The organism is Pseudomonadota bacterium (assembly GCA_018817425.1).
Taxonomy (GTDB): Bacteria; Desulfobacterota; Desulfobacteria; order Desulfobacterales; family RPRI01; genus RPRI01.
In genome coordinates this window covers 1-54,368 of record JAHITX010000126.1, presented here as the reverse complement: position 1 = coordinate 54,368, position 54,368 = coordinate 1, and the positions used below count along the sequence as shown (strand labels likewise).

General features: G+C 37.5%; 45 protein-coding genes. 26 read left to right on the top strand and 19 right to left on the bottom strand.

The window, feature by feature from the left end; translation table 11 throughout:
- Positions 1-4 precede the first annotated feature (4 nt).
- The 5 genes from KKC46_21075 (at position 5) to KKC46_21055 (ending at position 6,962) form a co-directional block, all read left to right on the top strand.
- Entirely contained in the window at positions 5-670 is a 666-nt protein-coding gene (locus KKC46_21075) for a 4Fe-4S dicluster domain-containing protein (GenBank protein ID MBU1056295.1), read from the top strand.
- A gap of 191 nt (positions 671-861) precedes the next feature.
- Positions 862-2,421: a trypsin-like peptidase domain-containing protein gene (locus KKC46_21070; GenBank protein ID MBU1056294.1), complete on the top strand. Its 1,560-nt coding sequence runs from the start codon at positions 862-864 to the stop codon at positions 2,419-2,421.
- Between the two features lie 22 nt (positions 2,422-2,443).
- Positions 2,444-3,619, top strand: coding sequence for a DUF1343 domain-containing protein (locus KKC46_21065; GenBank protein ID MBU1056293.1), 1,176 nt, complete (start codon positions 2,444-2,446; stop codon positions 3,617-3,619).
- A 61-nt stretch (positions 3,620-3,680) separates the two neighbouring features.
- Positions 3,681-4,328, top strand: a complete 648-nt coding sequence (locus KKC46_21060) for a ribonuclease HI (GenBank protein MBU1056292.1) — start codon at positions 3,681-3,683, stop codon at positions 4,326-4,328.
- 99 nt (positions 4,329-4,427) lie between these two features.
- Positions 4,428-6,962 carry an NADP-dependent malic enzyme gene (locus KKC46_21055; protein ID MBU1056291.1) on the top strand — a complete coding sequence of 845 codons (2,535 nt, stop codon included), beginning with the start codon at positions 4,428-4,430 and terminating at the stop codon, positions 6,960-6,962.
- A 42-nt stretch (positions 6,963-7,004) separates the two neighbouring features.
- On the opposite strand, the gene KKC46_21050 is transcribed toward KKC46_21055, so the two are convergent.
- The 5 genes from KKC46_21050 to KKC46_21030 form a co-directional block, all read right to left on the bottom strand.
- Positions 7,005-8,597 (bottom strand): Hpt domain-containing protein, encoded by a 1,593-nt coding sequence (locus KKC46_21050; protein MBU1056290.1) that lies wholly within the window; start codon positions 8,595-8,597, stop codon positions 7,005-7,007.
- Positions 8,584-9,000, bottom strand: a complete 417-nt coding sequence (locus KKC46_21045; GenBank protein MBU1056289.1) for a chemotaxis protein CheW — start codon at positions 8,998-9,000, stop codon at positions 8,584-8,586. The genes KKC46_21050 and KKC46_21045 overlap by 14 nt, the downstream gene beginning before the upstream one ends.
- On the bottom strand, positions 8,997-10,310 hold the full coding sequence (locus KKC46_21040; GenBank protein MBU1056288.1) for a methyl-accepting chemotaxis protein: 1,314 nt from the start codon (positions 10,308-10,310) through the stop codon (positions 8,997-8,999). The genes KKC46_21045 and KKC46_21040 overlap by 4 nt, the downstream gene beginning before the upstream one ends.
- Positions 10,292-11,098, bottom strand: a complete 807-nt coding sequence (locus KKC46_21035) for a response regulator (protein ID MBU1056287.1) — start codon at positions 11,096-11,098, stop codon at positions 10,292-10,294. Before KKC46_21035 ends, KKC46_21040 begins: the two co-directional genes overlap by 19 nt.
- 68 nt (positions 11,099-11,166) lie before the next feature.
- Positions 11,167-13,485 carry a GspE/PulE family protein gene (locus tag KKC46_21030; protein ID MBU1056286.1) on the bottom strand — a complete coding sequence of 773 codons (2,319 nt, stop codon included), beginning with the start codon at positions 13,483-13,485 and terminating at the stop codon, positions 11,167-11,169.
- Positions 13,486-13,948: 463 nt separating this feature from the next.
- On the opposite strand from KKC46_21030, the gene KKC46_21025 reads away from it, so the two are divergent.
- The 20 genes from KKC46_21025 (at position 13,949) to KKC46_20930 (ending at position 37,146) form a co-directional block, all read left to right on the top strand.
- Positions 13,949-15,790 carry a 30S ribosomal protein S1 gene (locus KKC46_21025; protein MBU1056285.1) on the top strand — a complete coding sequence of 614 codons (1,842 nt, stop codon included), beginning with the start codon at positions 13,949-13,951 and terminating at the stop codon, positions 15,788-15,790.
- Positions 15,791-15,864: 74 nt separating this feature from the next.
- Positions 15,865-16,758: a signal peptide peptidase SppA gene (sppA, locus tag KKC46_21020; protein MBU1056284.1), complete on the top strand. Its 894-nt coding sequence runs from the start codon at positions 15,865-15,867 to the stop codon at positions 16,756-16,758.
- 181 nt (positions 16,759-16,939) lie between these two features.
- Complete coding sequence (gene rpsB, locus KKC46_21015; GenBank protein MBU1056283.1) at positions 16,940-17,806, top strand: 30S ribosomal protein S2; 867 nt, start codon at positions 16,940-16,942, stop codon at positions 17,804-17,806.
- Positions 17,807-17,824: 18 nt separating this feature from the next.
- Complete coding sequence (gene tsf / locus KKC46_21010; GenBank protein MBU1056282.1) at positions 17,825-18,421, top strand: translation elongation factor Ts; 597 nt, start codon at positions 17,825-17,827, stop codon at positions 18,419-18,421.
- Between the two features lie 6 nt (positions 18,422-18,427).
- Positions 18,428-19,144 carry a UMP kinase gene (gene pyrH, locus KKC46_21005; GenBank protein ID MBU1056281.1) on the top strand — a complete coding sequence of 239 codons (717 nt, stop codon included), beginning with the start codon at positions 18,428-18,430 and terminating at the stop codon, positions 19,142-19,144.
- A 114-nt stretch (positions 19,145-19,258) separates the two neighbouring features.
- Positions 19,259-19,816 carry a ribosome recycling factor gene (frr, locus tag KKC46_21000; GenBank protein ID MBU1056280.1) on the top strand — a complete coding sequence of 186 codons (558 nt, stop codon included), beginning with the start codon at positions 19,259-19,261 and terminating at the stop codon, positions 19,814-19,816.
- Positions 19,817-19,823: 7 nt separating this feature from the next.
- A complete protein-coding gene (locus KKC46_20995) occupies positions 19,824-20,549 on the top strand; it encodes an isoprenyl transferase (protein MBU1056279.1) in 726 nt (241 codons plus the stop codon).
- Positions 20,550-20,821: 272 nt separating this feature from the next.
- Positions 20,822-21,634: a phosphatidate cytidylyltransferase gene (locus tag KKC46_20990; protein MBU1056278.1), complete on the top strand. Its 813-nt coding sequence runs from the start codon at positions 20,822-20,824 to the stop codon at positions 21,632-21,634.
- Between the two features lie 22 nt (positions 21,635-21,656).
- Positions 21,657-22,808, top strand: coding sequence for a 1-deoxy-D-xylulose-5-phosphate reductoisomerase (locus KKC46_20985; protein MBU1056277.1), 1,152 nt, complete (start codon positions 21,657-21,659; stop codon positions 22,806-22,808).
- A 26-nt stretch (positions 22,809-22,834) separates the two neighbouring features.
- Positions 22,835-24,199 (top strand): RIP metalloprotease RseP, encoded by a 1,365-nt coding sequence (gene rseP, locus KKC46_20980; protein ID MBU1056276.1) that lies wholly within the window; start codon positions 22,835-22,837, stop codon positions 24,197-24,199.
- Positions 24,200-24,214: 15 nt separating this feature from the next.
- Positions 24,215-27,223: a phosphoribosylformylglycinamidine synthase gene (locus tag KKC46_20975; protein MBU1056275.1), complete on the top strand. Its 3,009-nt coding sequence runs from the start codon at positions 24,215-24,217 to the stop codon at positions 27,221-27,223.
- Positions 27,220-28,041 carry a phosphoribosylformylglycinamidine synthase I gene (purQ, locus tag KKC46_20970; GenBank protein ID MBU1056274.1) on the top strand — a complete coding sequence of 274 codons (822 nt, stop codon included), beginning with the start codon at positions 27,220-27,222 and terminating at the stop codon, positions 28,039-28,041. The genes KKC46_20975 and purQ overlap by 4 nt, the downstream gene beginning before the upstream one ends.
- A 303-nt stretch (positions 28,042-28,344) precedes the next feature.
- Positions 28,345-28,791, top strand: a complete 447-nt coding sequence (locus KKC46_20965; protein ID MBU1056273.1) for a prepilin-type N-terminal cleavage/methylation domain-containing protein — start codon at positions 28,345-28,347, stop codon at positions 28,789-28,791.
- Positions 28,792-28,805: 14 nt separating this feature from the next.
- On the top strand, positions 28,806-29,645 hold the full coding sequence (locus KKC46_20960; protein ID MBU1056272.1) for a PilW family protein: 840 nt from the start codon (positions 28,806-28,808) through the stop codon (positions 29,643-29,645).
- 28 nt (positions 29,646-29,673) lie between these two features.
- Entirely contained in the window at positions 29,674-30,105 is a 432-nt protein-coding gene (locus KKC46_20955) for a prepilin-type N-terminal cleavage/methylation domain-containing protein (protein ID MBU1056271.1), read from the top strand.
- A gap of 87 nt (positions 30,106-30,192) precedes the next feature.
- Complete coding sequence (locus KKC46_20950) at positions 30,193-30,765, top strand: pilus assembly PilX N-terminal domain-containing protein (protein MBU1056270.1); 573 nt, start codon at positions 30,193-30,195, stop codon at positions 30,763-30,765.
- A gap of 28 nt (positions 30,766-30,793) precedes the next feature.
- Complete coding sequence (locus KKC46_20945) at positions 30,794-35,098, top strand: hypothetical protein (protein ID MBU1056269.1); 4,305 nt, start codon at positions 30,794-30,796, stop codon at positions 35,096-35,098.
- A gap of 22 nt (positions 35,099-35,120) precedes the next feature.
- Positions 35,121-35,444 carry a hypothetical protein gene (locus KKC46_20940; GenBank protein MBU1056268.1) on the top strand — a complete coding sequence of 108 codons (324 nt, stop codon included), beginning with the start codon at positions 35,121-35,123 and terminating at the stop codon, positions 35,442-35,444.
- Between the two features lie 275 nt (positions 35,445-35,719).
- Complete coding sequence (locus KKC46_20935) at positions 35,720-36,637, top strand: hypothetical protein (protein MBU1056267.1); 918 nt, start codon at positions 35,720-35,722, stop codon at positions 36,635-36,637.
- A 17-nt stretch (positions 36,638-36,654) separates the two neighbouring features.
- Positions 36,655-37,146 (top strand): prepilin-type N-terminal cleavage/methylation domain-containing protein, encoded by a 492-nt coding sequence (locus KKC46_20930; protein ID MBU1056266.1) that lies wholly within the window; start codon positions 36,655-36,657, stop codon positions 37,144-37,146.
- A gap of 225 nt (positions 37,147-37,371) precedes the next feature.
- Here KKC46_20930 and KKC46_20925 read toward each other — a convergent pair whose 3' ends face one another.
- The 5 genes from KKC46_20925 to KKC46_20905 all read right to left on the bottom strand — a co-directional run bounded on the left by KKC46_20925 (position 37,372) and on the right by KKC46_20905 (position 41,982).
- Positions 37,372-38,415 carry a LysM peptidoglycan-binding domain-containing protein gene (locus KKC46_20925; protein MBU1056265.1) on the bottom strand — a complete coding sequence of 348 codons (1,044 nt, stop codon included), beginning with the start codon at positions 38,413-38,415 and terminating at the stop codon, positions 37,372-37,374.
- A gap of 278 nt (positions 38,416-38,693) precedes the next feature.
- Positions 38,694-40,352 (bottom strand): chaperonin GroEL, encoded by a 1,659-nt coding sequence (groL, locus tag KKC46_20920; protein ID MBU1056264.1) that lies wholly within the window; start codon positions 40,350-40,352, stop codon positions 38,694-38,696.
- A 40-nt stretch (positions 40,353-40,392) separates the two neighbouring features.
- Positions 40,393-40,680, bottom strand: a complete 288-nt coding sequence (groES, locus tag KKC46_20915; GenBank protein ID MBU1056263.1) for a co-chaperone GroES — start codon at positions 40,678-40,680, stop codon at positions 40,393-40,395.
- 309 nt (positions 40,681-40,989) lie between these two features.
- Positions 40,990-41,259: a zinc ribbon domain-containing protein gene (locus KKC46_20910; protein ID MBU1056262.1), complete on the bottom strand. Its 270-nt coding sequence runs from the start codon at positions 41,257-41,259 to the stop codon at positions 40,990-40,992.
- Between the two features lie 165 nt (positions 41,260-41,424).
- The gene (locus tag KKC46_20905) at positions 41,425-41,982 is read right to left on the bottom strand and encodes a hypothetical protein (protein ID MBU1056261.1); all 558 of its coding nucleotides are present in this window, start codon (positions 41,980-41,982) and stop codon (positions 41,425-41,427) included.
- Between the two features lie 379 nt (positions 41,983-42,361).
- Between KKC46_20905 and KKC46_20900 the strand changes: the two genes are divergently transcribed.
- Positions 42,362-42,460: an AURKAIP1/COX24 domain-containing protein gene (locus tag KKC46_20900; protein ID MBU1056260.1), complete on the top strand. Its 99-nt coding sequence runs from the start codon at positions 42,362-42,364 to the stop codon at positions 42,458-42,460.
- Between the two features lie 305 nt (positions 42,461-42,765).
- Here the strand turns inward: KKC46_20900 and hflC are convergent, their stop codons facing one another.
- From hflC to KKC46_20855, 9 genes are all read right to left on the bottom strand, one after another.
- On the bottom strand, positions 42,766-43,710 hold the full coding sequence (gene hflC / locus KKC46_20895; GenBank protein MBU1056259.1) for a protease modulator HflC: 945 nt from the start codon (positions 43,708-43,710) through the stop codon (positions 42,766-42,768).
- Positions 43,700-44,740, bottom strand: coding sequence for an FtsH protease activity modulator HflK (gene hflK / locus KKC46_20890; GenBank protein ID MBU1056258.1), 1,041 nt, complete (start codon positions 44,738-44,740; stop codon positions 43,700-43,702). The genes hflC and hflK overlap by 11 nt, the downstream gene beginning before the upstream one ends.
- A gap of 28 nt (positions 44,741-44,768) precedes the next feature.
- The gene (locus tag KKC46_20885) at positions 44,769-45,941 is read right to left on the bottom strand and encodes a cysteine desulfurase (protein MBU1056257.1); all 1,173 of its coding nucleotides are present in this window, start codon (positions 45,939-45,941) and stop codon (positions 44,769-44,771) included.
- 169 nt (positions 45,942-46,110) lie between these two features.
- Positions 46,111-46,623 (bottom strand): Fe-S cluster assembly scaffold protein NifU, encoded by a 513-nt coding sequence (gene nifU / locus KKC46_20880; protein MBU1056256.1) that lies wholly within the window; start codon positions 46,621-46,623, stop codon positions 46,111-46,113.
- A 435-nt stretch (positions 46,624-47,058) separates the two neighbouring features.
- Positions 47,059-48,453: a HAMP domain-containing histidine kinase gene (locus KKC46_20875; GenBank protein MBU1056255.1), complete on the bottom strand. Its 1,395-nt coding sequence runs from the start codon at positions 48,451-48,453 to the stop codon at positions 47,059-47,061.
- Positions 48,450-49,121: a response regulator transcription factor gene (locus KKC46_20870; protein MBU1056254.1), complete on the bottom strand. Its 672-nt coding sequence runs from the start codon at positions 49,119-49,121 to the stop codon at positions 48,450-48,452. Before KKC46_20870 ends, KKC46_20875 begins: the two co-directional genes overlap by 4 nt.
- Before the next feature lie 94 nt (positions 49,122-49,215).
- A complete protein-coding gene (locus KKC46_20865) occupies positions 49,216-50,688 on the bottom strand; it encodes a glycosyltransferase family 39 protein (GenBank protein MBU1056253.1) in 1,473 nt (490 codons plus the stop codon).
- Between the two features lie 241 nt (positions 50,689-50,929).
- Positions 50,930-52,609, bottom strand: coding sequence for a phospholipid carrier-dependent glycosyltransferase (locus KKC46_20860; GenBank protein ID MBU1056252.1), 1,680 nt, complete (start codon positions 52,607-52,609; stop codon positions 50,930-50,932).
- Between the two features lie 7 nt (positions 52,610-52,616).
- Positions 52,617-54,311, bottom strand: a complete 1,695-nt coding sequence (locus tag KKC46_20855; protein MBU1056251.1) for a glycosyltransferase family 39 protein — start codon at positions 54,309-54,311, stop codon at positions 52,617-52,619.
- Between the last annotated feature and the right edge of the window lie 57 nt (positions 54,312-54,368).

Here is a 54,368-nt window from a genome sequence, read left to right as displayed (position 1 = left end):
GGCAATGGATGCAAAACCTTATTACAAAATCTATAATGTTCCATGGAAGAAAAACATAACGGTTCTTGAAATAATAGTATATGTTCATGAGAACCACGAAGCAATTGCCTTTGATTATTCCTGCCGGGGAAGGGTATGCGGGCGATGCGCCATGATGCTTGACGGCGAACCGATGATGGCATGTTTTACACCCATAAAAAATGACAGGGATATCGTTCTTGAGCCATTGAAGGGTTTTCCGGTTATTCGTGATTTTATAGTGGATAAGAGCAAAATCCTGGAAAGAATTGCCAAAATAGAGTCAAGAGTAAGATCAAAACCACTTGTAGAAAGTGATATCACTGCGGTAATGGACCCGGCCCTGGCTAAAGAGATCGGCAATCTTGAATGGTGCTGCAGATGTTTGAGCTGTGTTGCAGCCTGCCCTGTAATAAATGAAGACAAAGATCCTGAAAAATTTATAGGTCCTGCAGGAATTATTGCATTAGGATTGCGTTACTACGATCCATTTGATGAAGCAGACAGGGTCCTAGAAGCAGTTCAAAACGGCCTTTTTGCCTGTGTTATGTGCGGAGAATGCAATAATGTTTGTCCAGCTGCTGAAATTGATCATCTGAAAGTATATTCCGAATTACGAAAAGAAGCGGAAAAGAAAGGGTTGAGCACATAGGCAGTCATTATAACTTGCTATGCCAGCGGCTAAATATATAAAATTATCTTTATTATATAAAGCAGATAATCTGTACCTTAAGCGTTGACTTTCAAAATTCTTATCGATATATATATAGTAAGAACAAAGTATTAGGATTGTAAACCGCAAAACAGCAAATTAAATAATGTTAAGATGTATGAAAGGATCCTATGAGATTTAATACAAAAGAAAATAGCTGTGCTCCCAACTGTGCAGAAGAAATATGTTTTGTGAATAAAATTATAATTCTTCTTTTAAGTGTTATTGTTATCTATTCTTTTGCATCTACTGTGTATGCGGAAGATCAGATTTCTCAATCTGTTGTGAAAATAATTGCTACCCAAAGATTGCCGGATATAATACGACCCTGGACCAAAAATACTCAGCGTGAGATTTCAGGATCAGGTGTAATAATTGAAGGTGGCAGAATACTTACCAATGCGCATATAGTTGCTTTTGCTCAGCAGATCTATATTCAACCCTATCAATCTGCCGATAAGATTGAAGCAACAGTAATTGCACAATCTCCCGAAGTTGATCTTGCTTTACTGCAAATTAAAAATGATGAATTTTTTGATAGTAACCCCCCCTTATATTTTGATGACAAGCTTCCTAAAGCAAAAGATCCTGTTTCTGTGTACGGATATCCTATGGGTGGTTTTGAGCAATCCGTTACAGAAGGGATTGTGTCACGAATAGAGTATCGGGCCGTTTTTTACGGGCTTCCAAGTTTGCTGATACAAATTGATGCTGCACTAAACCCCGGCAATAGCGGCGGAGCAGCAGTAGCCGGTGGGAAGTTAATTGGTCTTGTTTGCAGTAAAATTATGGCTGCTGAAAACATCGGATTTCTTATTCCTGTTGAAGAAATTCAAATGTTTTTAAAAGATGCCGCTGATGGTAGCTATGAAGGTCAACCTATGATAAATGGGATCCGGATGCAGACGCTTGAAAATGATGCGTTGCGCAGAAGTCTTAATATTTCAGGCGAGACAACCGGAATGGTAGTCCAGGGAGTAAAAAACATATATCCTGACTTTCCACTTAAACCATGGGATATTATCACTCATATTGGTGATTATTCTATTGACAATGAAGGCCGTATCCGGATCAACGGAGACTTAAGACTTCCTGCCACTTATCTTGTTCCAAGGATAGCCAAAGATGGAAAAGTTCCGCTTACAATTATCCGAAAAAAAGAGCAGCTAAAGATAGATGTGCCTGTTAGTGTTGAATCTCAAAAGCTTATAAGGTTTAAAGGTTTCAATTATCCAAGATATTTTATTTATGGCCCGCTGGTTTTTGTTGAATTAGATCAGTTCTATATTCAGCAGGTATTGAAAACCGATAAAATATCGCTTTTACTGGCTGCTATCGGGAGCCCTGTTGTGACTCGCATGTCGGATAATGTTTCTTTTGAGGGTGAAGAATTAGTCGCTGTATTTTCCCCTATGTTTTCTCACAGGATTACCAAAGGCTATGATACAAGAGGCCCCTTTGGAGTAATTAAAAGTGTAAATGATGTGCCGATTAAAAACCTGGTTCATCTTGTTGAGACATTAAGAGATAACAAGGAAGAATTTGTTATCTTCAGATTTGCAAACACAAGAAGTGAATGCCTTGTTTTTAAGCATAATGAGATTGAAGCGGCTACTGAAGAGATTTTAAATGAAAATGGAATCCGGTATCAGTTTAGCGATGATCTTAAAGATGTATGGAGTAAAAAATAACTGAAGGAGATATTTATATATAATGCCTACTGCTTTTAGCGGACTTGAAAATTTTATAAAATCACCTCCGTCATTTATTTCCGGAAAGCGCCTTGGACTTTTATGCAATCCGGCTTCCGTTGACAGTAATTTTAATCATGCAAGGGAATTGATAAACGAAAAATTTCCTGAAAAACTGGCTGCTCTTTATTCTCCCCAGCATGGTTTTTTTTCAGAAAAACAGGATAATATGATTGAGTCTGAAAACATTTTCGATAATACGCTGGGCATTCAGGTTTTCAGTCTATACGGAAAAACACGCATACCGACAAAAGAGATGTTTGAGCCTATTGATATTCTTCTTGTAGACCTTCAGGATGTTGGTACGCGCGTTTATACTTTTATATATACAATGTCATACTGCCTTGAGGCTGCTAAGAAATTTGGCAAGAAAGTTGTTATTCTTGACAGGCCTAATCCGATAGGTGGTATTGCGGTTGAAGGCAATATTCTTTCTTCCGAATATATTTCTTTTGTTGGGCGTTATCCCATACCAATGCGACACGGTCTTACAATAGGAGAACTGGCACAGCTTTTCAATAAACATTTTAATATAAACTGTGACCTTGAAGTAATTCCTATGAAAGGATGGAGAAGAGATATGTTTTTTTGGCAAACTTCTCTTCCATGGATTACTCCTTCTCCGAATCTTCCGAATCCTGTTTCCGCCATTGTTTACCCGGGCCAGGTTATATGGGAAGGTACAAATATCTCGGAAGGACGTGGTACAACTCAGCCTTTTGAAATATTTGGAGCCCCGTTTGTAGAAACTGATAAAATTATATCTTTTTTAGGCGGGAACAAACTTTCCGGCGCCATATTAAGACCGGTTGCATTTGAGCCCACATCAAACAAATGGCAGGGTGAGCTGTGCAGAGGTTTTCAGATTCATGTTACAGATCCCATTAAGTATAAACCATATTATTCATCTTTGAAATTACTTCAAGCAGTATTTCAATGCTGTAGAAATAATTTTGCGTGGAAACTTCCTCCTTATGAATATGAATTTGAAAAATATCCTATAGATCTTATCTCTGGAAATCATGAGATCCGCAGTGCAATTGAAAACAATGTTGATATTGAAGATATAGAAAAATCATGGAAAGTTGAGCTTGAGCAGTATCTTGATATAAGCTCTAAATATCATCTTTACTCGTAAATTGGGTTTGTCGGCTGGGTTATTAATTATGGAAGAAAATGATATCTTATGGAAAAGAAAGATGTTTAAGGGCAACAAAGTCTGGCAGGCCTTTTCATCCGAAGAAAAACCGGTAATTAAAAACGGAAAAGTTTTAATTAAATATAATACCAAGCAGGACTATGAATACTGGGTTTATGAAAATAAACTTGAGCCTGTAGATTCTATAAACACCGATACACAGACAACCAAGAAAAAACCATTGGGTAGAAATTCTTTAAAAAAACCCGATAAAGATTCTGCCTTAAAGGAAATTATACCTTCCGATGCCATTTGTATTTATACTGATGGTGCATCATCCGGCAATCCTGGGCCATCAGGCATAGGGGTTTTTTTTCGTTTTGGAGAACATGAGAAAGAAATATCAAAATATATCGGAATTGCTACTAACAATATTGCAGAACTGGAAGCAATAAAAGTTGCTTTAACGGAACTTAAGACAACCAAAAAACCGGTAAGAATATTTACAGATAGTTCTTATTCTCACGGTGTTCTTTCTTTAAACTGGAAACCAAAAAAAAATATTGAGTTAATAAACTCAATAAAAGTGAAAATGAAAAATTTTCATGATATTAAGCTTATTAAAGTTAAAGGTCATGCAGGTCATAAAGAAAATGAACTTGCCGATTTTCTTGCAACCAATGCTGTAAAAAACGGATCAAAAATTTAATATTAAGGATTCAAGGGTTCCAGGATTCAAGTGAAGGGTGCTTATCTCTTGAATCCTGGAACCATCGAATCCCGGAACCCTTTTTTGAAGGAGATTTAAATGCCGGACAAAATTACTAATCAGGAAGCACAAGCTCTTGCATACAGGAAACGCTACCGCGGAGTTATCGGCGTTTCTCCCAAGATACCAATAAAGGACTCAAAAATATTAAGCCTTGTGTATACCCCAGGAGTTGCTTCATCCTGTTTGGAAATCGCAAGAGATCCCGTACAGTCTTATTCGCTGTCATGCCGCGGAAATACAGTAGGAATTTTAACGGACGGTTCCGGGCTGTTTCGGCTTGGTCATGCAGGTCCTGAAGCAGCACTTCCTGTTATGGAGGGAAAGTCAGTTATATTCAAGACATTTGCCGGTGTGGATGCTCTTCCGATATGCATCAGGACAAAAGATCCTTATGAGTTTATTGAAACAGCTCTTGCTCTTACACCTACTTTCGGAGCATTTTGCTTAGAAGACATTGCCAGTCCCCAAAGCTTTACTATTACAGATCATCTTGAAAGAGCCGCGGATATACCGGTATTTAATAATCATGGGCTTGGAGTCGCAATACCTGTACTTGCAGCTTTGATAAATTCAATGAAGGTTGTTGGTAAGGATATTATCAACGCCAGGGTAGTAATAAATGGCGCCGGCATGGCCGGTCTTGCCAGTGCGGATCTTCTAATAAAAGCCGGGATAAAACAGGTGATAGTGTGTGACAGAGACGGCGCTTTGTATAAATATCGGCTGAAAGGAATGAGCTGGGCGAAATGGGAAATAGTTAAAATCACAAATCCTGAAAATTTTACTGGAACTCTCGAGCAGGCTCTTAAAAACGCAGATGTTTTTATCGGCCTTTCATCCGGAAATGTTCTTAGCGGGGATATGATAAAATCCATGGCAAAGGACCCGATAGTTTTTGCGCTTTCAATTCCTCATCCTGAAATTATGCCGGAAAAAGCGCGCGCTGCAGGTGCAAAAGTTATGGTATTTAACAGAGCTGATTTCCCGAATCAGTCTGATGTTGCGATGATTTTCCCCGGTTTTTTCAGAGGTATTCTTGAAACAAGAGCAAGTAATATTAATACTGAAATGGCACTTTCTGCGGCTCAGGCTCTTGCTGATTGCGTAAGTTCCGAGGAACTTGCTCCTGAGCATGTTATGCCGAAAATATTTGACTTTCGGGTTGCCCCTAAAATTGCGGAAGCGGTTGCAAAGGCTGCTATACAGACAGGAGAAGCCAAAGGGGATGTGGACCCGGCTTTGATTTCCGATATGACACGCAGGTATGTATATGAAGGGCAGTGGCCAATTGAGCCACCTGATCCGAAAAAAAAGTCGATTGAGGAAGAATCTCTTGAGTTTCACAGGCGATACCGTGGGGTTCTCCAGATAAGAAGTAAAATAGCGATCAAGGATAATTATATTCTCGGCCAGTTTTACATGCCTCCTTTTGCGGAAGTGCCGGCCCGATTGATAAGAGAAAACCCTGAATTGATATATGACTACACTGCCAAGGGAAATCTTGTGGCCATTGTTACAGATGGTAGTGCTGTGCTTGGTCTTGGCAATATCGGCCCGCAGGCTGCGATGCCTGTAATGGAAGGCAAAGCAATTTTGTTTCAGACTTTTGCCGGAGTTGAGGCCTTCCCAATCTGTTTATGTACGCAGGATGCAGATCAAATTGTTGAGATCGTAAAAAGAATGAGCCCGACTTTCGGGGGAATAAATCTTGAAGACATATCAGCGCCCCGTTGCTTTTATATCGAAAGACGCCTTAAAGAAGAGATGGATATCCCTGTATTTCATGATGACCAGCATGGAACTGCGATTATTGTCACGGCTGCTTTACTTAATTCACTCAAAATATCCGGCAAAAAAGCTGAGGATGTGAAGGTTGTAATAAACGGAGCCGGTGCCGCAGCCATTGCTGTTTGCAAACTTATAATGGAGATAGGAATAAAACAAATTATACTTTGTGATAAAAACGGGGCCATATATAAAGGGCGAAAAGAAGGTATGAACTGGATTAAAGATGAAATGGCTGAGCAGACAAATCCTGAAAAAACAAAAGGAGATCTTGCTAAAGTCATTAAAGGATCTGAAATCTTTATAGGCCTTTCTGTTGCAGGGGCTCTTACAAAAGAAATGGTCTTAACTATGGCAAAAGATCCCGTCATATTTGCGCTTGCCAACCCAACACCTGAGATTCACCCGGATGAGGCAAAAGAGGCCGGAGCATTGATTGTGGCTACAGGCAGATCGGACTTTCCCAATCAGGTCAATAATTCCTTGATTTTTCCGGGTGTATTCAGAGGAGCATTGGATGTTCGTGCAAGGATGATTAATGAGGAGATGAAGATAGCGGCAGCAAGAACTGTAGCCGCTCTTGTTTCAGACAAAACACTTAATCCCGAGTGCATTATTCCTATGGGAATGGATTTTAATGTTCCTCCTGCGGTTGCTGCTGCGGTTGCGCGTGCAGCTATGGAATCAGGCGTCGCGAAAATTAAAGTTGATCCTGAAAAAATTGCGCAAAGGACTCATACATTAATCTATGAGGGTGAATCGGGGTATCATCTTGAGAATGATTAAATTTGATTGACTTTATTAACGTTCATCAAAGTGTGGCGGGCTTTATTGATTTTGCGATGGAAGTTTATCTATGTCGAGAAGCAGGGTGACGTCCCCGTTTTCCATAATACCGATGCCGGAAAAGAGTTTTATTCCTGACATAAGCTCTCCTGTCGGCAAAACCATGAGAGGCCGGTTCCCGATAATACTATCTACTATAAAATGCAAAGTGGGTTGATTCCCAATAATGGCTGCCTGATTATTAAAATATTTTAGATTTAACACATTATAGCTATTTTTTTTGTTATCTTCTTCCCCGATAAAATTTTTGATATTGTAATAAGAAGTAATATCTTCGTCAGAAGATGCATCTATATTGCTTATTGATTCGACATACAGAGTGGGGATTGCCAGGTTATATTTTCCTATTGAAAATACAATTGCATAAATGATTGAGAGTGACAGCGGTAATTTGATAGTAAACTCTGTTCCCTTTCCAATTTCCGAAGATATGGACAAGGAGCCACCCAGGTAATCAATTGACTGAGCAACAACATTCATGCCAATACCTCTGCCGGATAATTCCGTTGTTTTAGCAGATGAAGAAAAATCCGGACTTAAAATAGTATTGTAGAGTTCCTCTTCAGACATTCTGCCAATATCTTCATCATCCATTGATTGCTTTTCTTTGAGATATTGAATGATGGAAGACTTATTTATACCGCGTCCGTCATCGCGGATTTTGATGAATAAATTCTCTTTTTCACTTCTTGTTTCAATTGTAATTTTACCGTTTGCAGGTTTTCCTGTATTGGTTCGCTCTTCTGCCGGTTCAATACCATGAGCGATACAGTTTCTGAAAATATGTATCATTGGTTCACGAAGACGCTCAAGAAGAGTAATGTCCGCCTGTATTTCACTGCCGATTATTTCAATATTAACGCTTTTATTAGATTCTTTTGCTATATTTCTAATGCTTTTTAAAAAAAGATCTGCAAAATCGCCGACATTCATCAATCTTAGCTGTGTTAACTTAAAATATAGAACTTTCATCAAAGTGGCATAATGATCGATCCAGTTTTTAAGACCCGATGTCATCTGATTGTCTGAAAAAGTTGGAAAATTTTTAGCAAGAAGCTGTATTTCCTGTGTTAGTCCAAGAAGCTCCTCAATAAAAGAATACTTTATTTTTACATGATCTATAGTTAAAGCAGAAGATTGATAAAGGTTTGTTGTTTGATCTTTCTGAGTTGGCGATCCTGTTTTAGTAAGTTCGGAAGGATTTTTTTCAAATTTGGATATCAGACTGCTATACAATTTCTGATCTTCAAAGGTTTCGATGGATCCTTTTTTTGAAACAAGATATCTTAAAAAATCAGAGCTGTCAAAAAGGGCTTGAACGGCATCAGGAGAACTGTTTATTGTGCCCTTTTGAAAAGTCAAACTCCAGTCTTCCATTAAATGGCATAAATCTGAAATTTTATTCAAACTAAGAGCTCTAGCCATACCTTTAATAGAATGGATTTTGCCGTGAATCTCTGCCCACAAAGCAAGGTTTGATAAATCCTTTTCGACCTGCATTAATAGATCATCAAGTTCTTTTAGATATTTGTCTGATTCCTGAGCAAATATCTTTTCATATTTAGTGATATCCATAGGAAAGCTCTAATAATTTTTTCCAGATATAATCTGGTGTTATTAAATTTATATTTTTATCTTCATGGTGATATATGCTTAAGCCTTCGAAGTCGCCGTCTATCCATATCATGCCGATTATTTCATCCGGAATAACAGCAAGCTTTTTATTATGCCATTTAACAATAATTATACGCTGGTTTTGTATTAATTCATCATAAGCACTTTCGGAGTATTCTGAACTTCCAAGAAGAAGTTTGATATTTATTACATCAAAAAGTTCTCCTCTGTAAAATATCAGGCCGGCATAGCATTTTGGAGTAAGGCATACCGGTGTTACTTTATAATCATCAATTATCCTGTAAATATATTCGGATTCTATTCCAATATATTTATCTTTTGATTTAAAAACGAATAATTTCATAGCTGTTTATCATCTTTATTTTCATTATTTAACTTTTTTGGCATTTGTTGCGGCTGTTCCGGAAGGATGAAATGCTGTTGCGTTTCCATCATCTTTTGAGAAAGTTTGTCCAGTAAATTTATTGCGCTTGCCATTTTTTTAACTTCATTTTTCTGGTTACTTGCTGAAACAGTAGTTTTTTGAGTAGATTCATAGTTTCTGGATGCATAAACAGAAAGCTTTTGGAAATGTTCCGAAAAACCTCTAAGTTCCTGGGCCTGTAAAACTGTGGTTTCTTCAATGGTTTTTATTTCAGAAAATATATCTTTTACACCAAGAAGCATATCACTAAATGTTTGAACAATACCGTGTATAATTTTATTTCCTTTATCAATTTCTGCCTGATTCTTGGCTAAGAAATTTTTAAGCATATGATTGTCTTCCAGAATATCTTCAACTAGCTTTGTAATAGCTTTTGATGACTGTTTTGAACTTTCAGCCATATTTCTTATTTCTTCGGCAACTATGGCAAAACCTTTACCGGATTCACCGGCTCTTGTTGCTTCGATTGAAGCATTGAGAGACAGAAGATCTGTTTTCTGGGAAATACCTTCTATTACATTTGTCACTATTTTTATTTTTTCTACTTTTTCAGGTAATCTTGAAATAGGTTGAGCGGAGTCACTCATTTGTTTGAGTACAAGCTCAAGGTGACTTATTATTTCACGTGCATTTATTTCCCCTTTTTGAGTTTTTTTGATTGCTTCATCTACTTTTGAAATAGTTTGGGTTGACTGTTTTACCAGCTTATCCATTACCTTGATAGTGTTGTTAAACTTTAAAGAAGTGTAGTTTACAATTTCCGTTTGTTTGGCAGAACTTTCCGCAATAACTTTGGCTGTGATATCTATATCATTGCTGTTTTCTAAAAGCTTTTTCCCCAGTATTTTTAACATTGAGTTAGTGGTATGGATTTTAAAAGAAACGTTTTTCATATCAAGAAGTAATGCTCTTAGGTGATTAACCATTAAAGAAAATACTTCTTCAAGATCCCGGATTTCATCGCTGGATATGATTTGTATTTCTTGTGTTAAATCGCCACAGCTGATTTCTTTGGCGACCTTGCTAAGTTTATTTAAACGCGAAGTAATTGACCGCGAAAAAATAATTCCAAACACGGTTCCAATAGCCATAGCAAGAGCAATTGAAAGCCCCTGAGCTAAAAAGAAATCATTCGTAGTCTGATTTACCGTTGCAATTACGACAATTACAATTAACAGCAGAATTAAAAAATACATTATAAGTTTGTTTTTTAAGCTTGTTCTTCCCATTTGTCGCAATCCTCCAAAGCCAGTATCAGCCCTACAACTTTATTTTCAACGGTTAATAATGTGATTACAACTCTTATTTTTTTTGAATTAATAATAGTAGTAAATGAGGTTTCGTTAGATTCATTGTTTTTAACAAAATTCTTTACTGTGTTAATAAATTTTGATTTGTCTTCAGGAGAGAAAATATCGGTAACGGGTCGGTTTAAAAGTTCAATGGTGGTCTTGTTTAATATGTCTATGGCACATGAATTTATTCCAATAATTTTTGTATCAAAGTCAATATTTACAATGCCGAAACCAACACATTCTATTATAGCTTTATGAAACCTGATGGAATCTAAAAGATCAACTGCTTCTCTTCTTGGGAAAAGATTGCCGGATTCAATTATTTCAGCGATTTCGGATTTATTAAAAGTATTGTTTTCAATTTTATCTATCAATTCACTTATGTTAACCGCCATTTTTTCCATAGGGCCTTTAGCTATATAATAATCGGCACCTATGCTGGTAAGAGTATCTATACGTTCTATTATCGTGCCTGAAACCGCTACTATAGCAAAACAATTCTCAGGATATTTCATTCGTGCAAATTTTATCAGCTCTGTTCCGTCAATTTTCGGCATTATAATATCAGCAAACATTAAATCAATATTTTCATCTTCAATTTTTGTAATGCCTTCCTTCCCATCGTAGGCTTTTATAACTTTATATTCCCTACTCTCAAGAAGTTCTGATAGAAATTCGACAAAAAAGAAATCATTATCAACTACAAGGGCTGTTTTTGACATATCGTTTCCTTTAAATTATTCTTAAGTTGCCGGCAAAAAAGGGTGCATAGGATAGTTGATTATTGTGATCAGTTTATACAGACTCTTCTGACTTCGTCTATACTGGTCATTCCTTTAATGACCTTAACTATTCCGTCTTGTTTTAAGGTTGTCATTCCATCTTTATAGGCCTGCGTAAAAAGTTCTTCCGTATTTGCAGCTTTTTTTATAAGACTCTTTGTTGTGGGTGTGCCTTCCATAAGTTCATGTATTCCCATTCTTCCTTTATATCCTGATCCGGAGCAGGCCTCACATCCTGCCGGTGTATATAAAACAAGATCAGATGAATATTTTATACCCGTTGCTTCAAACTTATCTTCTCCGTATTCAGTAACTAATTCATAAAATTCATCTTTTGAGGGATTGAATGCTTTTTTGCACTTTGCACATAATCTTCTTGTTAATCTTTGCGCCAGAACACCTAAGAATGCATCTGAAAAATTAAGAGGATTAAGTCCCATATCAAGAAGCCTGGTTACAGTTTCCGGAGCGCTGTTTGTGTGAAGAGTCGAAAAGACAAGATGGCCTGTTAAGGATGCTTCTATACCTATGGAAGCTGTTTCTTTGTCCCTCATTTCACCAATCATGATAACATCGGGATCAAGGCGTAGAAAACCGCGCATAACCCTTGAAAAATCGAGTCCTATTCTTGGCTTGACTTCAACTTGGCGCAAACCTAGCTGAGTGATTTCAATAGGATCTTCTGCTGTCCATATTTTTATTTCCGGTTTATTAATGTGGCCAAGAGCGGAATGAAGAGTTGTAGTTTTGCCGGAACCGGTGGGGCCTACAGCTAGTACAAGCCCGTATGGCATGCTGATGATCTTTTTTAAAATTTTTAAATTGCGTTCATTAAGGCCCATATCATCAACCTTCATTGCGCCTGCTTTTGCAAGAATTCTTAAAACCGTATCTTCGTAACCGCCCGCAGTGGGCATGGTAGACATGCGCAGCTCAAATGTAGGTATACCTCTGCGGTTCATTTTGATCTTTCCATCCTGTGGGAGCCGTCTTTCGGCAATATCAAGGCCGGCCATAATTTTCAGCCTTGAAATAACAGCCGGTGCCATTGTAATTGGAACCTGGAGGTATTCATTGCAAACGCCGTCCATTCTGAAACGGACACTGATCTTTTTGGTAATAGGGGAGGGCTCAAAATGGATATCGGAGACTTCTTTTCTGTAAGCTGTTACAATGATCTGATCAACAAGCCTTACTACCTGGCTGGAAGATTCATCGATATCTTTGCTTGTATCAATTTCTTCTTCCTCTTCTTCAAAAGAAAATTCAGGTATAAGAAGATCAAGATTATCAAGGTTTGATTCCATTGGTTCAGAAGATTTGTCTGCTGAAAAGAAATATGCTATATATTTTATTATATCTTCTTTGATTCCTATAGAAAATTTTATTCTTTGATTTGCCATCAAAGCCTTTATATAATCTGTTTTTCTAAGATCTTTCGGATCATCTACAAGAATTTCTATATAGTTCTTTTCCCAGGTTAACGGAACCCAAGTATAATGAAGAAGAAAAGATTTTTTCAGTTTTCCTATAAGCTCAACAGGAACGGGCAACGATGGGTCAAAACTTTTAAAAGGACAATTATAATATAATGAAAGGGATTTGCCTATGTCCTGTTTCTCAATATTGAAAGTTTCCATCAGAACCGATTCGATGCTTTTACCGGTTTTCTTTGAAAGATCCAGAGCTTTTTGGAGCTGATCCTGAGTAACTAATGATGAGCTGAGAAGAAGATCAAATTTAGAATTATTGGAAGAACTAGATAGCATGGCACTTAGTTTTTTCGATGCCTCTGCATTATTAGGGTCAAGATCCGTTGCTTCCTTGAATAATGAAATTGCAATATCATTGTGGTCTTTTTTAGCCAGTTCCTTGCCAAGCCATAATTTTATCTGAGATATATCTGTAGGTTTAAGTTTGTTTTCACTAATGGTTTTATTTGCTTTTTCAAGGACTGTATTAAAAGGTTCAACTTTAAACAGATTTAAAAGCATTTCAGTAATTATTGTAAACGGGGTATACCCTTCTTTTGAGCAATCGAATTTTAGTAATTTTTCAAATTCTATAGAGGACTTTCTTGCAAGACCAAGCTCTTTAAGAGCAAGTGCATTATTAATAATATCTTTAATATTTCCTGTGTTTGTTATCGATTTTTCAATTATGTTAATATCACTTGCTGATAAATCGGGTGTTGAGATTTTTTTACTGTTATCAACTTCTTTTTTTATCTGGTTTACTTTTTCTTGAATATGTTTGAATTCTGTTGAATCAGTAAAAGAATTGTCTGACAGTAATTTTTCATAAATATGCAAAGCATCACCTAACATCCCCATGGAATAGTAAATTTTGGCTTCTTTGATTTTATTTTTAATTTGGTTTTCCTTGGAAGGGTTGACGGTCATATATAACTAATTCCTTTATCTGAAACTATAGTTACTTGATAAATTCCGGTATATTGCCGTATTAATACCAGCGTTTATGAATTAAAAGATTCCATTAATTTTGAAGCTGTTATATATAATATATATATTAATGTGTTATAGTGTGCAACTCATTTTTTTAAGAGTTTGATGTAAAGTGTGAATTTATAAAAACCGGTCTTTATGCTGGTTTATATTTTGATATATGTGTTGAAAATATATCGAATTTTATGTATATAGGAAAACTTTTCATATTTAATAAAAAATAAGATTGTTTTTTAAAATATAGTCTGATAACTTAATGAGATTGTCAGTAGCTATCACTAAATGTTGATAGTGACAAAATAGGCTAAGGGGGTATTTTTTTTTAATGGAAAATCAGGTTAACTCGAATACAAACGAAGATCAAAATCAGGAAGACATGTTGGATTCCAAATCAGCAGACAATGACAAAGTTCAGGAAATGGATTTTGGGTCTGATACATCGGATGAAATAATGTCTGAACAAGAAAAAAGCCAAGAAGAAAACCAAGAAGAAAGTATGGAAACGCTTATGGATATGTATGATGAAAGTTTTAAGCGTTTTCAGGAAGGTGAAGTTGTCAGCGGAAGGGTTATTTCCATAGACAAAGATTATGTTTTGGTCGATATTGGCTATAAGTCTGAAGGACAGATAAAAATATATGAGTTTAAGGATGAAGACGGCAAGGTTAATATTGAGCCGGGAGATACCGTAGAAGTTATGGTGGAATGGTGGGATGACGAAGAAGAAAGGGTTATTCTGTCAAAAGAGAAGGCCGAGAAAGTCAAGGTATGGGATGATATTAAGAAAGCGCATGATGATGACGGAACTATAGAAGGTGTTATATTAAGCCGCGTTAAAGGCGGTTTTTCCGTTGATGTCGGGGTGCAGGCTTTTCTGCCGGGTTCTCAGGCCGATTTACGCCCTATACGCAATCTTGATGAACTTGTAGGGAAAACGTTTGCTTTTAAGATATTAAAGTATAACAGAAAACGAAGTAACGTTGTTCTTTCAAGAAGAGCTATTCTGGAGCAAGATCGCGATAGCAAAAGAACAGCTACTCTTTCTACAATTTTCGAGGATAAAATTACTGAAGGCTTTGTTAAAAATATTACTGAATATGGAGTGTTTGTTGATCTTGGAGGTGTTGATGGCCTCCTGCATATTACAGACATCTCATGGGGCAGAATCAAGCATCCTGCCGAAATGTTTGCCGTTGGAGACAAGATTACAGTAAAAATTCTGAGCATAGACAAGGAAAAGGAAAGAGTGTCCCTTGGCATGAAACAGCTTGTTGAGGATCCATGGATAAGGGCTTCGGAAAAATACCCCATTGGCGAACGGGTTACCGGCAAAGTCGTTAGCCTGACAGATTATGGTGCTTTTGTTGAGCTTGAAGAAGGTATTGAAGGGCTTATTCATGTTTCTGAAATGTCATGGGCCCGAAAAGTACGCCATCCTTCCAAGATATTTTCTGTCGGTGAAATGGTTGAATCAGTCGTCCTTGATATCAAACCTGAAAACAGGCGGATTTCTCTTGGTGTAAAACAAGTTGTTCCGAATCCTTGGGATATAATAAGCGAAAACTATCCGGTTGGAACTACTATTGAAGGTAAAGTAAAAAATATAACCGATTTTGGAATTTTTGTAGGTATTGATGAAGGTATTGATGGCCTTATTCATATTTCGGATATTTCGTGGACCAAACGCATAAAGCATCCTTCTGAACTTTATAAAAAAGGGGATGTTATCCAGGCCGTGGTTTTGGCAATAGAAAAAGAAAATGAAAGATTCTCATTGGGTATAAAGCAGCTTCAGAAAGATCCGTGGGAAACAGTCAGCACGCGTTATACTGTTGGAAAAGAAATTGTAGGAACAATAACGAATGTAACTGATTTTGGTATATTTGTAGAGCTTGAAGAAGGAATAGAGGGGCTTGTCCATGTTTCTGAAATCAGTAAAGAGAAGATCAAAACTCCTGTTGGAAAATACAATCTTGGAGAAGTGTTAAACGCTAAAGTTATGAATATAAACAGCGTAGAAAGAAGAATAGGTCTTTCCATCAAACGACTCCAAATGGATAATGATCAGAATGTTCTTACAGATTACATAAGTAATATGAAACCAGCGACGTCTGCTTTCGGGGAGATTTTGCGGGAAAATCTTCAGGAAAAATTAAACGGAGAATAATCTTTTACAAAAAAAGCAGCCGAATTGACGGCTGCTTTTTTTGTAAACAACTTTAAACAAATTTTAAAACATATATGTTTTCACGAAGACACCCATTCCTATTTTTTATCTTAGTATCTTCATCTGTCTTTTTTGCGACGATTTTTGGTATTTCCATGCTTGTTTTTCTTGGAACACGTGATTCCGATTTTAATATAGGAGAAAAGGTTGGAGTTATTGAAATATTAGGTGTGATTACCGATTCCAAGGAAATAGTTAATAATATCAAGAAATATCGCGAGAACGATTCTATAAAGGCTATTGTTTTAAGGATAGATTCCCCTGGTGGGGCCGTAGGCCCGTCCCAGGAAATATTCCGGGAAGTCAGGAAAACAATCGGAAAAAAGAAAATTATTACTTCAATGGGCAGTGTTGCAGCTTCAGGAGGATATTATATTGCTGCCGGCACGGATGGTATAATGGCCAATCCGGGTACTATAACCGGCAGTATAGGGGTAATAATCGGTTTTACTAATTTTGAAGAAATTTTGCAAAAAATAGGTTTATATCCGGTTGTAGTCAAAAGTGGTGAATATAAAGATATAGGATCTCCTGTACGTAAAATGACGGAAAAAGAAAAGATATTGCTTCAGGATTTTGTTGATGATACGCATATGCAGTTTGTTGGTGCCGTTTCCAAAGGGCGCAATATGGATGTCGCCAAAGTGAAAGCTATCGCAGATGGGCGGATTTTTACCGGACAAATGGCAAAAAATCTTGGTCTTGTTGATCGTCTTGGCAACATTGAGGATGCAATAGAATGGGCTGGCCGATTAGGAGGAATTAAAGGAAAAATATCCGCTGTCTATTCTAAAAAAGCTGATAGCTCTTTTTTAGAATATTTCATTGAATCTTCCGCTAAAAAAATTGTTAGCCGTGTAGCAAATCCGGAGTTTTTTGCAGGCTATATTCTAAAATCCCCTCTTTAGTTACACATAAAATGTTAAAATAATTGTTGCAGATATAAAATAATATTGTTACATAATCATATTTAAAACGACGCACATCCTTAGATTTGTTGACCTGCTTTATGGTGCTTTTAAAAAATGAAAGTTTAAAGCAGGGTTGAAAAGGGTGGAGGATTAACCAAATAGAAAGGGAGAATAGTAAATGTCATATCTTACAATGAAGGAACTGCTTGAAGCCGGAGTGCATTTTGGCCATCAGACAAAACGATGGAACCCTAAAATGAAACAATATATTTTTGGGGCTAGAAACGGGATTTATATCATAGATCTTCAAAAAACCGTCAGGATGTTTAAAACAGCTTATGATTTTATACAAGACACTGTTGCAAACGGCAAATCGGTTCTTTTTGTGGGTACAAAAAAACAGGCTAAAGAGTCTATTTATGAAGAGGCAAATCGCTGTGAAATGTTTTATATTCAGAACAGATGGCTTGGCGGAATGCTGACAAATTTTCAGACAATAAAAAAGGGTATTGACCGGCTAAATTATCTTAATTCAATTCAGAATGACGGGTCGATTAATTTGTTCCCTAAAAAAGAAAGATTAAAACAAGAAAAAGAAAGAAAAAAACTTGACAGTACATTAGGTGGTATTCGAAGTATGACTGCTCTTCCTGGAGCAATATTTATTGTTGATCCTAAACACGAAGCCATAGCAATCCGGGAAGGCAAGCGTCTGAGGATTCCAATTGTATCTATTGTAGATACAAACTGTGACCCTGATGATGTAGATTATATCGTTCCTGGAAATGATGATGCTATACGTTCCATAAGACTTATTTCATCCAGAATAGCCACAGCCTGTATAGAAGGCAAAAAACGGCTGGAAGAAAAAAAGCAGGCGGAATCCGATAAAGAAATTGGAGATGTTGCTGAAGCAGAAGAAACTACTTCTGAATTAAAACCGGGTGAGAGAAAAGTGATCTCAAACGGCACTGACGGCCCGGTGATTGAAATTATCAAGAGAGCAACTCCGGAAGTAATAAAAGATATCGAAAGTGCAGAATAATTAACGGGAGAAAATAAGATGGGATCAATTAGTGCGGAAACAGTAAAGCAACTCCGGGGGAAAACCGGAGCAGGTATTATGGATTGTAAGGAGGCTCTTTCCGTATGTGAGGGAGATATGGATAAGGCTGTAGACCATTTAAGAAAAAAAGGTCTTGCTACAGCAGCAAAAAGAGCCGGAAAGGCTATGACGGAAGGGACAGTCCAATCTTATATACATATGGGCGGAAAGCTTGGAGTACTTGTTGAAATAAACTGTGAAACCGATTTCGTTTCAAAAAATGACAATTTCAAAGATTTTACTAAAAATATAGCAATGCATATTGCGGCAGCTAATCCAGTCAGTATCCGGCGTGAAGAAGTGTCACAGGAACTTGTTCAAAGAGAAATGGCAATATATCGAGATCAGGCTAAAGAAATGGGTAAGCCTGAAAAAATGATCGATAAAATAGCGGATGGAAAGCTTGAAAAATTCTACAAGGAAAATTGTTTGATGAATCAGGCTTATGTACGGGATCCGAATATTACCATTGCCGACTTGCTTAGTGAGTTGATTGCAAAAACTGGAGAAAACATTATAATTAAACGGTTTGTAAGATTCCAGATCGGAGAATAATATACATTGAAACCTCCACAATACAAAAGAGTACTTTTGAAGTTAAGTGGTGAAGCTTTGATGGGGGATCAGGGTTTCGGAATAAGTTCGGATGTTATAAAATATGTTGCCGAAGAGATCCGGTCAGTATTTGATCTTGGCATTCAAATAGCAATAGTTGTGGGAGGAGGAAATATCTTCCGGGGTATTGCCGCAAGCTCATTTGGAATGGATCGGACCTCTGCAGATCATATGGGGATGCTTGCAACTGTTATAAACAGCCTTGCTTTACAAGATGCGCTTGAAAAGAATGATATCGCAACACGGATTCAAACTGCGATAACGATACATGAAGTAGCTGAACCTTACATACTTAGAAGAGCAGTTCGTCACCTTGAAAAAGGGCGTGTTGTTATTTTTGCCGCAGGAACCGGTAATCCGTACTTTACTACAGATACTGCTGCTGTTTTAAGGGCACAGGAAATTCATGCCGAGATTCTGCTTAAAGCAACAAAGGTTGACGGATTATATGATTCAGATCCGGTTATTAACAAGGATGCGAAATTTCTAAAAAGCGTAACCTACATGGAGGTTCTTGAAAAACAGCTTAAGGTAATGGATATGACGGCTATATCTCTTGCTATGGATAATCACCTGCCGCTTGCAATTTTTAATCTTAGGACAAAGGGAAATATAAAAAGAGTTATATGCGGTGAGGATATCGGAACCCGCATTTTCAATTAAGCAACGTACGTTTTCGCCTTTGTGAAAACCGATATTTAGCTTTTCACGAACATACCAAAATTATTATAGAATATAAAACTACATTTTCTTTGCTTAATAGATAAGGAGTAGCTCATGATAGAGTCATTATATCAGGAATTAAAGGAAAACATGGGCAAGTCGATATCTGCCCTTCATAATGAATTGAAAAGAGTAAGAACCGGGCGTGCCTCGTTGTCAATTCTTGATGGTATCAGAGTTGATTACTACGGGACTTTGACTCCGCTTAATCAGATGGCCTCTCTTGCGGTTCCTGAGAGCCGCTTAATTACCGTTCAACCCTGGGATGTATCTGTTATTAAAGAGATTGAAAAAGCCATATTAAAATCGGATCTTGGCCTTACACCATCAAATGATGGCAAAATCATTCGCATATCTATCCCGCCTCTTACGGAAGAAAGAAGAAAAAAACTGGTTAAGGTTGTGAATAAAATGTGCGAAGACTATAAAATTGCCGTCCGTAATTTAAGGCGCGATTCGAATGAACTGATTAAGGGTTTCAAAAAAGATGGTGAGATAGCGGAAGATGCTGCTTTTAAAGCACAAGATGGTGTGCAAAAAATAACGGATGAACATATAAGGATTATCGATAATATATATAAAGAAAAAGAAAAGGAGATCCTTGAATTCTAGCTCATCAATTGATTCGCTTGGTCTTGATACTTCAAAACTTCCCAGACATATAGCTATAATAATGGATGGTAATGGGCGATGGGCAGAAAAGCGTCTGATGAACAGAATTAAAGGGCATCAATCGGGATCTGAAGCCGTAAGAACAATAGTTAGGACCTGTCGTGAAATTGGTATTTCCGTTTTGACTCTTTTTGCATTTTCAACAGAAAACTGGCAGCGTCCCAAGATTGAGATATCAGCCTTAATGACCCTGCTTAAAAATTTTCTTGATTCTGAAGTAAAAGAGATGATGGGAAATAACATCCGTTTAAATGCAATCGGGCAGATCCAAAAGCTTCCTGAAGGAGTCCGCAAATCTTTAAAAAAGACGATGGATTTAACCGTAAAAAATAATGGGATGCTTCTTAACCTTGCTTTAAGCTATGGCGGAAGGGCTGAACTGGTTGATATGGTTAAGGTTATTGCAAGGAAGGCAAAAGATGGAAATATTGATCCTGAATCAATAACTGATGAAATTGTTGAAAACAACCTTTATACTACCGGTATGCCCGATCCTGATTTGCTTATTAGAACAAGTGGTGAAATGAGGGTCAGTAATTTTCTGCTCTGGCAGATTGCTTATAGCGAAATTTATATAACCGATACCTTATGGCCGGATTTTGGCAAGGAAGAACTCATTAAAATTATACTTAATTATCAGAATCGTGAACGCAGGTTCGGTAATGTCGGTTAGTTAATACTTACTAATAAGCGCCCACCGGTTATAGTCTACTCAAGGGTTGGGAAAATAATCTCGCTTTGGGGGGAAACTTTAGTTTAATATTATTTTTAGACAAAAGGGTTCCAGCGGTCAAGGATTCGAGGGTTCAAGATTTAGATGTAAGTGATATTTTGCTTGAACACTAGACCCCTTAAATCCTCGAACCCTCAAGCCATCAGCCCTGTCTTACGATGGCGACTTAATTCCAATTATTGAAATATTTAAGCAGTTTATAGGATATATGCATGCATTTAAAGCGTTGGATTACAGGACTTACAGCGCTTCCTTTTCTTATATTGCTTATAAGTAAAGGCGGAAGTATAGCATTTGCCGTTTTTATAAGCATTGTGTCAATCATTGCCCTATTTGAATATTATGAAATAGTGCTTTATCCCCAAAAAAGGCAGAGTATAAAAAATGCATTGCCTCTGATATCATATCTTTTCGGAATAATAATCATATTTGTTGTATACAGGGATATGCCGGATATTGTGTCTTTTTTGATTGTATTTAATCTTATTATTTCAGGTTTTATTTCTCTTTTTAAGTTTAAAACAAATAAGGATATTATATGGCTGGTTGTAAAACAGCTTATGGGCCTTATATATATTCCGCTTTTTCTCTCATATCTTATTTTAATCAGAAATGGCAGTGATGGAATTGCCTGGATTTATTTCTTGCTAATATTGGTTTTTGCAGGAGATACAGGGGCTTTTTATGCAGGTACTTATTTTGGAAAACATAAGCTTTGTCCATCTGTCAGTCCCGGAAAAACAATAGAAGGATCTTTAGGCGGATTGGGATTAAATATTGTGGCAGGTGGTATATTTAAATATTATTTTCTGTCATCATATTCATGGGGGATTTCTATTTTATTATTTATTTGTGTCGGAATTGCAGGACAGATCGGGGATCTTTTTGAATCAGAACTAAAAAGATCTGCCGGCGTTAAGGATTCGGGGTCAATATTACCCGGACATGGCGGTATTCTTGATCGTATCGACGCTCTTTTATTTGCTGCGCCGGTTGCCTGGGTTTTTAAGGAATTTTTGTTTTAAAAATGAAAACGGGTTTAATATAATGAAGTCTTTATCTATATTGGGTTCAACAGGATCAATCGGAACCAATACTCTAAAGATAGTCGAAATGTTTTCGCATAAGTTTCGGATAAAAGCGCTTGCGGCGAAAAATAATGTAATACTGCTTGCTGAGCAAATTAAAAAATTTAAACCTGATATGGCTGTGGTCTTTGATGAACAAAGCGCCTTAGAGCTTGAAAAAGCTACTTCCGGAATAGATATTAAAATTCTTTATGGAACCGAAGGCTACAAGGCAGCCGCGTCTTTGGATGGAGTCGATATGGTAGTTGCCGCAATTGTTGGTTCTGCCGGGCTTTTGCCGGTATTATCTGCAATTGATGCCGGAAAGGATATTGCACTTGCCAACAAGGAAACTCTTGTTATGGCAGGTGATATAGTTATCAAGAGTGCCAAGGAAAAGAACGTTAAGATACTTCCTGTAGATAGTGAACATAGCGCAATTTTTCAGTGTCTTTCCGGTCAACGTAAAAAAGATATGGATAAGATACTGCTCACAGCTTCGGGGGGGCCTTTCCTTAATCTTCCCTCAACTGAATTTGGCAATATTACACCGGAAGATGCAATAAACCATCCGGTTTGGCAAATGGGTAAAAAAATAAGTATTGATTCTGCTACAATGATGAATAAAGGACTTGAAGTTATAGAAGCCAAACATCTTTTCGAGGTTTCGGTTGATACTATTGAAGTACTTATTCATCCTCAAAGCATTGTTCATTCTATGGTGTCATTTAAAGACGGAACGGTTATTGCCCAAATGGGTGTCCCGGATATGAGAGGGGCTATTGCGTATGCTATGTCTTTTCCGGAAAGGCTTTCCATAGGACAAGATTCTCCTGATTTCAATTCTATCGGGTCACTTACTTTTCAAAAACCTGATACCGACAAATTCCCTTGTATTGATCTTGCTTTTTATGCGGGTAAAATTGGAGGAACTCTTCCGGCCGTTTTGAATGCGGCAAACGAAATAGCAGTTGAAGGTTTTTTAAACAAAAGAATATCCTTTGCAGATATTCCTCAAGTAATAAGAAAAACAATGGAAAAGCACTTTGTTATTGCAAATCCGGCGCTATCTGATATTCTCCAGGCTGATAATTGGGCGCGCAATTTTGCTTTGGAGCAAATCATCGAATAAAAGGATTTTAGAAAGCTGTATAATTTATGGGCACAGATTTTATTGCATTCATTATAGTACTCGGGGTACTGATTTTCATTCATGAGCTTGGCCATTTTCTTGTAGCCAGGTATTTTGGAGTAGGAATCGAAAAATTTTCTCTTGGATTCGGGCCAAGGCTTTTCGGGAAAAAAGTCGGGATCACGGATTACCGCGTTTCAGCAGTTCCACTTGGCGGGTATGTTAAAATGGTAGGTGAAGATCCTGATGCGGAGCTTGACCCGGAAGATATTTCAATTTCATATAGCCATAAACATGTTTTTAAGAGAATTTTAATTGTTGCTGCCGGGCCAACCTTTAATATTCTTTTGGCTGCTGTCATTTATTTTGGATTTTTTTCGGTTGTGGGAATTGAGGATGTCACACCTGTAATAAGAAATATCGATATTGGAGGTCCGGCCCAAAAAGCAGGGCTTGCAAAAGGCGATTTGATTCTCTCTATTGACAAAGCGCCGGTTGATTCATGGTATGATATTTTTAATGCCATTAAACGCAGCGACGGGCGTACGCTTTCACTGAATCTTAAGCGGGATGATTCTGAAATTGCCATAGCACTTTCTCCACAATTAAATACAGGCCAGGATCTTTTTGGGGATGAGGTCAAATATTATGATTTGGGGATTTCCGGCTATCCGGAAATAGAGGCAATTATAGGCGGGGTATCGAATGGTTTTCCTGCCCAGGTAGCCGGGCTTGAAAAAAACGACAAAATAGTTGCCATTAATGGTGAAAAAGTCAATAGCTGGAATAAAATGCAGAAGATTATATTAGAAAGTCAAGGCAAGATTCTTCTGACAACTATTCAACGTGGTGATTCTTTTTTTGATGTAAAAATAACCCCGGTGCTTAAAAAAAATAAAAATGCATTAGGTGAGATTGAAGAAAGCTATAAGATTGGTGTTTCAAGCGCTGGTGGTATTTTGCCGGATGAAGATAAGTTTTTGAAAAAATTTTCAGTTATTGAAGCTTTGTTTGAAAGCGTGAGGCAGACTTATAGGTTTACACATTTAACGATTGTAAGTATTGCAAAGCTGATACAGGGCAAGTTATCCATCAACACTCTTGGCGGCCCAATAATGATTGCTGAGATGGCCGGACAACAGGCTAGAGAAGGTGCTTCCGATTTTCTGTTTTTTATGGCTCTTATCAGTATAAATCTTGCAGTGTTGAATTTTCTTCCTATACCGGTTTTAGATGGCGGGCATTTGTTTTTCTATTTTATTGAAGCTGCAATAGGAAAACCGGTAAATACAAAGATTCGTGAAATAGCCCAGCAGGTTGGTATTTTCGTACTAATTTTGCTTATGATCTTTGTTTTTTACAATGATATAACCAGATATTTTTTTAGTTGATAAAGATAAAATAAAATGCCGCATAGACTTGAGATCGCATTAAAACCCGAAATGCTTGATGCAGAAGGTGAAGGTATTCGTTTAAAAGCGAAAAATTATTTCGGAATTGAACTTGCAAAAGTACGCACCATTTCAATTGTTACCATTGATGCCGCTTTAAATAAAGACGAGCTGAATTTGATTCAGGCCGCAATTTTTACAAACCCTGTTATACAAACTTCATCATTTGATCCTATTGCAATTGATTTTGACTGGATAATATGGGTTGGCTATAAACCGGGGGTGAAAGATAATCCGGGCAGTACTGCGGTAGAAGCCATAGAAGATTTGATCGGGACAAAAATTTCCGGATCTTTTAAAAAAGATGCAGCAGTTTATACGTCTAAACGGTATTGTATTAAGGGCCATGACCTGTCACGTAAAAATATTGAAAAAATTGCCCGTGAACTTCTGTCAAATGATATTATTCAGCAGACTAAAATTTATTCAAAAGCCGATTGGAATAGTAAGGAAGGAATTGGTTATATTATTCCAAAAGTAGTATTAAACCATATCCCCACTGTTTCAACAATATCAATAAAAAGCGATGAAATATTACAAAAGGTCAGTGATAAAAGAAACCTTGCCTTAAATCCGAATGATATTTTTGCAATAAGATCTTATTTTTTAAGAGAAGATGTTCTGGCCGCACGGGCTACCGAAGGTTTGTCGGAGCCAACAGATCTTGAGCTTGAATATATCTGCCAGGCAAGAAGCGATCATTGTAATCACAATACATTCAGGGGATTATTCCGCTACACAGATCTTGAGACAGGAGATACCGAAACAGTTGATAATCTTTTTAAGACCTGTATAGAAGCTCCAACTCTTTTTCTTAAAGATAAAAAACCATGGGTTGTTTCGGTATTGTGGGATAATGCCGGAGCCGGGCTTTTTGATGAGGATAACTATTATGTCATAACCGGTGAAACACATAATTCACCTTCCAACATGGAAGCATATGGCGGAGCCATCACGGGAATAGTTGGAGTATATCGTGATCCTTTAGGTACGGGAAAAGGCTCAAAGCTTATCATGGGCAGTTACGGTTTTTGTGTAGGGCACAGGGATTATAATGGCCCGTTGATGCCGCATCTTCATCCAAGACGTCTTTTAGATGGAGTTATAGAAGGAGTGCGAGACGGCGGAAATAAAAGTGGGATACCAACGCCGTTTGGCCAGGTTCTTTTCCATCACGGCTATATGGGAAAATGTCTTGTATTTGTTACCGCTCTTGGAATTATGCCTGCAACAATTAAGAAAGAACCTGCCGAACTAAAGAAAACATCTGTCGGAGATTTTATTATCATGTGTGGCGGAAGAGTAGGAAAAGACGGCATACATGGGGTTACGGCTTCATCGGAAGTCTTTTCCGAAAACACTCCGGCAGGCCATGTCCAGATAGGTGATCCCTATACTCAAAAGAAAATGCACGATTTTCTGCTCGAAGCCCGTGATGAAGGCCTTATCGCTTTTATAACCGATAATGGCGGTGGAGGACTTTCATCATCTATAGGAGAATCCGCCATATATTCAAATGGCTGTGAAATAGATCTTGATAAGGTTCCATTAAAATACGAAGGCCTGGACCAGTGGGAAATATGGGTTTCGGAATCTCAGGAACGTATGACTGTTGCAGTAAAACCTGAGCATCTTGACAGGTTTTTTGAACTATCTGCAAAACATGCAGTTGAAAGTACTGCAATCGGGGAATATACCAATTCCGGAAAACTTCATATTAAGTATAATAGTAAAACCTGTGCTTATGTTGATATGGATTTGCTTGCGGCAGGCTTTCCTCAGTGGGAGTTTGATGCTGTATGGTATCCACCTGCTATGCGCGGTCTTTATGAGCCTGTGATAACAGAGCCCGAAGATTACAATAAGCTTTTACTTGATATTTTATCTCGTCCGAATATCTGCTCAAAAGAGTGGATCTGTAAACAATATGATCATGAAGTACAAGGCGGTAGTGTTATCAAACCGCTTGTAGGAAAAAAGCGCGATATAAACAGTGATGCAGTTGTAATAAGACCTGTGCTTGATTCAAATAAAGGAATTGCTTTTTCACAGGCAATTTTACCTATGTATTCGGCAATTGATGCTTTTCATATGACATGCTGCACGATTGATGAAGCTGTCCGGCGTCTTATTTGTGTTGGTGGTAGTATGGATCATATAGGAGGAGTGGATAATTTCTGCTGGCCGAATGTTCAGTATCATCCGGTTAACAATCCCGATGGAAAATTTAAAGCCGCCCAGCTTGTGCGCTCCTGTAAAGCGCTTGCAAAAACATGTCTTTCATACGAGATACCGCTTCTATCCGGAAAAGACAGCATGTATGTGGACGGATACCTATCGGGCAAATACGGCGAATCCCACAAAACGTCAGCTCTTGAAACCATGCAGTTTTCAGCCGTATCCGTAATAAATGATATTCATAAGTGCATTACAATGGATTGCAAAATTCCCGGAGATCTTGTGTATGTGCTGGGCGAAACCCAAAACGAACTGGGCGCTTCTGAATATTATGAGCATTTTGGTTATATCGGATTAAATGTGCCGCAAGTATTTCCCGTTCAATTCGTTAAGCTCTATAGAGCGCTTTGTGAGGCTATTGACAAAGGTCTTGTAGCCTCAGCCCATGGCATTTACCGGGGGGGCTTGGGTGTGCATCTTGCGATGGTTGCTATGGGAGGTGATCTTGGTTTAAGGGTGGATATAGATTGCGTACCAATTAATGGGCTTGATCGTATTGATTCGATTTTTTTTTCAGAATCAGCCGGCCGGATTATAGTAACTGTTGCGCCTGAAAACAAAAATATTTTTGAAAATATTTTTAACGGGCTTTGTTATGCAAATATTGGTGAGGTTACGGAAAACAAAGAATTGATAGTAAATAGTACCAAAAACAAAAATATTATTTGCCTATCTGTTGATGCATTAAAAAAAGCATGGAAACAGCCTTTTGGAGAGCTGATATGAGCAAGGTTAAAGTTCTGGTGCTTGCCGGATATGGCTTAAACTGTGACTACGAAACTGCATATACTTTTGAACTTGCCGGCGCAAAAGCTAAAAGGGTTCATATAAACAGCCTTATTGGCGGAGATATTAGCCTGTCTGATTTTAATATTCTGGTTTTTACAGGAGGATTTGGCTGGGGTGATGACCATGGGGCCGGAGTAGTACAGTCTGTTAAACTTAAAACAAAACTTGGCGATACAATACTTGAATTTGTTGATAAGGGAAATCTTGTAATAGGAATTTGCAATGGATTCCAGGCTATAGTAAATATGGGTCTTTTGCCGGGATTTGATAATAACTATACCACAAGATCTCTCGCATTAACTTTCAATGACTGCGGAAATTTTAAGGATTGCTGGGTGGATCTTAAAGTAAATAATTTGTCCCCCTGTGTATTTACCAAAGGATTGGATAATATTGAACTTCCCATAAGACATGGAGAAGGGAAGTTTTATTCGGATGAATCAACCATAAAAAGGCTTGTTGATAATAATCAGGTTGTTGTTCGGTATGCGATGCCGGAAGGAAAACCGGCGAACGGAAAATATCCTTACAATCCAAATGGATCTGTAGAAGATATTGCCGGTATATGTGATCCCAGCGGCCGCATATTCGGTCTTATGCCTCATCCTGAAGCCTATAACCATTTCACAAACCATCCTGACTGGACAAGACGCAAAGAAAAGCTGAAACGCTTAGGTGAAAATGAGTGCAAGCAAATTCCTACCGGCATACTCATTTTTAAAAATGCCGTAGATTATATTATGGCTTCGCAATAAACCTGATACCGCTGCTCTTGATGTTACCGTCACAATTCATGCTATTAAATTATTTAATAGCTCTATAAATAAGTTTAATGGTTTGCCCTGTAAAGCTTGTTATTTCAGTTTGTGTTCATGCTGGATTCCCGGCATTTAAATAGAATAAATTTTAGTTATATCAATTGATAATGCGTAAGTTGCATTTTCTGGAATCAATCAGTACGTGTATATATACATATTGGCATGAGGTTTGTATAGTAACTTACTATCCAAGCAATATAGTTTAACAAGTTGTTGGATTTAAGTAACGGAGAGTAAAGGATGCAGAAAAAAGCCGGTTTTTCATTAGTTGAGTTAATGATAGTATTAGGTATTATTGCAATTCTATCTGCAATAGTAACACCAAATATTATAAGTTGGTTAAAAGGCCAGGGGTTAAAAACTGCCGTATCGGAACTACAGGGAAATTTGCAGTTGGCAAAATTGAGTTCAATAAGGCAGAATCAGAGTTGTACAGTTACATTTGATAAAGGCGAGGGAAGTTATTCTATTCCATGTGCTAATAAAAATGTTATGTTAAGCAGTTATAGCGGCGGGGTTGTTTTTGGAGCGTCAACTACCGATGAAATGACCTTCACTTCAGCTGGCATTTGTTCGTTCAATAAGAGTGCTTATCTGACAGATCAAAAGAACTCGGCGTATTACAGGATACAAACCTTTAATTCCGGTGGAATTACTGTTTCAAAAGTCGATAGCTCTAGCTTTTAATAGGAATTGTTGATATGAATTACTTAAAAAAAATATTTAGAACCGGTTTGCATTATACAGGCTCAAACAAAGGGGTTACTCTGGTTGAGCTTATGGTTGTAATGGGACTTACAACTATTGTTCTTGGGGTAATATATGCAGCCTATCATACTCAATCCAGGATGAACATAAAAGAGACCGCTGTTGTTAATATGCAGCAGAATATAAGAGGCTCTTTGTATCTTTTTGAAAAAGACATCCGTATGGCCGGATATAATCCAAATCCAACTGCAACCGAAAATTTTGGGATAATTGATATAACTGATATAAATGGAAACAGCGCAATAACTTTTACTGCCGATATAGATGGAGATGGACTCGTAGGTAGTGACACTTTCTATTATCAAATATATGATTACACGAGCGGAAGTCCTGTCGGAATTCTTGATCTGGGAAGAAAAAAGGGTGCTAGCCCAGGATATACAATAGTTGCCGAAAGTATCGATGCATTAGGTCTTGCATATGCTTATGACAACGACGGAGACGGTCAACTTGATGTATCTCCCAGCGGTTTTGTTTTATGGGCAATAGATACCGATGGTAATAACAAGCTTGACAGGATCCTTGATACCAATGATAGCGGTGTAATAGATTTAGATGATGATGAAGCTGGAACGGCTCTGTCATCTGAGATTGATCTTGATAAAATAAGAGCTATTAAGGTTTGGATTCTGGCTAGAACCAAGACATCTCTATTACAATATATGGATAGTAATACTTATGTTGTTGCCAACAGGCATATAACGCCGAACGACAGCTATAAACGGGAGTTGTTGGAAACCACCATTAAATGCAGAAATCTTGGTTTTGAGTGATTTTATATATTTTTAAAGGAGTTTTGGAATGAACAGCAATAACTTTAATGAAAATATTATCGGTATTGAAGATAAATCAGACAAAAAATCTGATAATAATGGATATACGATGATAGAAGTTCTTATTGCTCTTGCCATTTTTTCAATTGGAATTTTGGGATTGGCAAAAATGCAGATAGCATCAACCAATCTTAACAGCTATTCAAGAATGGCGACTGAAGCCACAACAATGGGTGGTGATGAGATGGAAAGGCTCATGATTCTTTCTTATGGTGATTATGATCTTAATCCTGCATTTAATTCAGAACACTCTTATACAAACAATAATCGTACAGTAACATGGACTGTTACGGATAATCCCGATCACAAGTCCATAAATATGATTATTACATATACTATAGCAATTAGTGGAACTACAAAGACTATTAGACTAAATTATATAAAGCCACAGGATATTTAAACTCAGAATATTAAAGATAAAGATCCCTAAAATCAGGATTCAGGTACTGGTTTATAATATAAAATACTTGTTAGAAAGGCTCTGGTTATGAAAAAAACCGTAACAATATTAAACAATGAAAAAGGATCGGTAATGGTGGTTGTCATTATTATGATGGCGCTTTTGCTTCTTATGGGAATAATGTCAACAAAGCTTAGCATTGTTGAAATGCAGATTCTTCGTAATACCATACTCTCAAAACAGGATTTTTATGCTGCTGAAGGAGGTGTTACTGAAGTGTCTGCCGATGTGAGTTATGCCGATCTTCCCGGCAGGGATTGCGGAGGTCGTGATAGTTGTTCCGATGATTATACAATAACAGATATCGAAACAAAGAAAATATTGACGGAAACTGTTAAAGGTGCAAGCTCAACTGAACTGTCGGATATTAACAATGTAAAAGATACAACCTGGCCAACTAATTATGCCGACAGTAATAATGAATATGCTTACAGGGTTATTTACGATGGCGAGGGTCCGATACCCAAAGGGTACGGTACGGGATTTACTTCATATATATTCGATGTAACGATAAGAAAACAGGAAGGTCCCACTCCGGCCCAAATGTATAGTACTATAAATGAAGGATTTAGAAAAATTGGTCCCAAGACTAATACTTAGTATTTAAGTTGGCTGTAAAGGAGGAATTATGAAACCAATCAGAAACTCTGTGGTTAAATCAAGTGGAAAGATGAAAACAAGACCATATATTTATTTAGGTCTTGCTATAGCTATATTTCTGTCGGCAGCAAGTATGCTTGCTTTTGCAGACGACACAGATATTTACCGGCCGAAAGTCAGGCATAATGTAACTATTCTTGTGGATAATTCCGATAGTATGGCTTTTGGTGTTTATGATAATGATATAGATTATCATCAATTCTACAAATATATATGCGAGCTTTGTGATGGAGGAGCCTGCGACTGGAAAGCTGCATGGGACCCTGTTGCCGGAGGAAGCGGAACCGGTTCTGCGTATTATAATGATTCAAACGCTTTTGACAGAACTAAAATATATCTTTTAAACGGCAATATAGGTTTTGCAAACGGAATTACGGGTGATGCTGCCGATCCGTCTTATTTATGGTATGGTGACGGGTTGGCAGATACAAAAACGTATATCACAGCAGCAGGAGAACTCAAAGATATAAATGGAAAGCATCCTGGAGAGGCAGGATATGAGGGGCGTGTGAGCACCGTAGTGGATTCGACAACAGGGGAAGTGATGGTTACTTTTGATGGAGAACCGCTGCCGAATAATCAGGAAAAGAAACTTCATGACTGGCAGGAAAATCCTGACGGATCAAGAGTAGATAAAGGATTTGCCGGCCTTATCAGGGCTCCCGGATATACCTTCAGCGGTTATTTTTACAAATCCGGAGGAAATAGCAGCTTGGCGGCAACAAACCCTGCGTCTTCATATACTTCAGATGTTAATCTGGCTGCCACTGATGACGGAAAGGCAAAAGACTATTTCTTTATTACCGGCAACTGGATTAATATGCAAACGGTCTATAACCTGTGGATAACAACCAATCAGAATAAAGACTATGAGGCATGGACATACTGCACTTACCCTGCCGAGTTTTATACTCCGGTTGTTGATTTTTACCTGGTTCCGCCCAAAGATTATGATGGAAATTATTTTCCTGCTTACGATTCCTTACAGGATAGGGATACCAATAATATTATCTATAACGGAGAAGCATCAAAAATCAAAGTTCATTTTGAAAGCCTTTCTCTTGCAGCAGGTGACAAGATAGAGCTCTATGATGAAAGCGGAACAAGTGGAGACCCGGCTATTATTATTACTTCCATGCCGGCAGACGGCTGGACAGGCTGGATAACGGGCAAACAGGTTCTTGTTCGCTTCATTACCGATTCTGATCCTGATACTGTATCCACAGGTTGGAAAATAGATTCATATCAATACCAATCAAAGACCGATTATAAATTTTTCACAAGGCTTGAAGCAACTATTGACGCAATTATTAATGTTGTCGAAGCAACACGAGGAAAGGTTAACTGGGGGGTTCAGGCATTTGGCGAATCACACGGAACTCCTGCAATGAATCCGAGTTTTAATGATGATGAGCAGAGACAGGGAGTTATTAATAATTTGCTGCATTTTAGCGCATCAGGCCCTTCAAATATCGCAGAGTCATTGGATCTTGTCCTGCAAGAATTCAATACCAGATCTGACCTGATTCAAAGGAGTTGCAACCAGAACTTTGTAATTACAATTTCAGATGGCTATGCGGATAATGATACTTTAGGGGTTGACTGGAATTCATCAGTTACAAATTATGCTGAGCTTGATAATGCCGAAGACACTCAATATCATTATACCCAGGATCCTTATCAAAATCCTACTCCTGATCCTGATTATTATGATGATATAGCTGGATTTATGTATTCTCATAGATTTTTGGATTATTCACCGATTCCCGAAGATGAAAGAGAGCGTTCCGCAGATAATATTGTTGTTCACAATATTGGTTTCAGCACCGAATCATCAATGTTAAAACATGCTTCGGAACTGTCTAATGGCGTGTACCTTACGGCATATTCAAAGTCCCAGCTTGTTAATGCTTTTTATGCATTGGGGATTCTTATAGCGGAATATACTTCATATACTGCCCCGGTTGTTTCTGTGGATGAAACAAACAGGGTTCAGTCCGGTGACAGACTTTATATGGCTCTTTTTAAGCCGAACGAGAGTCTTTACTGGACAGGAAATATTAAAAAATACGGACTGCTTTATGGGGAAAAACCTGATTGCGAAAATGATGCTGAATGGTATGTAGTTGATAAAACAAATAAATCAGCGACAACATGTGTTGGTGAAATGATTCCGGAAACAACATCTTTCTGGTCAAGCAGTTTTGACGGAGGTGATGTTGAAAAAGGCGGAGTAGCCCAGGTTCTTTACAATAAAATACCATATACTTCCGGAAAACTAACGACAACTAATGCAACTTTTAGAAATATTTACAAATGTGACGGCTCATTAAATCTTGTTAAAGTTGGGACGGATACTCTTACAAAAGCAGAACTTGGAGTGCCACAGGATGCTGATGTGTATGATATTGTAAACTTTATTTATGGTTATACTTATGATTCCCATACAGCAGCCACAGCCCTGGATGCCGGAGGAGATCCTCTTGAATTAGGATCTCCGGTTTCAAAAAGATGGCCCCTTGGACCGATTATACATTCAAGCCCAAAGATTATCGATTATCTGGATTCAGGTGGTATTCTTGAAAAACGCTATATTGCTGTAGGTGCAAATGATGGCATGCTGCACATATTTGATAATGATAGCGGAGATGAAGTTTTTGCTTTTATGCCTACAGAAGTAATAACAAAATTAAAAAACTTTGATCCAAGCAAATCTGACAGCCAAAAAGTATATACTGTGGATGGTTCTCCGATGCTGCTGGAATATAAAGATGGAAGTGATAATAAAAAACTTTTGGTTTTCGGTTTAAGGCGGGGTGGAAAGGCATATTATGCCCTGGATGTATCCAGTAAGACAGCGGGCGACTGGACAGTCAAGTGGAAGGTAACTAATAGTAATCTGCCAGAATTGGGCTTAAGTTTTGCCACACCCAAGCATATTAAATTGGATACAGGTTTAGGTACGTATGCAAGTTATCTTCTTATACCCGGAGGATATGATTCGGATAAAGAAGACAGGTCAGATCTTACGAGAAATTTTGAGCTGACTTCAACTTTTAAAGATGATACCGGACGTGGCATATATATTCTGAACATTGCTGACGGAAGTATAGCAAAACAATTCGTATACGATAGCACTCTTGAACCCCAGATGAAATACTGTTTCCCGGCAGATCCGAATGTTGTAACCGGTCCCAAGGGAGTATTTTCTGCAGCCTATATGGCGGACATATACGGACAGGTTTGGAAACTTTCTTATAACAGCAACACGTCAGACTTTGAATTGAATCTTATATTCAAAATGAATCCCATGACTGATCAACGCTCCGATTATTACTATAAGGAACAATTTTCCACATGGTCAACTGGCGATGATCATCCCGACTTAGCAAGTATTAAATTTGATCCGGCGTTGGGTGCGGATATATGTAATCCCAGAAAAACTTTTTACAGTCCCGAAGTATCATCTGCAGGAAACTGTTTTACCGATGTACCTGTTCTTTATATGGGAACCGGTGATAGAGAACATCCAACTTTTATAGGTTTTACAAAATCATCAACTGGATGTGAACCGGTTAAAAACGGACTTTATGCTTTTTACGATGCGCATGCATACTACAATACGAACCAAGGGTCATATGCTGAAAATAGCGAGTTTTTTACTGAAAAAGATCTTCTTAACGTAACATGCGGGGCTATGGAGCCTGATCTTTTGTTGTTTGACACTGATCCTATAAAAAGTTCGCAGACAAAGGCCAATATCAAAAATTTTCTCAGAGAAAAAGAAAAAGGCTGGTATCTTTTGTTCTCCGAACTGGATGTCTGTGCTTCTGTAGATAATGACGAAGATTTTGTTAACCAAAATGATCATGACGGTGAAAAATGTATAGATCCGGTTACATTATTTGCCAAAGTAGTATATGCGCCTACTTATCAACCAAATGCCATCAACGATAATCCATGTGAATACAAAGGTAACGCCAGGACATTTGCGGTTAATTACTGTACAGGAAACGCAGTATATAATTTCTTTACGGATAATGATACTGATATTAATGATGATGGTATCATTGACAAAGAGGATGGAGATAAGAAAAACTATACTAGGCTTGACAGATATCTTAGCATTGGTGAGCATTTACCTTCCGGGGTTTCTATTGTAATCAGGCAAGGTAAAGCGGCGGGTTTCATATCCGTAGGTGGAAGAATATATCCTTTGCCTGAAGTTGATATGCCTGGCTCAATGATTCCTTTTTACTGGAAAGAATTATAACCAATTAATAAAGGGGAGTATTATGAACAGCAGAAAAGTATTAATAATAATTTCATTGATTGTGTTTGTTATCTCATTAAGCTACGGGTATGGAAATGCTATTATTACTGCTGGGGATGCGGAGTCAATAACCGGCATTATTGATGAAATCAATTCAGAAGATAATGCAATAAAAATTGGCGCAAACTATTATTACTTCAGGCATGCATCTATAATGGATGCAATGCTTGAGAAATACAATATCTCAAATAATAGTGAGGTATCTGTAAGTTATATTAAAGAGGAAAATAAAAACTTTGTTATAAATATTAAAGCCAATAAAGGCTGGAGTAAATCAGGCCGTTAATACAATAATCTTCTTCAATGCCCTGTAAGCCGGCGGGAACGGTTTTTTTCTCTCCCGCCGGAAGAAAAAGTAAATTGAGGATGCCTGTTATATGCAGTTGGGAATTTTCGACCGTAAAAATGTTAGTTTTGGATTTACTCATATATATACAATTGCTCTAATATAAAAAATACTTGAAATTATATTACATTCATATTATCCTTTATTTCAATACTGTTATAAATAGTGATAAGTGGTATATGAATAGTAATAAGTGATTAAGTGCTTGAGGGGATATGAATAAAAAATATATCATAATGTGCATACTGGCTATCCTTATTGCAGTTGGTTACTTTTCTTATAAAGATCGTTCTAAAGAAGAACAAATAAAGAAATGGAATGAAAAGGAATATGCTAGGATTGTTGATATTGCCAATAAAAGTCCGATAGCAGGGCTTAGTAAAATGGGTCGAAGCATTGAAAGATATTATGTTGATAATAAGAAGTATCCTGCATCTCTAAGCGATCTTTATCCTAAATATATTGCTAATAAGGCTTTTATTGAAGATGTGATATGGGAATATGTTCCCGGCAAGAATAATTTTAAGCTAAGTAAAAGTTTGATTGTTGGAGGCAAAACGTTGGTTGCATCGATAGATAAAAACCTTAAACCAGTATCAGGAAAGAAAGTTTTTATTGCATCGTCAAAAGCCGCAGCTTCGACATCTAAAAAAGTTGCATCTTCCGATATTTCTGATCTTGTTTCCAGACTTGCTGCAGCGGTTTCTAAAAAAGAAGAAAAAATAATATCTGCTCAGCTGATCGAACCTCAGTTTTCACTTATTAAGGAAACTGAAAATGTGATGGGTTTTGAAAATACAATTAGCCGTAAACATCTTGTCTGGAAAGATGGTAAGGGAGTTAGAGGTTTTGGCAATGTTCAGTATCCGCATATTGCAAGAATCTCAATATATAGTGATGGAAAATGTTATGATGTGAAGAGATCTTCAACAACTAAAAAAACTTTAGTATCTGATGAAAAAAGTTTCGGGAATAAAAGAAACCTTGATGTTACAGCTTCAGAGCAGAGCAAAAAATACCTTGTGTGGAAAGATAAAAATGGAATCTTGGGTTTCGGTAATCTGCAATATCCCGATAAAAAAGATATAGCTTATGTAAATATCGATGGGAAATGGCAAAAAGCCGGAAGTTGACATATAAGGAGAGGCATATGAAAGAAGAACTTATATTAGGCCTTAATAAATTAAAAGAAAACAAAGGCTTTACTTTGATGGAACTTATGGTTATCATGGCAATCATAGGCATTCTTGTGGTAATTGCTTCTGATATGTTCGTAAGTAGCAGGGCGAAAGCCTACGATTCTGCGGCATTAGGCGACGGCAGGCAATTGCTAACTGCCGTAATGGATAGTATAGTGTCTTATGATGATGTTGATTATTCTCATAATCCGGAAGACGGAGTTCGTATTGGTGAAAAAACAGCTACTGATGGAGCTTCCAGGGATCCTGTTTTAATTCTTTCTCCAAATACAAAGGCGCTTATTGAAGATAATAGTAGTGATGGTTTTGTTCGTATAGAAGCTACGTTGTACAGTGATGGCGGAACACCGGATACGATAAATCTTGATAGCATAGCCGGAAGAAGAGAATTTTATTGTATTATTGATGAGGAAAGCGGTACGTCTTCGTTTTCGATAGAATAACCACTGTCTTCTTCAGTTTGATAAAATTAATTAATAATATATCAAAGGAGAAAGATTACTTTAGCTTCTGAGTTTGTGATAAATCTTTCTACGCCGGACAACTTTGGTTTATGCTCCTCTTTGCCTGTGAATTCATCGTCCTTTGTTTTCTAACCCTCTTCGGATGGGGTATAAACCCTTAAAGCCATGGGGTATTTTTACATAACTTCTGAGGCAGATAATAAATTATTTTACAGGATATCTAACCGATGCTCCAGTAAATATTTCTCTATCGGATCTTGTAATAACAGCTGATGCTGTTGTTTGTTCTGAAATAAGAACAAACAACTTACCAAAATCAACCGGAGCAAGATATGTTGATACTAAACTATCAGGAGAAACATTTTTCTTTTCTCTGTAATATATATGATAAAACTGCCCCGGCTTTATTCCGTCTTTTTCACCTTTGTCTATAAAAACTATCGTATTATCACCGATTAGTTCTTTTGCTTCTTCCGGGACTAAAATACTGCATTCAATTCCTTTATTACTCTCAATTATGGGTATTTTGGGAGATCTTGGTTCATAAGGCATCAATAAATCATTGATGGCAATTTCTCTGAAAGATTTTAATACTTCTGCAATAACATAAAGAGGTTCAACTGTCTTGATTTCCACTATGCCGGTGAGGTAATGCTGCTTTCCTGCTGAGCCTGGCGTACTGTCTGGTAAGGGTTCAAAGGTTCGGTAAACCGTATATTTGGAATCAGGTACAAAATTGGAGTTATTCTCATTTTTTATATATATGAGATCCCCTTCGCTGATTACTACTTTATCATCTTTTGCTTTAAATACTGAACCATTGGGTAAGACCGGTTCTTTTTTTATAAATCCAACACTGTCTATAGCCGGATAATTAAAGTATAATATATCCTTTTCACAGGTATTTTCAGACTGTGAATTGCTATCTTCCGGTGTTTGGTCTTCATCAATAATTAAATCTGATTCCCTATTATAGAAAAGACGCAGCATGTCGCCAGGTTCAATAAAATGAGGGTTTTTAATATACTTGTTTTGTTTCCAGAGTTCCGGCCATACCCAGGGAGAATCAAAATATTTATCCGAGATATCCCACAGGGTATCTCCCCTTTGTATTGTGTAGTAAACACCGATTTCATGTTCAAGTGTTACTTGGTTTTCGATAGCATAGAGTGAGGCAGGTATAACTATCATTGAGGTTAGTATGCAAGTAATTGTAATAAAAAAATTGTATTTTAAAATATTGCGCATAAATCACCTCTATATGTTTTGCAGATTAGAGATTAATATTAGGTGGACTGCAATTTAATTATTAAGGTTTTTAGCTGACATTATTGATAATTATTAATTTGAATATACTTGTTTGTCAAGTATATTATCAATATGTTGTTTGATTATGGTAAGAGACAGGCATTAAAAATAAATGCCTGTCTTGCTATGTGCGATTATAGCGTTTGTGAAAATGAGAAAAGCTCCTGTGAATTTAAAAAAACACAGGAGCTTTATAGTTTATAATAGGTTTTATGAAACTACATCATGCCGCCCATGCCGCCCATGCCGCCCATACCACCCATGCCACCTGGCATTCCGCCTGGCATTCCGCCATCACCCTTGGGATCGGGTTTGTCAGCAATCATGGCTTCTGTTGTGAGCATAAGAGAGGCAACACTTCCTGCATTCTGAAGCGCAAAGCGTACCACTTTTGTAGGATCTATAACTCCTGCCGCAATAAGATCTTCATAAGTATCTGTGTCGGCGTTATATCCAACAGAGCCTTCGCTTTTCTTTACCTGATCAATTACTACTGATCCTTCAGCACCTGCATTATTTGCGATCTGCCTTAAAGGTTCTTCAATTGCACGCATAACAACTTTAACGCCAAGTTTTTGATCAGATTTGATCTTAATTTTATCCAGAGCGTCAAGGCAGCGAACCAAAGCTACTCCTCCACCAGGAACGATACCTTCTTCAACGGCAGCACGAGTTGCGTTTAGTGCATCTTCAACGCGGGCTTTTTTCTCTTTCATTTCGGTTTCTGTTGCAGCCCCAACATTAATTACGGCTACACCACCGATCAGTTTTGCAAGACGTTCCTGAAGTTTTTCACGATCATAATCAGATGTGGTCTCCTCAATTTGGGCGCGTATTTGTTTTACACGGCCTTCCAAAGCGGATCGTGAGCCGGCGCCGTCTATTACTGTAGTATTATCTTTGTCTATTACAATCCGTTTTGCTTTTCCAAGATCTTCAAGACCGATACTTTCTAATTTGACACCGATATCTTCGGAAACAACTTGTCCACCAGTAAGGATAGCAATATCTTCTAACATTGCTTTTCTTCTGTCACCGAATCCGGGTGCTTTTACAGCGGCAACTTTCAATGTGCCTCGCAACTTATTTACTACAAGGGTTGCCAGTGCTTCACCGTCAACATCTTCAGCAATAATAAGAAGCGGTTTGCCCATTTTTGCTATTTTCTCAAGAATGGGAAGAAGGTCTTTCATATTGCTTACTTTTGTCTCATTGATGAGAATATATACGTCATCTAGCGATACGGTCATTTTTTCAGGGTCAGTAACAAAATAAGGAGAAAGATATCCGCGATCAAACTGCATTCCTTCAACGATATCAAGGGTTGTATCCATGCTTTTGGCTTCTTCAACAGTGATTACTCCCTCTTTCCCAACTTTATTCATTGCCTCGGCAATTATATTGCCTATGGTTTCATCGTTATTAGCAGATATTGTGCCGACCTGTGCTATTTCACGCTGATCCTTGGTCGGTTTACTCATCTTATGGAGTTCTTTCACCGCAACTTCGATAGCCTTATCGATACCACGTTTGATCGACATCGGATTATTTCCGGCTGCAACAAGCTTTTGTCCTTCTTCGTAAATAGCTCTTGCCAGGACAGTAGCAGTTGTTGTTCCGTCACCAGCCATATCACTTGTTTTACTTGCGACTTCTTTCACCATCTGGGCGCCCATATTTTCAAACTTGTCTTCAAGTTCTATTTCCTTGGCTACGGTAACGCCGTCTTTTGTAATTGTAGGTGAACCCCATGATTTATCAATAACAACATTTCTTCCTTTTGGACCGAGAGTTACAACCACCGCATCGGCAAGAGTCTGTACGCCCTTTAGCATAGCTTCACGGGCTTTCATATTATACTTAATAATTTTAGCCATATCGTTCTATCCTCCGTTTATATGTTTATAGCCATTTAAATTACTCAATTATACCCAGCACATCATCTTCGCGCATGATAAGGTATTCATCTCCTTCTATTTTTACCTCAGTGCCGGAATATTTACCGAACAGAATTGTATCTCCCTTTTTAATTTCAAGAGGAATCTTTTTGCCGTCTTCACCGATTTTTCCATTGCCAACTGCTATAACTTTACCCTCAGCCGGTTTTTCTTTGGCTGTGTCCGGAATAATAATTCCTCCCTTAGTGGTTGCAAGTTCTTCAACACGCTGTACCAAAATTCGATCATGTAATGGTTTAAGCTTCATGGTTTCAGTTCTCCTTTTTATTTTACGAATTATAACTTATTATTATTTATAGAAACTGCCTGATTTAATAATCAAATTGACCAAAAACGGACTAAATATTTTTTATCTTTAAGCCACCCCCCTTCAAAAAATAAATTCATTTGTGTTTAAATGTGACTTTCAGAATAAATAAATATTTTTTATGACTATAAGCATACTTTTCTGTTTGTAAAGGGATGGTTTAGTACTTTCTTAATATATATCGATGAATTAATAAAAACATTGTTATAAAAAACTGTTGATATAAACAACTTCCTTTTTAGAGATAGACTATTCTGTTTTTGTTTTAGGGCTGCTATCGGCTTTCTTGGAATCAGAGATTTTTTCGGTCTTTGGGGGAGGAGGTGCAGAACCTTGCGATTTGCCGGCATAGTCAGTTGCATACCAACCGCTTCCCTTAAGCTGGAAGGTAGTGTTTGACATAAGTTTATGAAGTTTGCCAGAGCAAGATTTGCATTTGGATAGTGGTTTATCCGAAAATTTCTGGATAACTTCTTCAATTGTGCCACATTTTGTGCATTCGTATTCATAAATGGGCATATCAATATTCCTCCTTACCGATATTTTGTTCGTAAAAAGACAAAAGTTTTATTTTTGATATAAATTAATACGGTTAATATAGTCAGTATTGTGTGGTTGTCAAGAAAATGAATATGTTTTTTATAGATTATATAATTAACTAATTTATAAAGCTTTTTATTAAGATTAATCTTGAGGTTCATCTTGCAGTTCATCAAGAGGAATACGCCATTTGTCATAAAATTTAAAAACACTTGAAAGTCCGATCAGTTTGATGGATTTAAGTATTTCATGGGTATTGTAATGAACTCTTGTTTCTTCAGCCATCTTCTCTTCATAGGAAGCGCTGAAATTTTGGAGATATTCACTGAACCTTACGATATGGACAAGTTCGTGTGTGATTATATACAGTAAAAAAGGATAAAGCTTTAATTGTGGTGATTTTTTTACAACAGAAAGTATGGAATTGTCCTGAAGACAGATTTTGTAAAAATCATATGTTGATGAGCTAAGAGATGAATTTTTTGGTTGAGCTTTATATTTTATTATCTGAGCGAAAGGGCCGACAACAATTTCCTCTGTTGAAAGATTTGCAAGCGTCTTTATATCGTAGCGTTTTCTAAGCCATTGGCTGGTGGATAATTTATAATATTCGCTTACAAGCTCTTCGGATATTTCAGCAGCCTCGTTTACAGTTTTAATCTGTCTTGGGTTAAATTTTGAAAGTTTTTCGATATAATTCATAATTATGTTATTAATGATTTATACATTAAAATCAAATAAATATTTTTAACATTATCTCATATTATTGGATTTTTATAAATTGGGTACGTAACTGGCAACTGCGATTCAAAAGGCTTTCCAAAAAACTTTAAGCGAATTTCGTGAAAGCTTAATAATAAACTTTATATTTGATAATAAAAAGATATGGACAAAGATTAAATAATAGTGTTAGTTAGTTCTCGTTATATTAAAATGGTAATATTCAATGAAATTATTTTGCTGGTTGTTAGCTGATTTATTTAAAAAATTTAAAAAAATAGATTGAAAGTTCTGTGAATTTTCTTTATATAATAAAATTATTGGTTTTAGATAAAATTACAATTATATAGGAGGTGATCTGTTGGGTAGCGTAATAAAAAAGCGAAGGAAAAAAATGAGAAGGCATAAGCATAAAAAGCTTTTAGCCCGTACGCGGCATCAGAGAAGAAAAGGTAAATAAAGCTACCTGCGGTCTCTTATTTAGTGTTTAATATATTTAGTGTTTAATATAAAAAAGCGCCTGTTATTTTTTATGTAGGCGCTTTTTTATATGGGCTTATATAAAGTCTTTTTCGACTTGCTGTGAATAAATTTAAAACCAGGCTACAGAGCCTGTTTTAAAACACCCCATTTTGGCTGATCTTAAGCGTTGGTTGCTTAAATTTCAATCCCCGAAATACTAAAAATGTATTCCTGTGGTTTAAATTTTCTCTCGCCTTGAGCTTGACCAAACTGAAACGTTTTGAAAGTGGCTCTACAGTAAAATTATTTTTGATATCCTTTAAGATATTTAAATAATTCAGAATCAGTTGTAAGCACAAGTGAGCTGTCTTTGCCCAATGATTCGTTATAAACCTCAAGGGTTTTTACAAAAGAATAGAAAGCCGGATCAGCACCGAATGCTTTAGCGTATATCTTGGTTGCTTGTGCATCAGCCTCGCCTTTAAGTTCCTGTGCCTTTTTATATGCTTCTGAGGTTATTTGTTTTAAGTCACGCTCTTTTTCTCCGATAATTTTTTGAGCTTCCCCATGTCCTTCCGATCGGAATTTTTCAGCTATTTGTTTTCGTTCCGCAATCATTCGGCCATATACGGATTCTCTGACCTCCCTTACATAATTAATGCGTTTGATCTTAACATCAACCAGCTCAATGCCGAATTTAGCCAGTTTAGGTTGTGCCTGTTCGAGAATATCTTGCATAATAACTTCTCTTCCGGTAGTAATTTTGTATAATGGTCTGGTCTTTTTTTCCGTAATTTCTATGCCCGCTTCAAAAGTATCAAGCTCTCTGTTGCTCCTGCGTACCGTTTCAATAAGTTTATAGGATGTAATTAGATTTCTTAGGGCAGGATCTATTATATCGTCAAGCCGTCCAAGAGCACTATTTACACTAGTGACGGTCTGAAAAAATTTTACAGGATCGACTATTTTCCAGCGGGCAAATGTATCAATCCATAGATATGTTTTGTCAAGAGTTGGTATCTGGCCTGGCTTGCCGTCCCACTGCAAGAGGTTTTTAGGAAAATAATTTACTTCCTGAAAAAACGGTATTTTAAAATAAATTCCAGGTTCTTTTATAGGAGATCTGATTACTTTTCCGAATTGTGTTACAATTACCTGTTCTGTTTCATCCACGATAAAAGCGGAACCTAATGTAACAAAAATTGCGATCATACAACCTATTAATATGGTGATAGCTCTATTTTTCATTTTTTGTGGCACCTGTTTGGTTTGCAAGATTTAGAAACGGTAAAAGATTCTTCTGATCGGCGTCTATTATGTATTTGTTTCCAAGTTTCGGGAGAAGATCATTTAACATTTCAAGATACATCCTTCTTTGGGTTACATCTTTTGCTTTCACATATTCAGTGTAAAGCGCAACAAATCTTGAAGCATCGCCCTTTGCCCGGTTTACTCTGTCCAGAGCGTATCCTTCAGCTATCCTGATTGTCCTTTCGGCTTCACCTCTTGCTTTAGGCAATTCTTTATTATATTCTTCTTTTGCCTGATATATCAGTTTTTCTTTTTCCTGAACTGCCTGGTTGACTTCATTAAATGATGGCTGAACAGGTTCCGGCACATTTGTTTTTTCCATTTCGATTGTTGCAATACTTATTCCTGCTTCGGATTTATCAAGTTCGGCCTGAAGAACTATCTTTGCTTCATCAGCTATTTCTTCACGCTTACTTATGACTTCATTTATACTTCTGTCTCCTATAACAAGCCGCATTGCGGCTTCGGACATATCTGACAGCAGAGAATCAACTTCTCTGATTTTAAATAAAAAATTATAAGGGTCATTGATTCTGTAATGAACAATCCAGGGGGCAAGAGCTACATTCAGATCTCCTGTAAGCATCAGGGATATATTTTCGTTTACAGTTGGAGAAGAAAAAAGCTGTCTCCCCTCTGGTCTTGTTGAGCTGAATCCAAACTCCTTTTTATAAACGCGTCTTATTTTTAATTTTGTTACTTTTTCTATGCCTGCCGGCAATTTGAAATTAAGCCCGGGTTGTGTTGTTTTTGTGTATTTTCCAAACCGCTGCACAATTCCTACCTCATCAATCCCTATTGTATAAAACATAGAAGAGGCAAGAAACAGAACAAAGATAACAAGGATAATTATCGGAAGTCCGGGAATCTTTTTATCAGAAAACTTTTTGAAAAAGTTTTCCATTTGTGGCGGAATAGTTTGTTTACTTTCCTGCTGGTTCTTAAGTTTTTCCCAATCCCAACTCATAGTTATAATTCCTTAAATAGTTATTAATTCAGATCTTGTTCTTTTTATATAAAGGCGACATTTCTCTTAATATAGCAACAACTTTTTTCAATACATCGACAAAACGATCGATCTCAGCTTCTGTGGTATCTTTCCCAAAGGTTATTATAAGGGTTCCTTGTGCATCGGCATAGTCCATATCAATTGAAAGAAGAACGTGTGAGGCTCTAAGAGAACCTGATGCACAGGCGGATCGGGTGGACACTGCTATTTTTTCTTCATCAAGCATAAGGACTATGCTCTCTCCCTCAATATATTTTACACAAAGCGATACAAGGTTTGGCAGAGAAAGTTCAGGGTGTCCATTAATAATGATATCACCAATATTTCCCTTCAACCCGGTTATAAGCTTATTTTTGAGCTTTTTCATATGGGCCAATCTGGACTGCATTTCCCGGTTAGCAATTTCTGCTGCTACCCCCATACCTATTATGCCTATTAAATTCTCCGTACCGGCTCTTCTGCTGCCTTCCTGGCCACCCCCATCAATCAGAGGAAAGAGGCTTACACCTTTTCGTATATAAAGTCCTCCAACTCCGGAAGGGCCGTTGAATTGATTAGCGGCAAAGCTTATAAGATCTATTCCTGATTCCTGAACATCAATTGGTATTACTCCAACCGAGGCCACACAATCAGAATGAAAAAGCACATTATTTTCTTGTGCAATACGGGCTATTTCCTTTATCGGCTGAATTGTGCCAATCTCATTATTTCCATGCATTATTGATATCAGTATGGTCTGATCGGTTATAGCCTTTTGTACATTCGCCGGATCCACAACACCATTTTTGTCAACTTCAACGGAGGTTACCGTGTAACCTAATTTTGTTAATCTGCGCAGGGATTTTAATACAGAATTATGTTCTATATTTGATGTTATGATATGTTTTCCCTTTTTTGCATGGGCAAAAGCCACACCTTTTATAGCATGATTAATTGACTCCGTTCCGGATGAAGTAAAGACTATATTATCAGGAGAAGGGCTGTTTATTAAGAGTGCAACATTTTCACGAGCCTTATCAATGGCATCTCTGGCTTCGTCCCCAAAGCTGTGTGTGCTTGAAGGATTGCCATAATCCTTTTTAATTGCTTCTATCATGGCTTCTTTAACTTCAGGCGAAAGAGGGTTGGCAGATATATAATCAAGATTTGTTACCTTCATCTATTATGCTCCTTACAAAATATTAATGAGCCAGTTTCAAAACGCCCCATTTTGGCCGATCTTAAGCGTTGGGCTCAAATTTCAATCCTCGAAATACTAAATGTATTCCTGTGGTTGAAATTTTCGCCCGCCTTGAGCTTGACCAAACTGAAACGTTTTGAAAGTGGCTCTAATGAATATCGCTTATTTCTCGTCCGCAATTATCGCAAAACTCATGTTTTGGATCAATCTCGCCACTGCAATACGGGCATTTGCATTCTTCACCTTCTTCATGTGTATGAATATCTTCCATAGGCAGCTTAACTCTTACTTTTCCTGCTTTTCTGTCTTCATAATCTTTTATGGCGAGTTGGAGGGCATCTGCGCCAAGGTTTGAACAGTGGAGCTTGTTTTTAGGAAGGCCTTGAAGTGCCTCAGCTACAGATTTATTTGTAATTTTTTTTGCTTCTTCTATGGTTTTACCTTTGGCCATTTCTGTCAGCATGCTGGAAACTGCAATTGCAGCTCCGCATCCAAATGTCTGAAAACTTATATCTTCGATTATATCATCTTTAACCTTGATATATATATTCATCATATCGCCACAGACAGGATTGCCTATTTCTCCCACTCCATCCGGATCTTTCATTTCTCCTACATTTCTAGGTTTTTTGAAGTGATCCATCACTGTTTCTGTGTACATATCTCACCCCTCTTCGTTTTAAATATTATTTATATAAATTTATCATGTTATTTAAAAAAGCGCCATTAAAGCAATTACGCCGGAATGACAAAAAATGTTCTCCAGCTTTTTATACGTCCATCAAATTATTGTTATTTGCAGCTTTTAGTAAAATTGAATGTTTTAAATGATTTGAGCATTTTATATTCCACATCAGCAGATTATATTATACCAATTGCGATAATTAAAAAGGGCTAAGAGGCTTTTATTGCATGAATCGGTGCTATTTTCTAAACCCACAAACACTAACTTTACTGAAACTTTATAAAAAATATATATGATACCGGGGAAAGTCAATAGCTTTGTTGCGGCATTTTCCGGTCTGCAAGAAATCGGGCTATTGTCTGATTCCAGTAACAGTAATATTCATATAATTATTCTCTTTACTATTTAAGTTCATACATATGGAAGATAAACAGTTACCCGCGTCCATTCACCCTGTACGCTCTCCATTTTTGCATTTCCGCCATGAAGCTCTATTATACGTTTAACTATGGCCAGTCCCAGTCCTGATCCACCGTATCTGGCAGACCTGGATTTTTCCACCCGGTAAAATTGTTCAAATACTTTTTCAGTTTCATTTGAAGCTACTCCTGGACCTGTATTAGTAATTGTAATTATAACCTCATCCAAAACCTGCTTACCTTCAAGAGTGATTTTGCCACCTACAATGTTATACTTAATAGCATTATCAAATATATTTGAGAAAGCTCTGTTCAGCTTGTCAGCGTCTCCACTGACAATAAGTTTATCAGGAAATTGGATATCCATTTTGATGTTTTGTTCGTCTGTCAAAAATCGATAATCGGATGCAAGGGATAATATTAAATCTTTCAAGTTCACTTCTTCCGGTTTGATGCGGTCCAACATTTCCAGAGATGAGAGGCTTAATAGGTTTTTAACCAGCTGTTCCATCCTTAGAACCTGATTGTTTAATTGCAAGAGATTTTCCTGCAATATAGGGGGGAGGTTTTCCCTGTTTGCGGTACAAATTTCATCTATTGCCAGCCTCATCGTAGACAGCGGCGTTTTCATTTCATGAGACGTATCAAACAATAAATTTCTTTGTCTTGCAAATGAATATTGCAGCCTGTCAAGCATCAGGTTAATAGTGTTTGCAAGTTCATTGAATTCGTCATTTTCGGGACCTACAGGAATTCTTTGATCAAGATTCTTTTCACTTATATTCCGTGTTAAGTCTCTCATGGCTCCAATCGGTTTTAATATCTTTCCCGCAACAAAATAGCTGATTACAATTAAAGCAATGCTGGAAAAAACAAGTCCTGCAACAAGACCTAAAACCAATTCCCTGATTTCATCTTTAAGTTTTGACATAGAGCGGGCGATTTGTACTTTATACTCTATTCCAGAATAGTTAAATATGAAAGATCTTACACGGAAGGTTGTTTGCTTTCTTTTATGTTGTTCCAAAGAAATGTTTTCGGGCTGGTTTAAGGCGTTTAAAATAGCTTTGGAGCCTGGTTTAACCGAAGGAAGTTTTATAAGTTTTGCAAGCTTTGACTCATAAATTAATATTCCGGAATCTTGCTTATAAATATTTAACCAATAGGGATAACTTTCATAGCTTGGCGAACCCACAGACGGCAATGCCGATTCTGATTGTCCCATAGAGATCATCAAGCTTGCCCTGTCTGCTTCTTCTCTCAGTTCTTTATCCAAAAGGGAAAAAGGCTGTTCTAAAAGCTCACAAAACACTACAATGGAAAACAACAGGCTTGTGATAAAACCGGTGCCCGCAACAAACAGTATTATCCTTTTTTTAACCGTCATTCTTGTTGATCCTTAATAATATAGCCAACGCCACGAATGGTTTGTATTATTGAGTCACCGATTTTATGCCGAAGATTTTTGATATGAACATCCATAAAATTTGACATGCTGAAAGGATCAAAATCATCTCCCCAAACATGTTCGGCCAGGCTGAATCTGGATACTACTCTGTTTTTATTATAAAGAAGAAATTCTAAAATAGAAAATTCTCTGGGAGTCAGTTCAAGCAACTTTTTGTCTTTTGTTACATCCCGGCTAACGGTATCAAGCTTAAGATCATAAACCTGTAATACCGACTCAATCTGACCGCCTGATCGCCTGAAAAGGGCGCGGACACGCGCCATCAGTTCATCCGAAGAAAATGGTTTTGGCAGATAGTCATCTGCTCCAAGATCAAGCCCCTTGATCTTATCATCCACATCTCCTTTAGCCGTGAGCATCAGAACCGGAGTTTTGATTCCGGCTTTTCGAATCTCTTTCAAAACAGTCAGGCCATCGACCTTAGGCATCATGATATCCAAAATAATCAAATCGAAAGAGGTAGCGAACAACTTATCAAACGCATCCTCGCCATCTGTTGCCGTTTCAACTGTGTAACGCTGACTTTCAAAAAGTTGCTGTAATTGTTTAAGCAGCGAATATTCGTCATCGACAATTAAAATTCTCATAATGATGCCTTAAAGATATTAGTTTCACATTAAAAAATAATCTTACATTCATACTTTCATTGCAAAAAGAAATTCATAAAAAAGTGGTGGCTTCTCATTCTTGTAATTTCCTGATTAATACCAAACAATCTTCTTTGTAGAATTTGCCTTTGTATGCTGTTGTTACAAGAGTTTTTACTTTCTCAGGCAGTTGTTTAAAAGCCTCCTCAGTGGCAATAATATATGATCCGCCCGGACATGAGGTTATTTCTCCTGCTTTATAGATGAATAGCGGCTCAACAGGCTCTTCATATATCGCGAGTAATGATAGTGCCTCCTTGTCTCGCCTAAGTTGATAAAATACTATATTAGCCGGGCTCTTTTTTTGCATTGATGAGATTTTTTCCACAAATGGACGGTTTCCTCTGGTGTTAACGGCATAAGGTTCTGAGATGTTGGTTATCAAAATTAATAACGTCAGCGCACCGGCTCCAATTTTTAAAAGCTCATTTAGTGAACCTTTCAGGCGTCTATCTGCCGCCCACACCACTATAGCTATAATGCCGGTTAATATTGAAGCCGTATGCCAATCAACGTCCGATTTTAATAAATTAAAATATCCGATAGCTACCACACATAAACACGCTAAAGCAGGAAAATATTTACATAACTTAAGAAAACCCCGTTTTAGCTTAAGCGCTCTGATTTCATCCTTTGCCCCGTATATCAACCATCCTGAAATAAGCGCCAATGCAGGCATAGCAGGCAAAATATATCTTTCTTTTTTGGTTGAGGCAAAGGACAAACCGATTATCACAATAAATGCCCATATCGCAAGCTTTGCCAAAAGTCTGTATTCATCCCTCTCATATTCCCATATCTTCTTCCAAAATATAATTAAGACGATAAGAGCAACAGGATAACATAATGCATATTGATTAAGACCTTCAGTAAAATAATACAGGAATCCGTGGCTTTTTTCATATAACCGGCCTATCGCCTGCATCCTTATAACATCATGCATAAATATATCACCACCCTGATATCTTGCTGCTGCCAGAAGTCCGGCACAGCATAAAATCATCACCAACAACGCAACAAAAGACATCAGAGAAAAGAATTTTATCTTTTTATCAACCAGATAGTATGTGCAGACCACTGCTGCCGGGATTATTAATCCTAAGGGCCCACGAAACAAAAAACCACCGACAAATATCAGCGGTATCCAAAACAGGCGCCTTTTTTTGTCGAACACATCAGCCGTATAGATTATATAAAACCCTAATGCTGCAGCCAAGCTTACAAATTGATCCGGCGAAACACAACGAGACAAACTTACAAAAGTCTTGGTAAGAAGAATAAAGCCAACTCCAATAAGTCCCCATTCCAGTGAATGGATGGCCCCGATACGAAATATGAGCACCAGAATTAATGCCGATACTATGGCTGTTGGAATAGCCGCAGTAAAAGGTGTAACATGACCTCCTGGCAGTGAGGCAAGGTATATCATTAATGTCCCAGTAGCAGGGTAATCAGGATAAGGCTTTCCATAAGTAGTTGGAAAAAATGTCGGTCCGTTACGAAGCATTTCCTGTGCAAAAACTGCATATCTGTCATCAAGCCCAAGAAAGTCATCGGAAAGAAATGAACTGAAACAAATAATTCCAGCTATTAAAATAAAAAAGCTGTATTTGGTATGTACAGAGATTATTTACTCCTGATTCAGGCTGTCTGTGAAACTCTTGAAATACTCTTCTTCGTTAATTACGCCAAACTTTAAGCAACATCTTTTATGAAGCAACCTTATTTTTTGGGATATTTATTTATATTTAATAACGCCGGAACACAAATCCGTTAAAGCCGTTATCATCTTGATAAACAGGTTCGGGAAGCCGATCTTTCCATTTGCGGATATTATTAATTTTGGATACCAGCACTGTTTTGCCACGATTTTCATTGATCAAACTTACAGCCGATTTAATATCTATCAATCTAAACGCAGAATCTGCACAACTTATTCCATAATCAAGTTCGCCGGCACCTTCAAGTAAGTATACATCACTTCGCTTCATATACCAGCAGACTGCCCCAACAGTACTTGAATCGGATAAGATTATAGATTCCTGTCCGAGAGCCTGTTTATTTCTTTCAAGAAGAGTGCCGGGTGCCTTCTTTTCTAAGGTCAAATCAGGCACAATGAAATGAGCTGAAAAAAACAGCAGAAGCGGAGCTATCCCGAAAAGCAAAACGCTGGATCTGCTATTTTGGCTTTTTAAAGAAAGGCCGCAAAATAAAATAAAAAAAACAAGACTGTTAACAGCCATTAGCATTTTCCATGGCTGGGTATAAGGATAGAAATCATGATAGCCGAAAAGTTGAATATAGATAAAAGCCAGAAGTATCAGCGAAAATATCATACCGGCAAAAACTACTCCGAACTTAAAAGATCTGTTTTTAACCTTTTCAGTCATATTCGAAAGGCCGAGCGCCATAAGAACGGAAAAAGGTGCAAAGCAGGGAAGAATATAAGTTATAAGCTTGCCTTTTGAAAGTGAAAAAAACAAAAAAGGCAGTACAAGCCAACAAATAGAAAACCTTACCAGCCGGCTGCTTGCGTCAAGAAATTTTATTTGCATTCTAATTCCGGCAATGGTTGCCGGAATTAAGAATGTCCATGGCAATAAAGCTGCCGGTGAAATAAGGCAGAAGAACCAGAATGATTTACTATGCTGGGCGTTATTGGCCATAAAACGCTGGATGTGTTCAGTCCAGACAAAATAGTGCCAGAAATCCGGTTCTCTTAAGTAGATAGCAATGCTCCATGGCAAAGATACAAGCACTGCGAAAAGAAGAGGAAGCCAGCTCATGCGTAATATATCTTTATAACGTTTTTGCCAGACAAGATAAGGTGCTATTACCATTATGGGAAGGGCAAAGGCAAGAAATCCCTTGGTAAGAAATGCAAGTCCGCAAAATATTCCGGATAACAATAAAAATAGTTTTTCTCTTCCTGATTTAAGGTTTTCTTCAGAAGCAATAAAAAAAAAGGCTATGGAAGCTGTTAAAAAGAGAGCAAATATACTATCGAGGACAGCTGTATTACCCAGACCCAACACTTCAAAAGAAGTCAGAAAGACAAGTACTGCAAGAACAGTCGGTAAATAATTATTTTTATCTTCCTTACGATAAACTTTAAATACAAGCAAATATATCAACAATGCTGAAAGTCCGACTGCAAGCGCTGAAGGGAAACGAACAGCAAAATTGTTTTCTCCGAAAAGCATGATAGAGAATGCATGTGCCCAGTATCCTAAAACAGGTTTTTCAAAGTATCGTAATCCGTTTAAATGCGGAACAACCCAGTCGCCTCCTGAAATCATCTCCCTGGCGATTTCGGCGTAGCGTGTTTCATCAGGAATTACCAAATCTCTGTATCCAAGCGGCAGTATATAGCATAAAACATATAAGGCTATAAGCGCTATCGTATATTTTTTTATTTCTTTATTCATAAATTGGCTATTCTCCTGAACCGAGCAAGCAGGCGACAAATTGTTTCGAGTAGATTTTCCCTTCTGCTATCTTATTGCATTTTTCCCCGTATAAAAGACTTTTAAGCTCTGTATTATCATTAAGACGAGAAACTAAAAGGCAAGGTTTTGTAATCATATTTAACTCTTCGGCAGTGTTTACAAAACGAATTGCAGATGGTTTACGGTTGCTGTACAGAGCAAATTTTACGCCATCGCCATCATTATTTATACCATAAAGTACAAGCGGAAGTTTTGGGTCAACCTTCGATTCTGCTGCTTCTATAAAAGCCCGGCCGGATGCCATATGGGAAAATGCCGGGATTACCATAAGATTTGATCCGGAAAGTCCCACGATGAGAAGAAGCAGTATTGAGGCAATCAAACTATATTTCTCTATTATTCGTCTTCTTATGAAAAACCACAAAAATATCCCTGCTGCCAACCAGATAAAAACGAATGCAAAAGGGACAAACACCAATTGTCTGTATAAACAGGAAAAAACCAAACCAGCCAGCAATACTGCCAAAATTAGAGCGTTTATAATATTTTGAAATATATTTTTATAGAGTATGGAGCCTTTGATAATAATATCCTCTATTAAAGAAGCAAGAATAATAGCAGCCGCAGGATAGAGCGGTAAAAGGTATCGGGAATGTTTTGTGCTGGCAAGTGAGAAAACAGCAACTGTTCCTGCAAACCATGTAATTGCCAAGCGGTTTGCCGAATGAGATGTTACCGTTTGACGAAACCGGTATAAGATGCTTTTTTCTGATTTTTTATCATCATAACGAAATAATCCCGGAATAATAAAAAGCCACCAGACACTTACGATTTCAAGCAGCTGTAAAGGGTAATAAAAAACTGATTTATTGGCTTTACTTGTTATTCTGCCCGTGATCTGCATCCTTATAACATCATCAACCAGTTGTCTGCCTCCAGCATGGGAAACGATAAACAATTCAATTGCCATACAAAGCAGTCCAATAGAAGCCATAAACAAAACAAAGGAAAATAAATGTTTCCAGCGTCTCTCCCAGAGAAGATATCCACCCCATGATATCCCCGGCAGAACTATTCCTATGAGACCTTTGGTGAGAAAAGCAAATATCAGGAAAATAACTGCACTTATAGCATAAGTAATTTTTCCCCTAAAATGTTGGCTATTATCTCTGAAGTAAAGACAGAAAATGGCAGCAGTGATATTAAAAGCAAGCAGCATATCAATTGTAACACTGCTTGCTTCAAGCCAGAATTTAGGGATAGTGGCAAGTACTAATAGTGAAAGCCAGCCTGTACGTATATTGATACTACGCCCAAAGAAAAATGTAAGTGCCAAAATACCTATAGCCGAAAGGGCGCTTGGAAGTACTGCGCTTAAGGTGGTAATATGACCCGAAGGATTCGAAAAAAGGGTTTCAAGCCAGAAGTAAAGAGGTGGATAATCGGGATAAGGTTGCCCCAGTGCTTTTGGAATAAGACTAATCCCGTCTTCAAGCATTTCACGGGCCATAAGTGCATTACGGGTTTCAAGGCCGTATATGTCCCGGAACGGCTGTGCCCAGGTATAGGCAATAAGAAAAATAAATAAAATGCCTGCCAGCCTTAACCATGAATAATCTTTTCCCGGATTGTCGGAAATATTAACCATATTGTAATGCTTCGCATCAACTATAGATGACAAGATATAAGATCATTCTGATATTCCCATTTCTTCAACCAGATCTCTTAAAAAGAAATC

What these genes read in the sequence shown, in the direction of transcription:
- frr (MBU1056280.1), top strand. Translation starts at nt 19,259, where the DNA reads ATGATAGAGTCATTATATCAGGAATTAAAGGAAAACATGGGCAAGTCG.
- KKC46_21050 (MBU1056290.1), bottom strand. Translation starts at nt 8,597, where the DNA reads ATGGATATCACTAAATATGAAAAGATATTTGCTCAGGAATCAGACAAA.
- KKC46_21035 (MBU1056287.1), bottom strand. Translation starts at nt 11,098, where the DNA reads ATGTCAAAAACAGCCCTTGTAGTTGATAATGATTTCTTTTTTGTCGAA.
- KKC46_21065 (MBU1056293.1), top strand. Translation starts at nt 2,444, where the DNA reads ATGCCTACTGCTTTTAGCGGACTTGAAAATTTTATAAAATCACCTCCG.
- KKC46_20955 (MBU1056271.1), top strand. Translation starts at nt 29,674, where the DNA reads ATGAACAGCAATAACTTTAATGAAAATATTATCGGTATTGAAGATAAA.
- KKC46_20935 (MBU1056267.1), top strand. Translation starts at nt 35,720, where the DNA reads ATGAATAAAAAATATATCATAATGTGCATACTGGCTATCCTTATTGCA.
- KKC46_20990 (MBU1056278.1), top strand. Translation starts at nt 20,822, where the DNA reads ATGCATTTAAAGCGTTGGATTACAGGACTTACAGCGCTTCCTTTTCTT.
- tsf (MBU1056282.1), top strand. Translation starts at nt 17,825, where the DNA reads ATGGGATCAATTAGTGCGGAAACAGTAAAGCAACTCCGGGGGAAAACC.
- KKC46_20860 (MBU1056252.1), bottom strand. Translation starts at nt 52,609, where the DNA reads ATGAATAAAGAAATAAAAAAATATACGATAGCGCTTATAGCCTTATAT.
- groL (MBU1056264.1), bottom strand. Translation starts at nt 40,352, where the DNA reads ATGGCTAAAATTATTAAGTATAATATGAAAGCCCGTGAAGCTATGCTA.
- KKC46_21060 (MBU1056292.1), top strand. Translation starts at nt 3,681, where the DNA reads ATGTTTAAGGGCAACAAAGTCTGGCAGGCCTTTTCATCCGAAGAAAAA.
- KKC46_21030 (MBU1056286.1), bottom strand. Translation starts at nt 13,485, where the DNA reads ATGTTAGGTGATGCTTTGCATATTTATGAAAAATTACTGTCAGACAAT.
- rpsB (MBU1056283.1), top strand. Translation starts at nt 16,940, where the DNA reads ATGTCATATCTTACAATGAAGGAACTGCTTGAAGCCGGAGTGCATTTT.
- KKC46_20985 (MBU1056277.1), top strand. Translation starts at nt 21,657, where the DNA reads ATGAAGTCTTTATCTATATTGGGTTCAACAGGATCAATCGGAACCAAT.
- KKC46_20910 (MBU1056262.1), bottom strand. Translation starts at nt 41,259, where the DNA reads ATGCCCATTTATGAATACGAATGCACAAAATGTGGCACAATTGAAGAA.
- KKC46_20965 (MBU1056273.1), top strand. Translation starts at nt 28,345, where the DNA reads ATGCAGAAAAAAGCCGGTTTTTCATTAGTTGAGTTAATGATAGTATTA.
- KKC46_21055 (MBU1056291.1), top strand. Translation starts at nt 4,428, where the DNA reads ATGCCGGACAAAATTACTAATCAGGAAGCACAAGCTCTTGCATACAGG.
- hflK (MBU1056258.1), bottom strand. Translation starts at nt 44,740, where the DNA reads ATGAGTTGGGATTGGGAAAAACTTAAGAACCAGCAGGAAAGTAAACAA.
- KKC46_20905 (MBU1056261.1), bottom strand. Translation starts at nt 41,982, where the DNA reads ATGAATTATATCGAAAAACTTTCAAAATTTAACCCAAGACAGATTAAA.
- KKC46_20950 (MBU1056270.1), top strand. Translation starts at nt 30,193, where the DNA reads ATGAAAAAAACCGTAACAATATTAAACAATGAAAAAGGATCGGTAATG.
- KKC46_21075 (MBU1056295.1), top strand. Translation starts at nt 5, where the DNA reads ATGGATGCAAAACCTTATTACAAAATCTATAATGTTCCATGGAAGAAA.
- rseP (MBU1056276.1), top strand. Translation starts at nt 22,835, where the DNA reads ATGGGCACAGATTTTATTGCATTCATTATAGTACTCGGGGTACTGATT.
- KKC46_21040 (MBU1056288.1), bottom strand. Translation starts at nt 10,310, where the DNA reads ATGGGAAGAACAAGCTTAAAAAACAAACTTATAATGTATTTTTTAATT.
- KKC46_20870 (MBU1056254.1), bottom strand. Translation starts at nt 49,121, where the DNA reads ATGAGAATTTTAATTGTCGATGACGAATATTCGCTGCTTAAACAATTA.
- nifU (MBU1056256.1), bottom strand. Translation starts at nt 46,623, where the DNA reads ATGTACACAGAAACAGTGATGGATCACTTCAAAAAACCTAGAAATGTA.
- KKC46_20945 (MBU1056269.1), top strand. Translation starts at nt 30,794, where the DNA reads ATGAAACCAATCAGAAACTCTGTGGTTAAATCAAGTGGAAAGATGAAA.
- KKC46_20875 (MBU1056255.1), bottom strand. Translation starts at nt 48,453, where the DNA reads ATGACGGTTAAAAAAAGGATAATACTGTTTGTTGCGGGCACCGGTTTT.
- purQ (MBU1056274.1), top strand. Translation starts at nt 27,220, where the DNA reads ATGAGCAAGGTTAAAGTTCTGGTGCTTGCCGGATATGGCTTAAACTGT.
- KKC46_21070 (MBU1056294.1), top strand. Translation starts at nt 862, where the DNA reads ATGAGATTTAATACAAAAGAAAATAGCTGTGCTCCCAACTGTGCAGAA.
- groES (MBU1056263.1), bottom strand. Translation starts at nt 40,680, where the DNA reads ATGAAGCTTAAACCATTACATGATCGAATTTTGGTACAGCGTGTTGAA.
- KKC46_20885 (MBU1056257.1), bottom strand. Translation starts at nt 45,941, where the DNA reads ATGAAGGTAACAAATCTTGATTATATATCTGCCAACCCTCTTTCGCCT.
- KKC46_20940 (MBU1056268.1), top strand. Translation starts at nt 35,121, where the DNA reads ATGAACAGCAGAAAAGTATTAATAATAATTTCATTGATTGTGTTTGTT.
- KKC46_20925 (MBU1056265.1), bottom strand. Translation starts at nt 38,415, where the DNA reads ATGCGCAATATTTTAAAATACAATTTTTTTATTACAATTACTTGCATA.
- KKC46_20975 (MBU1056275.1), top strand. Translation starts at nt 24,215, where the DNA reads ATGCCGCATAGACTTGAGATCGCATTAAAACCCGAAATGCTTGATGCA.
- KKC46_21025 (MBU1056285.1), top strand. Translation starts at nt 13,949, where the DNA reads ATGGAAAATCAGGTTAACTCGAATACAAACGAAGATCAAAATCAGGAA.
- KKC46_20930 (MBU1056266.1), top strand. Translation starts at nt 36,655, where the DNA reads ATGAAAGAAGAACTTATATTAGGCCTTAATAAATTAAAAGAAAACAAA.
- hflC (MBU1056259.1), bottom strand. Translation starts at nt 43,710, where the DNA reads ATGAAAAATAGAGCTATCACCATATTAATAGGTTGTATGATCGCAATT.
- KKC46_20960 (MBU1056272.1), top strand. Translation starts at nt 28,806, where the DNA reads ATGAATTACTTAAAAAAAATATTTAGAACCGGTTTGCATTATACAGGC.
- KKC46_21045 (MBU1056289.1), bottom strand. Translation starts at nt 9,000, where the DNA reads ATGAAATTATTCGTTTTTAAATCAAAAGATAAATATATTGGAATAGAA.
- KKC46_20865 (MBU1056253.1), bottom strand. Translation starts at nt 50,688, where the DNA reads ATGCTTCGTAACGGACCGACATTTTTTCCAACTACTTATGGAAAGCCT.
- sppA (MBU1056284.1), top strand. Translation starts at nt 15,865, where the DNA reads ATGTTTTCACGAAGACACCCATTCCTATTTTTTATCTTAGTATCTTCA.